The organism is Hydrogenophaga sp., from assembly GCF_030158645.1.
Taxonomy (GTDB): domain Bacteria; phylum Pseudomonadota; class Gammaproteobacteria; order Burkholderiales; family Burkholderiaceae_C; genus Hydrogenophaga.
Window position 1 is genome coordinate 1 of record NZ_JAOASO010000043.1, and the last position, 53,713, is coordinate 53,713.

Annotated in this window: 55 protein-coding genes; 20 read left to right on the plus strand and 35 right to left on the minus strand. The window is 66.3% G+C overall.

The window, feature by feature from the left end:
• Positions 1 to 289 precede the first annotated feature (289 nt).
• Both ylqF and Q1W68_RS04680 read left to right on the plus strand, forming a co-directional pair.
• Positions 290 to 1,237: a ribosome biogenesis GTPase YlqF gene (gene ylqF / locus Q1W68_RS04675; protein ID WP_300655750.1), complete on the plus strand. Its 948-nt coding sequence runs from the start codon at positions 290 to 292 to the stop codon at positions 1,235 to 1,237.
• A gap of 83 nt (positions 1,238 to 1,320) precedes the next feature.
• Positions 1,321 to 1,926, plus strand: a complete 606-nt coding sequence (locus tag Q1W68_RS04680; protein WP_300658403.1) for an NAD(P)H-dependent oxidoreductase — start codon at positions 1,321 to 1,323, stop codon at positions 1,924 to 1,926.
• A gap of 22 nt (positions 1,927 to 1,948) precedes the next feature.
• Here Q1W68_RS04680 and Q1W68_RS04685 read toward each other — a convergent pair whose 3' ends face one another.
• The 8 genes from Q1W68_RS04685 to Q1W68_RS04720 all read right to left on the minus strand — a co-directional run bounded on the left by Q1W68_RS04685 (position 1,949) and on the right by Q1W68_RS04720 (position 6,399).
• Complete coding sequence (locus tag Q1W68_RS04685; RefSeq protein ID WP_300651140.1) at positions 1,949 to 2,803, minus strand: VCBS repeat-containing protein; 855 nt, start codon at positions 2,801 to 2,803, stop codon at positions 1,949 to 1,951.
• A gap of 68 nt (positions 2,804 to 2,871) precedes the next feature.
• Positions 2,872 to 3,414 carry a DUF4399 domain-containing protein gene (locus Q1W68_RS04690; protein WP_300715716.1) on the minus strand — a complete coding sequence of 181 codons (543 nt, stop codon included), beginning with the start codon at positions 3,412 to 3,414 and terminating at the stop codon, positions 2,872 to 2,874.
• A gap of 112 nt (positions 3,415 to 3,526) precedes the next feature.
• Entirely contained in the window at positions 3,527 to 3,808 is a 282-nt protein-coding gene (locus Q1W68_RS04695; protein ID WP_300715717.1) for a DUF427 domain-containing protein, read from the minus strand.
• Positions 3,809 to 3,815: 7 nt separating this feature from the next.
• Positions 3,816 to 3,956 carry a hypothetical protein gene (locus tag Q1W68_RS04700; RefSeq protein WP_300651131.1) on the minus strand — a complete coding sequence of 47 codons (141 nt, stop codon included), beginning with the start codon at positions 3,954 to 3,956 and terminating at the stop codon, positions 3,816 to 3,818.
• Between the two features lie 67 nt (positions 3,957 to 4,023).
• On the minus strand, positions 4,024 to 4,632 hold the full coding sequence (locus tag Q1W68_RS04705) for a thioredoxin fold domain-containing protein (protein WP_300651128.1): 609 nt from the start codon (positions 4,630 to 4,632) through the stop codon (positions 4,024 to 4,026).
• Between the two features lie 20 nt (positions 4,633 to 4,652).
• Positions 4,653 to 5,129, minus strand: a complete 477-nt coding sequence (locus Q1W68_RS04710; protein ID WP_300651126.1) for an RcnB family protein — start codon at positions 5,127 to 5,129, stop codon at positions 4,653 to 4,655.
• A gap of 114 nt (positions 5,130 to 5,243) precedes the next feature.
• On the minus strand, positions 5,244 to 5,720 hold the full coding sequence (locus Q1W68_RS04715) for a TerB family tellurite resistance protein (RefSeq protein WP_300651124.1): 477 nt from the start codon (positions 5,718 to 5,720) through the stop codon (positions 5,244 to 5,246).
• 34 nt (positions 5,721 to 5,754) lie between these two features.
• The gene (locus tag Q1W68_RS04720; protein WP_300715719.1) at positions 5,755 to 6,399 is read right to left on the minus strand and encodes a DUF938 domain-containing protein; all 645 of its coding nucleotides are present in this window, start codon (positions 6,397 to 6,399) and stop codon (positions 5,755 to 5,757) included.
• Positions 6,400 to 6,547: 148 nt separating this feature from the next.
• On the opposite strand from Q1W68_RS04720, the gene Q1W68_RS04725 reads away from it, so the two are divergent.
• A complete protein-coding gene (locus Q1W68_RS04725; RefSeq protein ID WP_300651121.1) occupies positions 6,548 to 7,612 on the plus strand; it encodes a Stealth CR1 domain-containing protein in 1,065 nt (354 codons plus the stop codon).
• Positions 7,609 to 8,286 carry an SOS response-associated peptidase family protein gene (locus Q1W68_RS04730; protein ID WP_300651117.1) on the plus strand — a complete coding sequence of 226 codons (678 nt, stop codon included), beginning with the start codon at positions 7,609 to 7,611 and terminating at the stop codon, positions 8,284 to 8,286. Before Q1W68_RS04725 ends, Q1W68_RS04730 begins: the two co-directional genes overlap by 4 nt.
• Here the strand turns inward: Q1W68_RS04730 and Q1W68_RS04735 are convergent.
• Positions 8,261 to 8,665, minus strand: a complete 405-nt coding sequence (locus tag Q1W68_RS04735) for a hypothetical protein (RefSeq protein ID WP_300651115.1) — start codon at positions 8,663 to 8,665, stop codon at positions 8,261 to 8,263. The two genes, Q1W68_RS04730 and Q1W68_RS04735, sit on opposite strands and share 26 nt — an antisense overlap.
• A 123-nt stretch (positions 8,666 to 8,788) precedes the next feature.
• The gene (locus tag Q1W68_RS04740) at positions 8,789 to 10,054 is read right to left on the minus strand and encodes a diguanylate cyclase (protein ID WP_300715720.1); all 1,266 of its coding nucleotides are present in this window, start codon (positions 10,052 to 10,054) and stop codon (positions 8,789 to 8,791) included.
• A 119-nt stretch (positions 10,055 to 10,173) separates the two neighbouring features.
• Here Q1W68_RS04740 and Q1W68_RS04745 point away from each other — a divergent pair, with 119 nt between their 5' ends.
• From Q1W68_RS04745 to pcp, 3 genes are read left to right on the plus strand one after another with little or no spacing between them, the layout of a single operon-like run.
• Positions 10,174 to 10,953 (plus strand): tRNA-uridine aminocarboxypropyltransferase, encoded by a 780-nt coding sequence (locus Q1W68_RS04745; RefSeq protein ID WP_300651110.1) that lies wholly within the window; start codon positions 10,174 to 10,176, stop codon positions 10,951 to 10,953.
• Between the two features lie 23 nt (positions 10,954 to 10,976).
• Positions 10,977 to 11,525, plus strand: coding sequence for an rRNA large subunit pseudouridine synthase E (locus Q1W68_RS04750; RefSeq protein WP_300651108.1), 549 nt, complete (start codon positions 10,977 to 10,979; stop codon positions 11,523 to 11,525).
• Positions 11,526 to 11,543: 18 nt separating this feature from the next.
• Complete coding sequence (gene pcp / locus Q1W68_RS04755; protein ID WP_300651106.1) at positions 11,544 to 12,185, plus strand: pyroglutamyl-peptidase I; 642 nt, start codon at positions 11,544 to 11,546, stop codon at positions 12,183 to 12,185.
• Positions 12,186 to 12,198: 13 nt separating this feature from the next.
• On the opposite strand, the gene Q1W68_RS04760 is transcribed toward pcp, so the two are convergent.
• From Q1W68_RS04760 to Q1W68_RS04780, 5 genes are all read right to left on the minus strand, one after another.
• Positions 12,199 to 12,525, minus strand: coding sequence for a hypothetical protein (locus tag Q1W68_RS04760; RefSeq protein ID WP_300651104.1), 327 nt, complete (start codon positions 12,523 to 12,525; stop codon positions 12,199 to 12,201).
• Positions 12,526 to 12,933, minus strand: a complete 408-nt coding sequence (locus Q1W68_RS04765) for a hypothetical protein (RefSeq protein ID WP_300651102.1) — start codon at positions 12,931 to 12,933, stop codon at positions 12,526 to 12,528. It lies immediately after the preceding gene.
• A complete protein-coding gene (locus Q1W68_RS04770; protein WP_300651100.1) occupies positions 12,917 to 13,534 on the minus strand; it encodes a nucleotidyltransferase domain-containing protein in 618 nt (205 codons plus the stop codon). The genes Q1W68_RS04765 and Q1W68_RS04770 overlap by 17 nt, the downstream gene beginning before the upstream one ends.
• Positions 13,535 to 13,603: 69 nt before the next feature.
• Positions 13,604 to 14,080, minus strand: coding sequence for a pyridoxamine 5'-phosphate oxidase family protein (locus Q1W68_RS04775; protein WP_300715722.1), 477 nt, complete (start codon positions 14,078 to 14,080; stop codon positions 13,604 to 13,606).
• Between the two features lie 8 nt (positions 14,081 to 14,088).
• Positions 14,089 to 15,024, minus strand: a complete 936-nt coding sequence (locus Q1W68_RS04780) for a LysR family transcriptional regulator (RefSeq protein WP_300715723.1) — start codon at positions 15,022 to 15,024, stop codon at positions 14,089 to 14,091.
• A gap of 125 nt (positions 15,025 to 15,149) precedes the next feature.
• On the opposite strand from Q1W68_RS04780, the gene Q1W68_RS04785 reads away from it, so the two are divergent.
• A complete protein-coding gene (locus Q1W68_RS04785) occupies positions 15,150 to 15,554 on the plus strand; it encodes a RidA family protein (RefSeq protein ID WP_300715725.1) in 405 nt (134 codons plus the stop codon).
• 50 nt (positions 15,555 to 15,604) lie between these two features.
• Here Q1W68_RS04785 and Q1W68_RS04790 read toward each other — a convergent pair whose 3' ends face one another.
• On the minus strand, positions 15,605 to 15,913 hold the full coding sequence (locus tag Q1W68_RS04790; RefSeq protein ID WP_300651090.1) for a nucleotidyltransferase domain-containing protein: 309 nt from the start codon (positions 15,911 to 15,913) through the stop codon (positions 15,605 to 15,607).
• A gap of 68 nt (positions 15,914 to 15,981) precedes the next feature.
• Positions 15,982 to 16,389 carry a phage holin family protein gene (locus Q1W68_RS04795; protein ID WP_159604845.1) on the minus strand — a complete coding sequence of 136 codons (408 nt, stop codon included), beginning with the start codon at positions 16,387 to 16,389 and terminating at the stop codon, positions 15,982 to 15,984.
• Positions 16,390 to 16,522: 133 nt separating this feature from the next.
• Between Q1W68_RS04795 and Q1W68_RS04800 the strand changes: the two genes are divergently transcribed.
• Positions 16,523 to 18,343, plus strand: coding sequence for a 3'-5' exonuclease (locus Q1W68_RS04800; RefSeq protein ID WP_300651087.1), 1,821 nt, complete (start codon positions 16,523 to 16,525; stop codon positions 18,341 to 18,343).
• A gap of 214 nt (positions 18,344 to 18,557) precedes the next feature.
• Here the strand turns inward: Q1W68_RS04800 and Q1W68_RS04805 are convergent, their stop codons facing one another.
• Both Q1W68_RS04805 and Q1W68_RS04810 read right to left on the minus strand, forming a co-directional pair.
• Positions 18,558 to 21,074: a toll/interleukin-1 receptor domain-containing protein gene (locus tag Q1W68_RS04805; protein WP_300651085.1), complete on the minus strand. Its 2,517-nt coding sequence runs from the start codon at positions 21,072 to 21,074 to the stop codon at positions 18,558 to 18,560.
• 103 nt (positions 21,075 to 21,177) lie between these two features.
• On the minus strand, positions 21,178 to 23,019 hold the full coding sequence (locus tag Q1W68_RS04810) for a glutamine--tRNA ligase/YqeY domain fusion protein (protein ID WP_300715726.1): 1,842 nt from the start codon (positions 23,017 to 23,019) through the stop codon (positions 21,178 to 21,180).
• Positions 23,020 to 23,164: 145 nt separating this feature from the next.
• Between Q1W68_RS04810 and Q1W68_RS04815 the strand changes: the two genes are divergently transcribed.
• Positions 23,165 to 24,397, plus strand: coding sequence for a DUF2157 domain-containing protein (locus Q1W68_RS04815; RefSeq protein WP_300658399.1), 1,233 nt, complete (start codon positions 23,165 to 23,167; stop codon positions 24,395 to 24,397).
• A gap of 11 nt (positions 24,398 to 24,408) precedes the next feature.
• Here the strand turns inward: Q1W68_RS04815 and Q1W68_RS04820 are convergent, their stop codons facing one another.
• Positions 24,409 to 26,103: a choice-of-anchor I family protein gene (locus tag Q1W68_RS04820; RefSeq protein WP_300715728.1), complete on the minus strand. Its 1,695-nt coding sequence runs from the start codon at positions 26,101 to 26,103 to the stop codon at positions 24,409 to 24,411.
• Between the two features lie 95 nt (positions 26,104 to 26,198).
• Positions 26,199 to 26,825: a DUF924 family protein gene (locus Q1W68_RS04825; RefSeq protein WP_300715730.1), complete on the minus strand. Its 627-nt coding sequence runs from the start codon at positions 26,823 to 26,825 to the stop codon at positions 26,199 to 26,201.
• A gap of 125 nt (positions 26,826 to 26,950) precedes the next feature.
• Here Q1W68_RS04825 and Q1W68_RS04830 point away from each other — a divergent pair, with 125 nt between their 5' ends.
• Positions 26,951 to 27,418 (plus strand): hypothetical protein, encoded by a 468-nt coding sequence (locus Q1W68_RS04830; RefSeq protein ID WP_300652384.1) that lies wholly within the window; start codon positions 26,951 to 26,953, stop codon positions 27,416 to 27,418.
• Between the two features lie 6 nt (positions 27,419 to 27,424).
• On the opposite strand, the gene Q1W68_RS04835 is transcribed toward Q1W68_RS04830, so the two are convergent.
• The 4 genes from Q1W68_RS04835 to Q1W68_RS04850 are packed head-to-tail and all read right to left on the minus strand — an operon-like array spanning position 27,425 to position 30,059.
• Positions 27,425 to 28,213: a LytTR family DNA-binding domain-containing protein gene (locus tag Q1W68_RS04835; protein ID WP_300652381.1), complete on the minus strand. Its 789-nt coding sequence runs from the start codon at positions 28,211 to 28,213 to the stop codon at positions 27,425 to 27,427.
• A complete protein-coding gene (locus tag Q1W68_RS04840) occupies positions 28,210 to 29,244 on the minus strand; it encodes a histidine kinase (RefSeq protein WP_300652379.1) in 1,035 nt (344 codons plus the stop codon). The genes Q1W68_RS04835 and Q1W68_RS04840 overlap by 4 nt, the downstream gene beginning before the upstream one ends.
• A gap of 32 nt (positions 29,245 to 29,276) precedes the next feature.
• Complete coding sequence (locus Q1W68_RS04845) at positions 29,277 to 29,579, minus strand: 2TM domain-containing protein (protein WP_300652377.1); 303 nt, start codon at positions 29,577 to 29,579, stop codon at positions 29,277 to 29,279.
• 48 nt (positions 29,580 to 29,627) lie between these two features.
• Positions 29,628 to 30,059 (minus strand): DUF2306 domain-containing protein, encoded by a 432-nt coding sequence (locus tag Q1W68_RS04850; RefSeq protein ID WP_300652375.1) that lies wholly within the window; start codon positions 30,057 to 30,059, stop codon positions 29,628 to 29,630.
• 204 nt (positions 30,060 to 30,263) lie between these two features.
• On the opposite strand from Q1W68_RS04850, the gene Q1W68_RS04855 reads away from it, so the two are divergent.
• From Q1W68_RS04855 to Q1W68_RS04870, 4 genes are all read left to right on the plus strand, one after another.
• Complete coding sequence (locus Q1W68_RS04855; RefSeq protein ID WP_300652373.1) at positions 30,264 to 31,664, plus strand: efflux RND transporter periplasmic adaptor subunit; 1,401 nt, start codon at positions 30,264 to 30,266, stop codon at positions 31,662 to 31,664.
• A 2-nt stretch (positions 31,665 to 31,666) separates the two neighbouring features.
• Positions 31,667 to 32,392, plus strand: coding sequence for an ABC transporter ATP-binding protein (locus tag Q1W68_RS04860; protein WP_300652370.1), 726 nt, complete (start codon positions 31,667 to 31,669; stop codon positions 32,390 to 32,392).
• A complete protein-coding gene (locus tag Q1W68_RS04865; RefSeq protein WP_300652367.1) occupies positions 32,389 to 33,621 on the plus strand; it encodes an ABC transporter permease in 1,233 nt (410 codons plus the stop codon). The genes Q1W68_RS04860 and Q1W68_RS04865 overlap by 4 nt, the downstream gene beginning before the upstream one ends.
• A gap of 92 nt (positions 33,622 to 33,713) precedes the next feature.
• Positions 33,714 to 34,544 (plus strand): undecaprenyl-diphosphate phosphatase, encoded by an 831-nt coding sequence (locus Q1W68_RS04870; protein WP_300652364.1) that lies wholly within the window; start codon positions 33,714 to 33,716, stop codon positions 34,542 to 34,544.
• Positions 34,545 to 34,553: 9 nt separating this feature from the next.
• Here the strand turns inward: Q1W68_RS04870 and Q1W68_RS04875 are convergent, their stop codons facing one another.
• The 6 genes from Q1W68_RS04875 to Q1W68_RS04900 all read right to left on the minus strand — a co-directional run bounded on the left by Q1W68_RS04875 (position 34,554) and on the right by Q1W68_RS04900 (position 43,113).
• Positions 34,554 to 36,476, minus strand: coding sequence for a PAS domain S-box protein (locus tag Q1W68_RS04875; RefSeq protein ID WP_300652361.1), 1,923 nt, complete (start codon positions 36,474 to 36,476; stop codon positions 34,554 to 34,556).
• A gap of 100 nt (positions 36,477 to 36,576) precedes the next feature.
• On the minus strand, positions 36,577 to 37,425 hold the full coding sequence (locus Q1W68_RS04880) for an alpha/beta hydrolase (protein ID WP_300715731.1): 849 nt from the start codon (positions 37,423 to 37,425) through the stop codon (positions 36,577 to 36,579).
• Between the two features lie 3 nt (positions 37,426 to 37,428).
• Positions 37,429 to 38,256 carry a proteasome-type protease gene (locus Q1W68_RS04885; RefSeq protein ID WP_300715732.1) on the minus strand — a complete coding sequence of 276 codons (828 nt, stop codon included), beginning with the start codon at positions 38,254 to 38,256 and terminating at the stop codon, positions 37,429 to 37,431.
• Complete coding sequence (gene mutS / locus Q1W68_RS04890) at positions 38,253 to 40,934, minus strand: DNA mismatch repair protein MutS (RefSeq protein WP_300715733.1); 2,682 nt, start codon at positions 40,932 to 40,934, stop codon at positions 38,253 to 38,255. Before mutS ends, Q1W68_RS04885 begins: the two co-directional genes overlap by 4 nt.
• 207 nt (positions 40,935 to 41,141) lie before the next feature.
• Positions 41,142 to 42,266: an MBL fold metallo-hydrolase gene (locus tag Q1W68_RS04895; RefSeq protein WP_300650441.1), complete on the minus strand. Its 1,125-nt coding sequence runs from the start codon at positions 42,264 to 42,266 to the stop codon at positions 41,142 to 41,144.
• A 37-nt stretch (positions 42,267 to 42,303) separates the two neighbouring features.
• Entirely contained in the window at positions 42,304 to 43,113 is an 810-nt protein-coding gene (locus Q1W68_RS04900; RefSeq protein ID WP_300650440.1) for a plasmid replication/partition related protein, read from the minus strand.
• A 163-nt stretch (positions 43,114 to 43,276) separates the two neighbouring features.
• Here Q1W68_RS04900 and Q1W68_RS04905 point away from each other — a divergent pair, with 163 nt between their 5' ends.
• Positions 43,277 to 46,594, plus strand: a complete 3,318-nt coding sequence (locus tag Q1W68_RS04905; protein WP_300715734.1) for a PAS domain-containing protein — start codon at positions 43,277 to 43,279, stop codon at positions 46,592 to 46,594.
• A gap of 3 nt (positions 46,595 to 46,597) precedes the next feature.
• Here the strand turns inward: Q1W68_RS04905 and Q1W68_RS04910 are convergent, their stop codons facing one another.
• Positions 46,598 to 47,527, minus strand: coding sequence for an inositol monophosphatase family protein (locus Q1W68_RS04910; RefSeq protein WP_300653596.1), 930 nt, complete (start codon positions 47,525 to 47,527; stop codon positions 46,598 to 46,600).
• A 123-nt stretch (positions 47,528 to 47,650) separates the two neighbouring features.
• Between Q1W68_RS04910 and Q1W68_RS04915 the strand changes: the two genes are divergently transcribed.
• Both Q1W68_RS04915 and cysE read left to right on the plus strand, forming a co-directional pair.
• Positions 47,651 to 48,385: an RNA methyltransferase gene (locus Q1W68_RS04915; protein ID WP_300715735.1), complete on the plus strand. Its 735-nt coding sequence runs from the start codon at positions 47,651 to 47,653 to the stop codon at positions 48,383 to 48,385.
• Between the two features lie 9 nt (positions 48,386 to 48,394).
• On the plus strand, positions 48,395 to 49,162 hold the full coding sequence (gene cysE / locus Q1W68_RS04920) for a serine O-acetyltransferase (RefSeq protein ID WP_300715736.1): 768 nt from the start codon (positions 48,395 to 48,397) through the stop codon (positions 49,160 to 49,162).
• A gap of 209 nt (positions 49,163 to 49,371) precedes the next feature.
• Here cysE and Q1W68_RS04925 read toward each other — a convergent pair whose 3' ends face one another.
• The 3 genes from Q1W68_RS04925 to yjgA are packed head-to-tail and all read right to left on the minus strand — an operon-like array spanning position 49,372 to position 51,124.
• Positions 49,372 to 49,848 (minus strand): peptidylprolyl isomerase, encoded by a 477-nt coding sequence (locus Q1W68_RS04925; RefSeq protein WP_056273892.1) that lies wholly within the window; start codon positions 49,846 to 49,848, stop codon positions 49,372 to 49,374.
• A 20-nt stretch (positions 49,849 to 49,868) separates the two neighbouring features.
• Entirely contained in the window at positions 49,869 to 50,474 is a 606-nt protein-coding gene (mog, locus tag Q1W68_RS04930; RefSeq protein ID WP_300715737.1) for a molybdopterin adenylyltransferase, read from the minus strand.
• Positions 50,471 to 51,124 carry a ribosome biogenesis factor YjgA gene (gene yjgA / locus Q1W68_RS04935; protein WP_300649712.1) on the minus strand — a complete coding sequence of 218 codons (654 nt, stop codon included), beginning with the start codon at positions 51,122 to 51,124 and terminating at the stop codon, positions 50,471 to 50,473. Before yjgA ends, mog begins: the two co-directional genes overlap by 4 nt.
• Before the next feature lie 97 nt (positions 51,125 to 51,221).
• On the opposite strand from yjgA, the gene pmbA reads away from it, so the two are divergent.
• Both pmbA and Q1W68_RS04945 read left to right on the plus strand, forming a co-directional pair.
• Complete coding sequence (gene pmbA / locus Q1W68_RS04940) at positions 51,222 to 52,652, plus strand: metalloprotease PmbA (RefSeq protein ID WP_300715738.1); 1,431 nt, start codon at positions 51,222 to 51,224, stop codon at positions 52,650 to 52,652.
• A gap of 35 nt (positions 52,653 to 52,687) precedes the next feature.
• Positions 52,688 to 53,575 (plus strand): DMT family transporter, encoded by an 888-nt coding sequence (locus Q1W68_RS04945; protein ID WP_300653259.1) that lies wholly within the window; start codon positions 52,688 to 52,690, stop codon positions 53,573 to 53,575.
• Positions 53,576 to 53,713 lie beyond the last annotated feature (138 nt).

Consider the following 53,713-nt stretch of genomic DNA (forward strand, 5'->3'; position numbering starts at 1 on the left):
TTCTCCATCTCCCACTGGTAGACGCCGCCACCCAGATCGGTGAGCTTCTCGACCTTGGGGAAATGGCTGACCGATTCGGGCACGTCGGAGAGCACCTCGAACACCTCGGCCGCCTTGGCCTTGACGTCGAATTCGTAGCCCAGATCGATTTTCACGGTGATGGCCATGGCGCTCCTCAAGGGGGTGTTGTGGTGGAAATTCATTGTAGGGACGGGCCTGCCCGGCGGCCCCCGGGAGTTACACCAAGGCACAATCCCCGCTCCCCACCTCTCTTCGAGACCGTTTTCCCATGAGCATCCAGTGGTTCCCCGGGCACATGCACCTCACGCGCAAGGCCATCACCGAGCGGGTGAAGGACATCGACGTCGTGATCGAGATGCTCGACGCACGCCTGCCGGGGTCCAGTGCCAACCCGCTGCTGGCCGAGCTCACGGCCGGTCGGCCCACGCTCAAGGTGGTCAACAAGCAGGACATGGCCGACCCCGAGCGCACCGCGCTCTGGCTCGCCCACTACAACGCCCAGCCCAACACCCGCGCCATCGCGCTCGACGCCAGCATCACCGCGCCGGCGCGCGCCATCATCGCCTCGTGCTTCGAACTCGCCCCTTTGCGCGGCGGCATGGTCAAGCCCATGCGGGTGCTGATCTGCGGCATCCCCAACGTGGGCAAAAGCACGCTGATCAACACCCTGCTGGGCAAACGCTCGGCCAAGACCGGCGACGAGGCCGGCATCACCCGCACCGAACAACGCCTGGTGCTGGCCGATGACTTTTACTTGTTTGACACCCCCGGCATGCTGTGGCCGCGCATCGTGGTGCCCGAGAGCGGCTACAACCTCGCGGCCAGCGGCGCCGTGGGCCGCAACGCCTACGACGACCAGGAGGTGGCGCTGGAGCTGCTGTCCAAGCTCAGGGTCGCCTACGGCGCGCAACTCGAAGCGCGCTACAAGCTCGGTTTGCCGCTGGACACCTTGGCCAGCCTCCCCGACGAGGAGGTGATGGCGGCCATCGCGCGCAAGCGCGGCGCCATCGGCACGGGTGGCAGCATCAACTGGCAAAAGGCCTCCGAGCTCCTGATCGCCGACTTTCGCAGCGGCGTGTTGGGTCGCATCACGCTGGAGACGCCCGAGCAGTTCCTGCAATGGCTCGCGGCCGGCCAGCAGGCCGATGCCGAGCGCCAGAACAAGAAAAAGGAACGCGCCAACAAGCCCAAGGTGCGCAAGCCCGACCGGCGCTGAAACTCCCGCGGGCTTGATCCGCGTCAAGGCGGGCGGTGCGCCCAGGCTTCAGGATGGAACGCCCCGTTCCGATGGAGCCCGCCATGACCCACCCCATCACCGCGTCCCGCCGCATCTTGCTGATTGAAGGCCATCCCGACCCGGGTGCCGAGCGCCTCAACCACGCACTGGTCAATGCCTACGCCGAGGGCGCCACCGCCGCCGGCCACGGGGTGCGGCGCATCGCCGTGGGCGCGCTCGACTTTCCGTTCCTCAAGACCGCAGAGGCCTGGCACCACGGCGCGCTGCCACCCTCGCTGCAGCCCGCGCAGGACGCCATCGCCTGGGCCGAACACGTGGTGATCTTTTTCCCGCTCTGGCTGGGTGACATGCCGGCGCTGCTCAAGGCCTTTCTGGAGCAGGTGGCGCGCCCGGGTTTTGCGGTCGGGCCCGAAGGGGCCAAACCGTTCGGGCACAAGCCGTTGAGCGGGCGTTCGGCGCGGGTGGTGGTCACCATGGGCATGCCGGCGCTGGCCTACCGCTGGTACTTCCGCGCGCACAGCGTCAAATCGCTGGAGCGCAACATCCTGGGCTTCGTGGGCTTTGCACCCATCCACGAAACCCTGATCGGTTCGGTGGAGGGCCTGGGCTCGGCGGGTGTGGCGCGCTGGCTGGGCAAGCTCGGGAAACTGGGCGCGCAGGCCGCCTGAACCCGGCGTCGCAGGGCCGTCGTCAAGGCCGCAAGGTGATCTTCAGGACGCGGCCATCAGCCAGCCAGGCACAGGCGCCGTCGGCTCTGGGCGTGAGCCGCTCCACCGTGCCGGGCAGGGGCTGGAGGTCGGCCAGCTCGTGCCACTGCCCGGGCGCTTCCCAGCGCAGGGCGTGCAACGCCTGGCGCGCCATGTCGGGCACGACGATGGTGGGTCGCAAGCCGGGCTGCTGCACGATCACCGCCAGTTGCTGTTCCAGCGCACCCATGCGGTGGTTGGACACGTCGAGCGCGCGGGCGAAAGGCACCAGCGCCGGGGGTTGCAGGTGGTGCAGCGTGAGCACACCGCCGATGTGGGGCGTGGTCACACTGGCCACATCGAGTCGGCCGTCACCGTCAAAGTCGGCAAAACCCACCGGGTTCAGCCAGCGAAAGGTCGAGCCGGCGTGGGGTCCCCGGGCGCGCTCCACGAGCGTGGCTTGCCCATCGCGCTGCGCCAGCCCCAGCACCACCAGGGCGGCACCCCGCAGCGCATCGGCTTCGATCAGCACGATCTCGTCCCGGCCGTCGCCATCGAGGTCCACGAGGCGGGGAACCCGGTCCTCGAACACGCGATGAACCGGCAAGGACAGGCCCACCTTCACCGAAGCGCCGCGGGGTGTTCGGGTCAACACGTGGACACTGCCGGCGTGCACCGGTGAGCCCAGTGCGCCGTGCGGATAGCGGCGCGTGGGCGAGCCCAGCCAGACCCAGGCGATGTCTTTCGAGCCAGCCACCGCCTGGCTGTCGGTCAGGCGACCGGACGCCTCGGTCGGTGCGGGTGGCGGTGTGGCTGGCGTTGCGCAGGTTGCGTCGGCGGGCTCCACCGACAAACCCATGGCCAAAGCCCATGCCGGAAACAGGCCGAGGACCAGCCCCAGACAGCACCGCCGGGAAAGGCCCCCGGTCACTTCACCGTGATGGTGATGCGCTCGCTGATCACCACCGGGTGGTGCGGGATGTGGTTCTGGTCGGCCACGATGAGTTGCAGCGTGTGGGTGCCGGGCTTGAGTTCCACGCTGGTCTCGGTCTGGCCCAGGCCGAAGTGGCGGTATTGGTCGTTGGCGGGCAGCGGGGCATTGGCATCGACCGCCGCCACGTCGATCAACAGGTGGTGGTGGCCGGTACCGGCCTTCTCCACACCCGCCGGCGCCACGCCCATGCCACTGAGGCCGAACACCACTTTCACCGGGTTGGTGACGGTGGCGCCGTTGCGCAGGTTGACGAAATAGACCTTGGCCTCGGGCGCAGCGACCACTTTCTTGTAGCCCGAACCCAGCGTGGGCGTGCTGGCCGTGATGCTGACCGGGGCGGTGGGTGCTGCCGTGGCCATCATGCCGCCGTGGTGCATGGCGTGCATCGCGGCGTGGTCGTGGCGGGCGCAGCCGGACAGAACGAGAAGGGCTGCGGCCGTCAGGCCGAGTGACGCGGTGCGCGGGGAAAAGGTCATGAGGTGTCTCCTGGGGTGGTTGTTGTGCCACGCAGGATACGCGTTGGGGCGGGCGCACGAGGCCAGTCGCCCAGTGCCGGCCGGGGTCATTGCGACCCCGGTGCACCCAGGTTCAGGGCGCGACCTTCACGCCTTTCCAGAAGGCCACACGGCCCCGGATCTCGTCGGCTTCCGGTTTGGGGTCCGGGTAGTACCAGGCCGCGTCGGTGTTGAGTTCACCGTTGACCAGCAGCGAGTAGTAGCTCGCCTGGCCCTTCCAGGGGCAGCTGGTGCGGTGGTTGCTGAAGGTCACGTGTTCGCGGTTGAGCGAACTCTCGGGAAAATAGTGGTTGCCTTCCAGCACCACCGTGTCGTCGCTCTCGGCGATCACGGCGCCGTTCCAGGTGGCCTTCATGCCAGGCTCACTTGTTCTTGTCCTTGCCGCGCGGCAGCACCGCCGTCACGGGCGGCATGGGCCGGTCGGACGTGGCCGGGCCCTTGGGCGCGGAGGTGTCTTTTTTGGGTTTTTTGGACAGTTTTTCGTTGCGCTGTTCTTTGCCCATGGGGGGTCTCCGTTTAACAGCCGCGAAGGCGGCTCGACTGCGCGATGGTAAGCCACAAAACCACGCTTCAAGGCTGTCCCAGGCCGAGGAAAGTGGCCAGGGCCTGGGTGTCGTTGGCGCCGGCCTGCATCACCACCTGGTTGCTTCGCTGGTGGCGCGCCACGATGTAAGGCACCGAGGCGGCGCCCAGGCGCTCCAGCAGCTCGGTGTTGGTCTTGATGGCGGCCAGCACGTCGGGCGCGATGTCGGCCGAGGCCGAGGTGCCGCCGCTGCCGGCCAGCAGCGAAGTCTCGTGCGCGGCCATGGCCTGCACCGGGTTGGTCGCGGTCATGATCGCCGCGCCCTGGGGTGCGCTCTTGGCGTTCATGATGGCCACCGGCAACCAGACGAACTTGACGCTGGTGTGCAACGGCAGGGACGCCTCCCACAGGCGCGCGCAGTGCGGGCATTGCGGGTCGAACAACACATACACGGCGTTGGCGCTGAGGATCTTGCCGGCGGCGAAACCCTTGCCTTGCGCAGCGAGCACGTCCATGGCCTGTGCCGCGTCGATCGGGGTTGTGCTGGCGGTCGCCGCGGGCGCACCGGCGGCCGGGGCGCTGGCCCCGTCTTTGGAGCAGGCGGACAGCAGGGCCAGCGATGCGAGCACGGGCAGGGCAAGGTGTCGAATGTTCATGGTCGGCCCAGCGCAATGGGTCAGTTGTTGAGGATCAGGTTGGCGATCAGGCCGGTGGCAATCGCGATCAGCACGTAGTCACCGCCCACCTGCACCCACTGGTGGCCCCGAGGAGGTGCATACAGGCGGTGCTGGTGATGGTTGACCACCACGTACTGGCGGCTGCGGTATTCCTGCGGAATGTAACGCCCGCGCTGGAACTGCGGGCCGCGCGCCTGGTAGTAACGCACCTGCGGGCCATGGCGGTATTCGTGGCGGTCGGCCCGGCGTTCCTGGCGGAAGTCACGGCGGTCTTCGCGGCGTTCCTGGCGGAACTCGCGGCGGTCGTCGCGGCGGTCTTCACGGAAGTCGCGGCGGTCATCGCGGCGATCGTCCACGCGCTGCAAGGTGGGCTTTTCGAAGCGCCCGCCGTTGGGGTTGCCTTGTGCGAAAGACAAGGAGCTGATGCCCAGCGTGGCGGCAGCGATCGCATACACAAAAAGGTTTCTGGATTTCATGGAGAACACTCCTGTGGGTTGGTGAGCTTTCATGTTGTGCCCTCCATGTATCTGCCGGGTAAATGCACGGCGCTGCACAGGCAAAGTTGCGCAGCCGCTTGTGGGGCGTTCGCGTCAGCCCTGGGCGGCGGCCTGGGCGTGCAGCTTGGCGGCGATGTATTCGCCGTGCGTCACGTGCAGCAATCCCGCCACCTTGCTGATCACGTGGTGCTCGTTGGCGTCGAGTTGGTTGTCGGCGAATGCCACTTCCCACATGGCTTCGACCACGCTGATTTTTTGCGCCTGGGTGAAGCGCTCGTTCATCAGGCCGGTGAAGCGCTGGTAGTCGTAGGCGGTGCGGGCCGTCTCGTGCGCCAGTTCCATCAGGCGTTCCAGCTCGTCGTCGCTCAGGTCGAACTTGCGCCGCAGCGCGGCGATCACCGCCTCACGCTCGCTGTCCTTGAGGTCGGGCTCGGCCCGCATCACCTCCACCAGCAGCACCGCCGTGGACAACTGCAGGGTGTGCGCCTGCTCGGCGGGCAGCTGGGCGCCAGCCGGTGCGGTGAGGCTGGCGGCGAGGTTGTCGAACAGGTCTTTGAGGTTTCGGAGCATGGGCTTGGATTCACAAGGAGGGCGTGGGTGGAGCTCAGGCCGGTGCCGATGGTTCCCGAGCCCACACCAGCAGCAGGTTGTTGGCGGGCATGGCGTGGCGCTCGCGCAGGTGCAAACCGGCCTGCCGTGCTTCGTGTGCCACATCGCTCAGCCGGCGGATGCCCCAGTCGGGGTGGGTGTTGCGCAGGCTCTCGTCGAACGCCAGGTTGCCGGGTGAAGTGGGTACGCCGTCTTCGATGTACGGACCGTAGGTGATGAGCACGCCGCCCGGTGCCATCACGCGCGCCGCGCCCCGCATGAGCCCCGCGCAGGCCGCCCAGGGGGCGATGTGCAGCATGTTGGCGCAATAGACCGCGTCGAAGGTGTTCCCAAACGCCTCGCCGAAGAGGTCGGCCTCGTCGGGCCACTGGTCCGAGGTCACGTCCAGCCGCAGGGGCGGCAGCACATTGGTCACACGCGCCTGCTCCGTCCAGGCGGCGATCGTGGCCATCGCACTGGCCTGCATGTCGGTGGGTTGCCACTGCCAGCCGGGCAGACCGGCGGCAAACCACGTGGCGTGCTGGCCAGTGCCCGATGCGATCTCCAGTGCCATGCCACGCTCGGGCAGCACCCGCTGGAGGGTTTCCAGGATCGGCTGCTTGTTGCGGTCGGCGGCTGGGCTGGCGGGCAGGGCGGTCATGCCTGCATTGTGGTCCAGCCCGGGCGCGATCCGGGCGACCCTGGGGGTTATCGTCGCGCGGCACCGGTTGGTGCGGTGCCGCGTGATAAATTGCGGGCACGTTCGGCGTGGGAGACCAGTGCCTCAGAGCCCTGTACCCGTTGCCGACATGTCCCACCACACCGCTTCCGCCGACCCCCGTGTCGATATCGTCTACCTCTGGGTGGACGGCAACGATCCCGCCTGGCGCGCCCGGCGCCACCAGGCGGCGCGGCAAGGCGGTGCCCTCGATCCCGGCGCCATGGCGCTGTACGGCAACGTGGAAGGGCGCTTTCGCGACAACGATGAACTGCGCTACAGCCTGCGTGCGCTGGAGCGCTACTTCCCCGACCATGGTCACGTGTACCTCGTCACCGACGGCCAGACGCCGGCGTGGCTGCGGCCTTCCAGCCGGCTCACGCTGGTCGATCACCGCGAGCTGATCCCCGCGAGCCAGTTGCCCACGTTCGATTCGGCCCACATCGAGTCGTACGTGCACCGCATCGCAGGCCTGTCGGAGCGCTTTTTCTATTTCAACGACGACGTGTTCTTTGGTGCGCCGGTGCAACTGGACGACTGGTTCTGGTCGGGCGGTGTGTGCGCCACCTGGTCGCACGACCCGGTTGTCGAAGGTACGGCGCTGCGTTCGGATGAGAACGCGCTGGAGAACGCCAGCCGGCTGTCGGCGCAATGGCTGGGCCGGCTGCCCCACTACCGGCACACCCCGCGCACGTTTGCCCACTCGCCACGGCCGCTGCTCAAGTCGTTGCTGCTGGCGGCCGAGGCGCAGGCACCCGAGCTGTTCGAGCGGGCCCGGTCCACCACGTTTCGCAACTGGGCCAGCCCCACGCTGGTGTCCGACTTCGTGTTGCGCCGGGCGCTGGCCCACGGGCATTTGCGCATGAGGGAGTGCGCGCACCTGCACGTGACCACCGGCTGTGACGACCAGGCGCAGCAGCTGGATGCCTTGATCGACGCCGCCGGCACGCTGGATTTCTTCTGCATCAACGACACCACCGATGACGCCCACGGCGCCGACCCCCGCCTGGCCAAGGTGCGCGCCGCGCTGCAGACCCTGTTTCCGCTCGCGTCGCGTTTTGAACTGGAGCAGCCCGGCCCAGCGCACAGCCCGGCGCACACGCACCGCCACCCCCGGCCGGCCGCGCGCCACCCATCGGCTAGCATGAAGCGATGAGCACCCAATACGAGAGCCTGCAGCTCGCCAGCCTGTACCCCGACGCTTTCAATGTGCCGGCACCCGAAAAGCCCGCCGGGCGCGATGTGTGGCCGCGCAAGCCCGGCGTGTTTGTCCGCCTGGTGGCGAGCGAGCCGGTGGCCGATGGCGTTGAGCCCGGCAAACCCGAACTGGAGCTCGTCACGGGTCAGTTCGGCCTCGTGCCCACCTGGGTCAAGTCGGCGTCGGACGCGAAGCTGCGCTCCACCAAGCTGGTCAATGCGCGCAGCGAAATCGTGACCACCTCGAACAACTTCCGAGACGCCTGGCTCGGTTCGCAGCGCTGCATCGTGCCGATGGTGTCGTTCCAGATCGACGACCTGCGCAACGGCAAGCCCGTGCCCACACGCATCACCCGCGTGGACGGCAAGCCCATGGGCGTGGCGGGCCTGTGGGAGCGCTGGCAGGGCGCGGGCGCCGAGGAAATCGTGAGCTTCTGCCTGCTCACGGTGAACGCCAACAGCCACGCACTGATGCACCGCTACGGGCAACCCGGCAGCGAAAAACGCATGCCGGCGATCTTGAATGAAGGCGCCTACAACGCCTGGCTCACCGCGCCTCAACCGGAGAAGGCGCGCGAGTTCATGCGCGCCTATTCGGCCGCGCTGCTCACGGCGAATCCGGTGCAGAAGTAGGGCTCTTCGGGCGCCGGGCGTGGGCAGCGGGTTTGCTGGCCTGGCGCTTGGGCAGGGTGAGCACCGGCGGCATGGGTTCGTGAAACCGGGAGTGCTGGCGCAACAGCATGGCGGCTTCAAAGCGCGTGCGCCGCTTGACCACCACATGCAGCAACAAGAGCGCCACGCCCACCGCCAGCGCCATCCAGGCCGGTGCCAGCAGGGCGCGTGAGGCCATCGTGAACCTCGGCTCGTCGGCCATGGCCAGGGACAGCATCCACAAACCACAGCCCGCGAGCAGGGAGCTCACCCCGTTGACCAGCAGCGGCTCGTGTTTGCGCCGCGCGGATTTGCGCGGTGCGGTGGGGGCCTCGTGCAGGCGGGCTCGTTTTTTTGACATGCCTGTGCATCGTGCCGCCAGGCGGCGGTAAAAGGCACCCTTTCCCGACGAAGGAGGCCCATCACCGGCTGACCGCGCAGCCCTGCGCAGGCGAAGAAACGCTTTGTTTTAACCCGACGCCGATCATGAGGACTTACGGTTGATACCCGGCGGTGGTGAGCTCATCAGCTCGCCCGGCGCGGTGTCGATGTCGTGCTGCGACAGTGGGCGCGAATCACTGGCTTCACCCACCTCGGCCAGGGCGCGGCGTTCGGCCTGGTTGATCACGTCCATGGGCGTCGCGCCCTCGGGATCGAGCGTGATCACACCCATGCCCAGCTCGGGCGTGAACGGCTGGAAGGTCTGGCGCACGTCCATCACCGACATCGGCATGGCCACGGTGGAACGCAGGCGTGTCAGGGCTTCCAGCGTGGCCTGGTTCAGCTGGTCGGCGGCGAGCACCACCACGAAGCACCGCGGGTGGTAAAGCCCCACCACACACCGGAAGCCCGCAGCGCGGCGAACGCGCGCGGCCAGGGTGGTCAGGATCTGGTGCTCCGCGCCCTGACCCGGGGCATCCGCCAGCTCGTACAGGTTGCTCACATGCAGGCACACCACCGTGCACACACCGCCACGCCGTGCCGTGCGCCAGAACACGTGTTCGACCTCGGCCAGCAGCGTGCCACCGGTGGGCAAGCCGGTGGCGGGCTCGGCGCCGGCTTCCAGGCGCGAGAGGCGCGCCAAGCGGCGGTTGTACCGGTTGCGCACCAGGCCCAGCACCGACGCGATGAGGAAGTACGCCAGCGTGAGCACGGCGGTGGCCAGCCACACGCCCAGGCCCAGTCCAGGCAAGCCCAGACCTTTCGCATAGAGCCCCACAGTGGCGGCCGCCAGGCACACCATGCCCAGGCCCATCCAGCGCGCCAGCGGGTCGCCGAGCTTTGCAGCGCGAACCACGGCGATCATGCCGAGCACCACCGGCACCAGGTTGGCGGTGGCCGCCAGCGCCAGCAACGCGTGAAAGTCCAGCGGGTCCACCTGCGAAGACACCGCGGCCAGCGCGAGCGCCACCAGCAGGATGGCCGTGCCGCCCAGCGCGGTGAGGTTGTGCACCAGCACGTCCTCGCGCACGCCACCGAGCCAGTTGCCCAGAAAGTACAGCGCCATGGCGCCCGCCAGCGGCCCCAGGCTGGCCTTGAGCACGATCATCAGTCGCGCCGGCAGATCCGGAAAAAACACCTCGGGCAGCCCCGTGATGACGACACAGCTCGCACCCGCGATCAGCACGAAGAGCAGGTTGCGCACCGACCCCACCGAGCGGCTGGCCAACGCATCGCCCAGCGCCACGGCCGACAAGGTCAACAGACCACCCAGCATGGCGGACCACACGGCAATTTCAGAAACAGGCATGCGGGGCATTGTGGTGGGCTCGGCGCAAAGCTTCTGAGACAAATGTCACGCAGGCAACGGCAGGGGTGCTTTTTCCGGCGGACGTGCAGCGCCGAGCGGCCAGCGCCTACAGTCCTCCCATGACCGTCGTGACAACCCAGCCGCCAGCCACCGAACCCCACCACGCGGTGCACCGCCTGCGCACACGCCGCCTGGCCGCCAGCGCCAAGCCGTTCGTGGCCCGCGGCTCGGGGGGTGGGCGCTGCGCCGACTGCCGCCTCGTGGTCAGCCACTGCGTGTGTGCCCTGCGGCCGCAGGCGACCACGCGCGCCGGCATGTGCCTCGTCATGGGCGACATCGAAGCGCTCAAGCCCAGCAACACCGGCTGGCTGGTGGCCGACGTGGTCAACGACACCTGGGCCTTCGGCTGGTCCCGCACAGCGGTGGACCCCGGCCTGCTCGCGTTGCTGGCCGATCCGCAGTGGCAGCCGGTGCTGGTGTTTCCCGGCGAGTTCGTCGAAGCCGGGCGCGTGGTGACCCAGCTGCCACCCCGGGCGTCGGGCGGCAAGAAGCCGCTCTTTGTGTTGCTCGACGGCACCTGGTCCGAAGCCCGCAAGATGTTTCGCAAGAGCCCCTACCTGGACCACCTGCCGGTGCTCAGCCTGCACCCCGAGGAAGTGTCCAACTACCGGCTGCGCCGCTCGGCGCGCGAGAGCCATTTCTGCACCTCGGAAGTGGCGGCGCTGTGCCTCGCGCTGGCCGGTGAAACCCACGCAGGCGAGAGCCTGGCGGCCTGGCTCGACGTTTTCACGGAGCACTACCTCAGCGCCAAACGCAGCGTCGTCCTCGATCGCGAGAGCGACGCGCACCAGCGGCTGCAAGCGCTGGCCGATCCGGGCCGCGCCGCCCCGTCGGTCTGAGGCCCGGTGCTAAGCTGCCCGCCATGCTTTTGGCACCCGCTTCCCGCTTGATCTGCTTCAACAAACCCTATGGCGTGCTGAGCCAGTTCACGCCCGAGGGGCGCTGGCGCGGCCTCAAGGACTTCATCGACATCCCGGGCGTGTACGTGGCCGGTCGGCTCGATGCCGACAGCGAAGGTCTGCTGCTGCTCACCAACGATGGCCAGCTGCAGGCCCGCATCAGCGACCCGCGCCACAAGATGGAAAAAACCTACTGGGTGCAGGTGGAAGGTGTGCCCGATGAAGCCGCACTCGCGGCGTTGCGCCAGGGCGTGCAACTCAACGACGGCCCCACGCGCCCCGCCCGAGCGCGCCTCATGCCCGAACCTTCCCCCTTGTGGGAACGCAACCCGCCGGTCCGCTTTCGCCAGTCCATCCCCACCAGCTGGCTGGAGCTGGTGATCAGCGAGGGGCGCAACCGCCAGGTGCGCCGCATGACCGCCGCTGTGGGCCACCCCACGCTGCGGCTCATCCGCGCGGCCATCGGGCCGCACGCGCTGGAGGGTCTGGCGCCCGGTGCGCTGCGCGGTTGAACACGGCAGACCAAACACATGGCCAACAAGATCCTGCTCACCGGGTTTGACGCCTTCGGCGGCGCCACGCTCAACCCCAGCTGGCTCGCCGTGCGCGCCCTGCACGACCGGCAGATCCTCGGCCACACGGTGGTGGCCGCGCAGCTGCCCACGGTGTTCGATGCTTCGTTGACTGCACTGAACGCGCTGCTGACGCAGCACCGGCCTGCGCTCGTCATCTGCGTGGGCCAGGCTGGTGGGCGCAGCGCAATCTCGCTGGAGCGCGTGGCCATCAACGTGAACGACGCGCCCATCGCCGACAACGCAGGCGGTCAACCGGTGGACACACCGGTGAAGCCCGGCGCCCCGGCGGCCTACTTCACCAGTCTGCCCATCAAGGCCATGCTGGCCGCGCTGCAAGCCGACGGCGTGGCCGCCGAGGTGTCGCAAACCGCCGGCACCTTCGTCTGCAACCACGTGTTTTACGGGCTCATGCACGCCCTGGCCACACGACGCGAACTGAAGCACACGCGCGGGGGGTTCATCCACGTGCCCTGGCTGCCCGAGCAAGGCACACCCGGCATGGCGCTGGACGACATCGTGCGCGGCCTGCGGCTCGCATTGCGCTGCGCCCTGCAGGTGGACAAAGACGCCGCGCTGGGCGCCGGTGCCACGAACTGAAGCCGCCGCAGCCTCAGGCCTGCCAGACCCCGAAGCCCGCCGAGCGCAGGTCGATGCCGATCTCGATCTCCTTCTCCACCGCGTCGTCGTACTGCATCGGGTTGAAGCCCTCGTACAGATCGGGCAGCAGCCGCAGCCCGTACTTCATCACATACGCATTCGACTGAATCCCCGCCTTGTGCTTGTCGAACCGCACGTCCGGGTCCAGCCCGGTCATGCCCACGTACACACAGGGCTTGCCGTCGATGTAGCCCGGGTTGTTCTTGCGAAAGCGCGGTTCCAGCAGCACGTCGTTGTGCAGCTCGATGACGTAGACGTGGTGGTTGGGGCGGCGGGCCATCTACGCGTTCAAGGCCTTTACAACCTGCTCTGCTGCCGTGATCAGATCGGTCACCAAGCGTTCGTCCACTTCCATCAACCCCTCGTACTCGCCGAGGTTGCGTTTGTTGTGGCAAAGGTCCAGCACGCGCCACACCGCTGGCCCCAAACCCAGCGTGTGAGGCAGCACCTGAAAGACGATGTAGCGATTACTCGCTCGGTAGCCTTTGCAGCGCAATGCCGCCAAGCAAAGGGCGTGGGCAGCGTTGTAGGCGAGGTCGAAACGACTTTCCAGCGCCAGCGAGACGTTGCGCGCATCGGCCAACCGTGCTTTTCCGGTGCGGATCAAGCCCGCTGTTTCGCTGTCATCCGGTGCCTCGGCTTTCAAGGCCTTGCCGGGACCGCTCAAGTTTTCAAGTGCTTGTGTCATGGGTCGGCTCCTCCTCGCCGATCAGCCATATCTTGGGCTGTTGCATCACACGTGTGACGAACGCATTGTCTTGGGCGACACGCCGCTCAAACTCCTCGGGGGTATAGATCGTGGGGTTCACCGTGCGCCCCAGCGTGTGGGCTGCGGCCTCCAATGCGCCAAACACTTCCCCGTAGCGCAGACTGGGACTCACGATCAACAGGTCCACGTCGCTTTGTGCCGTGTCTTGCTGGCTGGCCATGGAACCAAACACAAAAGCCCGTTGGATCGCCGGCGCCATGGGCGCCAGAGCGGCGCGCAACACATCGCCCAGCCCCATGGTCTTGAGCACCAGCCCTCGCAGCTCGGCAAATACCGGAGAAGCCGCGTTGGCCTGGTAGTGCTTCTGGTTGCCCTGTTTCCGCACGGTGATGAGGCCTGCGTCGCACAGCCCCGCTAGCTCGCGCTGTACTGCGCCCGTGCCGGATTGAGCCATCGCGATCAATTCATTGGCGTAAAAACTTCGGTCGGGCGTGCCAAACAGGACGGCCAATACCCGTTGCCGGACCTTGGGGAACAAGGCGTCGGCTGTGCCGGAGAGGAGCGGTGCGTTTGTATTCATACCCAAATTGGGTCCAATAATACCTTGTTTGGGGTTTATCGGTGCGGCAAAACATCCGGCCACACGAGCTCAGTCGCCGCTTAGAACAGCCCTCATGCGCTCACCCACCACCGACATCGCCCGCCCGAAGCCCGCCACCCAGCGCAGTGATTCGGGCTCAATGACGAACAGCGAAAAATCGCCAAACGAAAACAGCGGTTCGGCGTCGGGCAGTTTGGCCAGGTAGGCCTCGCGCGCCTGCGCGTGCCCGGCCGAGTCGGGTGGGTAGGGACGTGCTTGACCTTGCAGGCTGGCGCGGGGCAGGGCCAGCGGTGAATCGCCAACCGCCAGCGGCGCAGTGACCAGCAGCGCCACGGCGGGGTTGTGCAGCATGTCCTGCGTGTGGGTGGCGAGCTGGCTCACGTGAATGACGAAGCCCGTGCCATCGGGCAGCAGCGCGAACGGCACCATGGACACGGCGGGGGCGCCCTTGTGCAGCGTGGCCAGCGAGGCCACGGGCTGCGTGCGCAGCAAAGACATGAGTGCGGCGGATTCGGAAGCGTCCATGGGGCTGGTCAGGCTGTGGGTTTCCCGGGCCGTGAAGCCAGCGGCGCATGCACCGCCATCAGCTCCACCACCCAGTCGATGAAGGCCCGCAGTTTCGCACTCACATGGCGGTTCGGCGGGAAGGCCACGTACATCGGCATGGCATCGACGCGCCAGCCGTCGAACAGTGGCACCAGCTCGCCGCGCGCTGCGTGGTCGCGCGCCATGTACTGCGGCAGCCACAGCACGCCCATGCCCGCCACGCCGGCCGCCAGGTAGGCGTTGCCGTCGTCCACCGCCACCGCATGGCGCCTCTGCACTTGAACGCGCTCGCCATCGCGTTGCAGGCCCATGGGCGCCACCGTGCCGCTGCGCGCGCGCAGGTAGCCCACCGTGCGGTGGTGCGGGTCTTCCAGCTCAGCCGGGTGCAGCGGCGTGCCGGCGCGCTGCAGGTAGCTGGGCGCGGCGTACACGCCGATCGGCAGATCACCCACGTGGCGCGCGATCAACGACGGGTCGGTGATTTCGCCGCCGCGCAGCACGCCGTCCACGTTGTCGCCGATCAGGTCCACCATGCGGTCGCTCACGCCCATGTGCAGCTGGATCTCGGGGTAGCGCGCGTGAAACGCCGGCAGCGCCGGCATCAGGATCAGGCGGGCCAGCGGGCTGGGCACGTCCACACGCAGGCGCCCGCGCGGCGAGGCCACTGCGCTGGAGAGGCTGGTGTCCGCGTCCTCCATGTCGGCCAGCAGGCGCACCACGCGCTCGTAGTAAGCGGCGCCATCCGCCGTCACCTTCACCTGCCGCGTGGTGCGGTTCAGCAGCTTCACGCGCAGCCGCGCCTCCAGCTGCTGCACCAGTTGCGTCACCGTGGTCTTGCTCATGTGCAGCGTCTGCGCCGCCTTGGTGAAGCTGCCGGCTTCCACCACGCGGGCAAAGGCCTGCATCGCGTCGAATCGGTCCATGTCGGTTCCTCACACCGGTTTGATTGTTTGGAAACGCCAAACAGTCATTGTGCGACTGGCCTGTTTATCCCTGGGCCGCCGGTGCCTAGAGTCCATGCATTCCAACCACCTTCAAGAGGCTTTGCATGTCCGCACGTGACGTTGTCTTTCCCGCCGGGCGCCAGGCGCTCTATGAAAAAAACCGCTACTCGCCGGCGATCCGGTCCAACGGTTTTCTGTTCGTCTCAGGCCAGGTGGGCAGCCGCCCCGATGGTTCACCCGAGCCCGACCTGCAAGCCCAGGTGCGGCTCGCGTTCGACAACCTCAACGCCATCCTCTCGGCCGCCGGGTGCACGTTCAAAGACGTGGTCGACGTGACCGTCTTCATCGTCGATCCCGAGCCCAAGTTTGAAACCATCTGGACAGAGCTCACCAAGCATTGGGGCGACGCACCGTACCCCACGCTCACCGGCGTCGGCGTGACCTGGCTCTACGGCTTTGATTTCGAGATCAAGGTGATTGCGAAGCTGCCGGAGGCCGTGGCGGCCTGATCTGCGTGGCCAGAGCCGTTTCCCGCACGTCCCACAGGAAGGCGCGCGGATCACGCTGCATAGATGGCTTCGCGATGGCGGTTGATGTTGGCCAGCACGTATGGATTGCGCACCGCGCCGGGTTCGACCAAGTCCACACCCCGGCCGAGCAATTGCTCCAGATCTGACTTGGCGCCAAAGAAGGAATTCAGATCGGGGTAGACGCCCGGGGCGAACTCCACCAGAAAGTCCGCGTCGCTGCTGTCGGGGTTGAAGTCATCGGCACGCGCAGCCGAGCCGAACACTTCCAGCCGGCGAATGCCGTGGCGCTGGCAGATGGCAGCGATGCCTGAGCGGTGTTGGGCGATGGCGGGATGCATGATGCCGAGTGTATCGACGGACCGCGCTGGTCAGCAATGCCGGGGCATCAAGCTACCGCGCCCAGGCCTCACAGCCACACCGACCCCGGCGCCGGGCTGGTTTCGATGGTGAAGTCGGGCGAGCCGCCCAGCACGAAGGCGCCGAGCACCAGGCTGAGCAGCGAGATGAACAGGCTGGCCCAGAACGCCGTCCAGAACCCGTCGACCTTGAAGCCGTCCACCAGCTTGGCCACCAGCAACAGCATCAGCGCGTTGATCACCAGCAGGAACAGGCCAAAGCTCAGCAGCGTCAAGGGCAGCGTGAGCACCACCAGCAGCGGCCTCACCACCGCATTGGCCAGCCCCAGCAGCAGGGCCGAGACCACCAGCGCCGAGGTGCTGCCGAACCGGATGCCCTTGAACAAATGGCTCGCCACCCACAGGGCGAGGGCGGTGATGGCCCAGTGGAGGAGGAAGGGGGTGAGGTTGGCGAGCATGGAGGGGGCGTTTCGGGTGGAGGATGTGGGCGGGCGCCGGGCGAGTGTAGGTTGCAGCCGCTGGCGGGCTTTCGCTTGCAGGCGAGGTGATTGCGTGCATCATGCGGCCAGGGACGCAATCACTTACAACTACATGGCCACACTCATACCAGCACTCGGCGCTTGTCTTTCGCGCATGACCAGCGGAGAAAGACGGCTCGCCGAACGTCTGGAGCAAAAGCTCGAAGACGACTACCTGCTCTGGTACGACGTGCCCGTCGGCCCCAAACAATCGCACCCCGACTTTGTGATCCTGCATCCGCGCCGCGGGCTGCTGATTCTGGAAACCAAAGACTGGAAGCTGGAGACCATCAAGAACGCCACGCGCCAAGCCTGGGAAATCATTCCTGACGGGCATGTGAAGGTGGTCATCAACCCGCTGGCACAGGCGCGGCATTGCGCCATTCAAGTGGTCAACGCGCTGGAGCGCGACGAACAGCTGGTGCAGCCCAGCGGCCCCCACCAGGGCAAGCTGGCTTTTCCGTGGGGCCACGGCGTGGTGTTCACCCGCATCACGCGCAGACAGTTTGAAATGGCCGGGCTGGGTGAGGCCATCGAGCCGCATTACGTCATCTGCTCCGACGAGATGACCGAGTCCACCGACCCGGAGCAGTTTCAGCAACGCCTGTGGAACATGTTTCCGCACGCGTTTGGCAACGTCATGTCGCTGCCGCAGCTCGACCGCGTGCGCTGGATCATGTTTCCCGAGGTGCGCGTGCAGGTGCAAGGCGCCCTGTTTGACGACAGCGACGAAGCCGCAGAAATGCCCAGCGTCATGCGGGTGATGGACATCCAGCAGGAGCAGCTGGCCCGCAGCCTGGGCGACGGGCACCGCGTGATTCACGGTGTGGCCGGCTCGGGCAAGACCATGCTGCTGGGCTACCGCGCCGAGCACCTGGCCAAGGCCCACACCGCTGCGAGCAAACCCATCCTCATGCTTTGCTACAACGAGCCGCTGGCCAAGCAGCTCGCCCGCGTGATGACCGCCAAAGGCATTGCCGACCGCGTGCACGCCGTGCACTTTCACAAGTGGTGCCGCGACCAGCTGGTGGCCTTTGGCCAGACCCTGCCCGACCCCCGCCTACCCGTGGGCGCCAAGATGGCCGACATGGTGCAACGCGTGATCCACGGTGTGGACCGCCAGCAGATTCCGAGTGGGCAATACCAGGCCGTGCTCATTGACGAAGGCCACGACTTCGCGCCCGAGTGGCTCAGGCTCATCACCCAGATGGTGGACCCGGCCACCAACAGCCTGCTGGTGCTGTACGACGACGCGCAGAGCATTTACGAGCGCAGCCGGAGCAAGCAGTTCAGCTTCAAGAGCGTGGGCATTCAGGCGCAGGGGCGCACCACCATCCTCAAGATCAACTACCGCAACACGCGGCAGATCTTGCAAACCGCCAGCCTCGTGGCCGCCGATTTGCTGACCGCCGAGGACAAGGACGAAGACGGCATCCCCATGCTCAAGCCCGTGAGCTGCGGGCGCGACGGCGAAGCGCCGCTCATCATCCGCCTGCCCAGCCTGCGGGCCGAAGCCACGCGCGTGGCCGAGCTGCTGGGTGCCGCCCACCAGGAAGGCCACGCCTGGGGCGACATGGCCATCATCTGCCGGCACTACAGCGAGATGGACGAATGCGCCGGCGTGCTGCGCCAGCGCGGCCTGCCGCACCAGGTGCGCAAAGGCGCGGGCAGCTTCGACCCCGCCGCCGACACCATCAAGGTGCTGACCATGCACGCCAGCAAAGGGCTGGAGTTCCCGGTGGTGGCGCTGGTGGGCGCGGGCCACATGCCCGCGAAGGGCGAAGACGAGCGCGAAGAAGCGAAGCTGTTTTATGTGGGGGCTACGCGGGCCACGCATCGGTTGATCATCGGGATGGGTGGGGAAGGGCGGTTCGGGCAGAGGCTGGCTACTTGACGGACAACCTTCACCGCTCGCGAACCGTCGCTATGGCACGAGTGCAACTGTTCCTCACCAAACGACCGACGAGTTTTGCGAGATGTACTACGCTGAAAATTGGCAGGAGCTGCCTGCCGATGGAGTTAGGTCTTGCTTGGCGGGGAGCGAGAACTCAATGTGGGAATGCCTCGCACTAGATGGGAGCAGACGTTGAATGCTCCTCCATTTTTACCTAATGCTTCTTCCCTGAGCTAGGAAGCTGGCGTTCAAGTCCATCGCAGCATTGCTGCGTGAAGAAGAGTCGATTTTCTGCGAGTATGTTCCTAGCATTGTCGAACTGTTGTCGTGAGCAAAAGTGTTCAAAGTCAACGCGTGCCAATTCTATTTTGGCTAGTGGGAATTTCTTTTCACGAAGAGTCTTGGATATTTCACCGTGAAGCTCATTAAACTGCAGGTCTTTCCCCTTTAAAGAGAGCATGCTAAGAAGAGTAAGCTTCACTGCGATTGGCAAGTTTTTTCGAGTGGAGAAAAGCTCTTGAAGGGAGGTTAAATCATTCTCAATTATGACTTCTCTCATTTTTTCTCTTGCAAAATAGAAAGACGTCCCCTCGCGCTCATCGGCTGTTCTAAGTTGATCAAGGCAGCTATCAATTTCGGACACCGAAGCGCCGCGCCGCTCAGTTTTAAATCTTTCCAGCAGTATCATTGCCAAGATATCGAGTACATAAGGATTTCCAAAGGCAAGATCATGGGCCTTGGTTACGCAGTTGTATGCCTCGTCGAAGCTTCTCTCAAATGCGTAGATGTACGCGAGTTCACGGTATACATGGGAATCAGCATATCTATCTTGGCGGATTCTTTTGTACCATTCCAAAGCGCTCCGGAGATTTCCTTTTAAGCGCTCCTTTAAGCCGTTCCCAAAATTGTAAATCGCGTCTGATTGAGGCGATTTTTTGATGTTTAAATACTCTTTGGTGAAGTATTTGAACGAATCTTCATTTCCGGACCTTACAGAAGAAAGGCCAATTAATCTCCAGGCCTCTCTTTTGCCATTTTCACTTAGCTTTTCTGATTGCATATATGCATCTTTAGCTAGTCTCAATGAAGAGTTGTAGTCTTGAGCGTCGTATCGACGCTTTGCAGCGCGAATTTGTTGGCTTGGCATTACCAAGTTCGACAAATACCCTGAGATAGGGGTGCCGTCAAGAATGTGTGCAACTATACGAGCATCTAAGAGTTGAATTGAGAGGTAACTCTTGTCTTCAATTTTGTCGAATTCTTCGAGAAGTGATTTTCGAAAGGGGGCGAGAGCTGCTCTATGTTTGTTGGCAAGATTTTCAGCAACTCTTTGAATGTAGCTCACAAGCGAATAATCTGATCCAGCTCGGATTAGTAGGCCTGCATCAAGCAGCGCTTCCGTGGCATCTTCGAAGGCCGGCCAGTCATTGAGAATGTTTTGAATTTCCCCGTAGGAAAGAATATTCGTTTCTGAGTAAAGTGCTACAGCCATTTCTCGATCTAAACTGCCGTCGACGACATCATTGAGGATTAGCTGAACTTGTTCGTTAATTAGTTTAACAATATTGTTGTGGGTTCTGTTCGGCTTATATTGAGGATTTCTTTTGAGGTAGTTGGCAACCAAGGTAATAAGTCCAGGGTGGCCTGATATGCTGGTTTCAATTCTGCTTTGCTCGTCCTTGCTTGGAATTGAAATGCCATGTTTTTTAATCAATATCCTAAACAAGAAGGTTGACCACTTTTCTTCAAGCGGCTCAATTGTCAAGAACAGCCCATTGGTGAGGCTGTGGCCATTCAAGAAGCGCTGAGATACAAACCAGACGTATGGGTAATCTGCGGGTTCAAGGTATTTTGTTAGGTTTGCAAACCATGACTGCGGCTTTCCCTCCTCAGTTAAAGCTGCAGTGCCTAGGTTGATGACAACCACTTGATTAAATGATGTAGAGATTTCTTTTAGCAGTTTTGCCAGCTCGCGCGTGCGAAGCAGTGGGCTAAGTGCAATATATCTATCTAATTCAATTTTGTACTCATTTGCTCTCCAGTTTGCGCTGTAAGCAAGTGCACGGCGATATATATCGAATACATCGTCTACTTGGGCAACAGCTATCTCTATTTTATGGGTGGAAATCTGTGGGTAATATGACTGATATACTTTTGATGCAAGCGTTCTTCTGCCAATTCCATTTGGCCCAGAGAGATATAGATAGCTGACTCCATTTTCAAGTTCAGATAGGGAGTCAACTATTTTTCTCTCATCTTCACTTCGTCCATGACATTCAAATTGAGTATTTGTCGAGTCATTTATTTCGTTGAGCAACCGAAGGGCAACGTGTTTGGGTGAGGGTGGGCAAGATACTAGATAGCGCCCCAACCAAGCCGGCAGAACGTTCCATTTTGTGTCATCTAATTGGAAAACTAGAAACTTCCGAATTTTCCACTTCGTTCGGAGTTCAAGAGCTAAATCAAGTTCGCCATTTACCCAGTTCGAACTAATTGACGATGCCGATAGAAATAGGGCATAGATCTGACAGTCCTCTATTCCCTCTAAAATCTGTGTTGGAAGATCGCCGTTTTTCTCGAACGTCTTAATGTCGTAGACGCATCGTCCCGCGCCTAATTCTTCATAGACCTTTTCGACAAAATCTTTGTCAAATGAGCTGTGTGAAAGAAAAACTTTTGACATATCTATCCTCCTGAATTTTTGATTGGGAATGCTGTTCTTGGCTTCCACGCCTTGTGACTCATGGTGAAAAGGTATTGCTAGTTCTTTGCGCGTGAGTAATTAATGCATTTCTTGAATCTCTGTATCCCAGATAAAGGTGGTTTATCCCATGTCATCTTCCCCATCCATCCTTCAACCCCGTAACCCGATTAAAAACCGGCTTCCCCGCCGCATGATCCACCCGATCCGCCACAAAGTACCCAAATCGCTCGAACTGAAACTTCTCATCCGGTTCCGCCGCAGCCAATGACGGCTCCACATAAGCCGTCACCACCTTCAAGCTGTTCGGGTTCAGCGCTTCAATGAAGTCTTTGCCGCCAGCGTCGGGCTGGGGGTCGCTGAACAGGCGGTCGTACAGGCGCACTTCGGCGGGCACGCCGTCGGCCACGCTCACCCAGGTGATGGCGGCTTTGGCTTTCACGCTGTCGGCGCCGGGGGTGCCGCTCTTGGTGCCGGGGATCACCTTGGCGTGCACGGCGGTCACGGTGCCGCTGGCGTCTTTTTCGCAGCCGGTGCACTCGATCACGTAGCCGCCTTTGAGGCGCACCACGTTCCCGGGGAACAGGCGCTTGTAGCCCTTGGGGGGCACTTCTTCAAAGTCTTCGCGTTCGATCCACACCTCGTTGCCGATCTTGAACACGCGCTCGGGCGGCGGGGTCTGGCCTTCGGGCACGGCGTGGTGGGGCAGGGCGGGCTGGGTGCAGTCTTCAGTGTAGCCGTCTGAGCCAAAGGCCTCGGCCCAGTTGGTGAGCACCAGCTTGACGGGGTCGAGCACGGCCATGCCGCGGTGGGCCTTGTTTTCCAGGTCTTCGCGCAGGCAGCCTTCGAGCGTGCTGTAGTCGATCCAGCTGTCGCTCTTGGTCACGCCAATGCGGTCGGCAAACAGGCGCAGGCTCTCGGGCGTGTAGCCCCGGCGGCGCAGGCCCACGATGGTCGGCATGCGCGGGTCGTCCCAGCCGCTGACTTTGCCTTCATTGACCAGTTGCGCCAGCTTGCGTTTGCTGGTGATCACATAGGTCAGGTTCAGGCGGGCAAATTCGTATTGTTTGGGGCTGGGCGCGGCCAGCAGCTGGCATTCGCACAGGCGCTCCATCAGCCAGTCGTAAAACGGGCGCTGGTCTTCAAACTCCAGCGTGCAAATGCTGTGGGTGATTTGCTCCAGCGCGTCTTCGATGGGGTGGGCAAAGGTGTACATCGGGTAGATGCACCAGGTGTCGCCCGTGTTGTGGTGTGTGGCGCGGCGAATGCGGTAGATGGCGGGGTCGCGCAGGTTGATGTTGGGCGAGGCCATGTCGATCTTGGCGCGCAGCACCATGCTGCCGTCTTCGTGCTGGCCGTCGCGCATTTCGCGAAACCGCGCCAGGTTCTGGGCGGGCGTGCGGCTGCGAAACGGGCTGTCCACGCCGGGCTTGCCGAAGTCGCCGCGCGCGGCGCGCATCTGCTCGCTGGTCTGTTCGTCCACATACGCGTGGCCGGCTTCAATCAGGTACTCCGCCGCGCGGTACATGAAATCAAAGTAGTCGCTGGCCTGAAACAGGTGGCTCTGTCCGTTGGCTTCCCAATTGAAGCCGAGCCATTTCACCGAGTCGAGGATGCTGTTGACGTACTCGGTGTCTTCCTTCTCGGGGTTGGTGTCGTCAAAGCGCATGTGGCACACGCCGCCGTAGTCGCGCGCCAGGCCAAAGTTGAGGCAGATGCTTTTGGCGTGGCCCACGTGCAGGTAGCCGTTGGGCTCGGGCGGGAAGCGGGTGCGGATCTTGGCGGGGTCGGGCTGGCCAGCGGCGTGGTGCGCGGCGTCACCCGGGGTGCCGGCCCAGCGGCGGCTGGCGTAGGTGCCTTTGTCCAGGTCGTTTTCGATGATCTGGCGCAGGAAGTTGCTGACCTTGTGTTCGCCCTCTGCGGGGGCGTTTTCGGTGGGGCTGTTGGGCTTGCTGGGGGGGGTGTTGGAGCTCATCAGGGCATTCTAGGGGCGCGTTGCGTTTCCCCTCGGTGCCAGCGGTCTGTGGCGCGGGCTGAATGGTCGTGGCGCACCGCTTCAATTCGGGGGCTTTCCGTTATGGTTGCTGCGAAGCGGAGGGCCCCCCCGGGGCACACACAACATGACCAACGAACACCCTGAAACCATCCCCAACGAAGAGCCCACGCAATGGGAGATCACGCAGGCCGAAGACGTGTTTTTGCCGTCGGTGCGCGTGCGCCTGGGCTGGGCCGACATTGAAGCGGCGGTGGAGCGCGGCGCGATCGTGCCGAGCGAGGCGCACGCCTTGTGGTCGACGTGGGCGTCGCCGGGCAGCCAGCAGCGCGTGAGCGCCGAAGAGCTGGCCCCGCCCGCCGCGCAGCCGCTGCCGTCGGGCGTGCCGCTCTCGCCCATGCCGCGCATGGCGCCGGGCCCGGCCTTCTCATTCACCAACACGCTCTATTACTTCGGCGGCATGCTGGCCATCGGCGCCATGACGCTCTTCATGACGCTGGGCTGGGAGCTGTTCGGCGCGTGGGGCGTGTTCGCCTTGTCGATGGGCTACCTGGTGGGCGCGCTGCTGGTGGCGCGCAACCTCATGAAACAGCGGCTGCGCACACCGGCCGGCGTGCTGGCCACGCTGGCGGTGTGCCTGGTGCCGCTGGCGGTGTGGGCGCTGCAGAGCGGGCTGGGTTTCTGGCCCGAAGGCAGCAACGACAACTACCGGGACTACCACCGTTACATCGACTGGCGCTGGCTCACGCTGGAACTGGCCACGCTCGCGGCCGCCGTGGTCATGCTGCGCAGCTTCCGGCTGCCGTTCATGGTGATGCCGGTGGCCGTGACGCTGTGGTACCTCAACATGGACGTGGCGCACATGCTCATGCAAAAGGACGGCTTCGACTGGGCATTCACGCGCGACGTGTCGCTGGTGTTTGGCCTGGCCACCTGCGCCATCGCGGTGTGGGTCGACCTGCGCAGCCGCACCGCCACCCACCCGCTGAACCGGCAAGACTTCGCCTTCTGGCTCTACCTCTTCGGCGCCATCATGTTCTGGTGTGGCCTGAGCCTGCGAGACAGCGACTCGGAGCTCAACAAGTTCCTCTATGCGCTCATCAACGTGGGCCTGGTGTTCCTGGGCGCGGCCATCGGCCGGCGCGTGTTCACCGTGCTCGGTGCCATCGGTGTGGCGAGCTACCTGGGCTATTTGTCGTACCGCGTGTTTGAAGACAGCCTGCTGTTCCCGTTTGCGCTCACGCTGCTGGGCTTGGGCGTGGTGGCGCTGGGCATCTGGTGGCAGCGGCGCGAGGCCGCCATTCATGCGCGGCTGGCCAGCTGGCTGCCAGCGGCGCTGAGGCCGCTGGCGTCCGGCTGACGTTCAGTACTTCAGTACGTCAGGTTCAACTGCAGCACCGCGGTGGTGCCGCTGGATTCGTTGCCCACCACCAGCAGCGGTTTGCCGTTGGGCGACTGCGCCGCTTTGATCAAGGTCAGGCCTTCTGGTCCGCGGTCGCCGGTGGCGCCGGTGCGGGTGTTGAGGTAGGTGGTGTAAACGGGTGCGTTGGGGTTCGTCACGTCGTACACCATCACGCCGCCCACGCGCTCCAGGCCAATGAACGCAAAGGTCTTGCTGCCGAAGGTGCCCACGGTCACGCCTTCGGGCTCAGGGCCTTTGCTCCTGCTTCGGCTGTCAAGGGTGTTGTTGGTGTTGCTGGCATTGAAGTTGACGTTGGCAAGAGCCTGTGTGCGCTGCTCCAGGTCATCGCCCGAGTCGAACACGCGGTTTACCTCGGTGCTCCAGATGGAGAACGAACGCGCACCAAAGCCGTAGAGCTCGTTGCACAAACCGGCGCCATTCTTGCCGTCAACCCCTGCGTTGGGTGTGGTGGTGATGTTCAGGCGTCCCAGGTTGCTGTCCAGAATCTGGTTGGCTGCATCGCTGAACACAGTTGGATCAAGACCCAGGCTGCAATGGCTGCTCACGCTTCGTTCCTCGACCAGTCCAGTCCATTCGCGCGCATCACCTTCGTTGGCGGTGATCAGCCAGGTCCGGCCGCCCGCGGTGTAGCTGGCAATGGCGTCGGGCAAGTAGAGGCCTTTGACTGGAACGGGGCCGATCTTGACCACCGCAGTGCCACCGTTGGCGTTCATGACGCTGTCTCTGTCGCTCACGTCCATGCCCATGCCGGCCAGGCTGTGGTCCTTGAAGCCGAGGGACTTGACGGACGTGATGGTCTTGGTGGCGATGTCCACCGTGGCAATTGCGTTGTTCTCCTGCAGCGTGACGTAGGCGGTCTTGCTGTCGGCAGAGACGGTGATGTACTCGGGCTCCAGGTCTTGCGACACGCTGGCGCCTGGGCCGTAGATGCGCACACCAGCCGTGCGCAGGCTGGCGATCTGGCCATCAAAGCTGCCGAATCCGGCGCTGCTCACGGTGCGGGTCAGCGTCACCGACGTGGCGGTGGGCGTCACACCAGCGAGCGCAATCACGCTGACCGAGCCCACCGGGTCCACCGAGTCGGGCAGGCCGTAGCTGTTGGGCTCACCCTCGTTGGCCACCAGCAGGTGGCTGCCGTCGGGCGTGAAGGTGAGCATGTCGGGCAGGGCGCCCACGGTGTCGGTGCCGAGGATGGTCAGGTCGCTGGCACGCACCCAGGCGACCACGCCGTTGCTGGTCTTGGGGTTGGCTTCCACGGCGAGTGCCACGACGCCGTTGAACACCGCCACGCTGTTGATGGCGGCCAGGCCCGGGCCGATGGAGGCGGCGGAGATCGAGGTGATCAAGCTGGGTGCGGCGGGGTTGCTCAGATCGAGCACGTCCACCGAGGCGAGTGCACCGTTGATGACGAACAGGCGTTTGGTCAGTGGGTCGTAGGCCGTGATCTCGGCGGACGACGCGCCGCCGGCGTGGGTGAAGCCCCCGATCTTCTCCAGTGCGAGGCTCACCGGCGTGGCTTCCACCACGGGGGTGGGCGTGGCTGGTGGGGCATCGCTGCCGCCGCCGCAAGCGGCGAGCGCGGCGGTCATGACGAGGGAGGTGGCAAACAGGCGGGCGCGCGGCTGCTGAGGCAGGAGTCTCATGGTGGTCTTGTGGTTTTAAGGGTTGAAAACCACGGTTGTAGGGACCGGCCATGAAACGACCGTGACGCCCGCGTGACGCTGGCGTGACGCTTTGGCTACTGGCCGAAGCGCGGGCCGTCTTTCAGGAACGCGTCTTCCGCGGGCGTGGTGGTGCGCCCGAGCACGGCGTTGCGGTGGGGGAAGCGCCCGTACTGCGCCACGATGTCGCGGTGCACCACCGCAAAGCGCAGGTTGCTGGCGAGTTTGTCGCGCAACGCTGCGGGGCTGCTGTCCACCAGCCGCTGAAAACGCGCCACGCACTCTTCCTGCAGTTCGAGGTTTTCCGCGTGCATGAGCGGCATGTAGAGAAACACGCAGCCGGCCGGCGTGAGCGCGGTGTCCATGCCTTCGGCGAGCGAAAGCCGGCTCAGGCGCTGGGCGCGGGCATCGCCGTCGAAGGCGCGGCGCTGGCCGCGGTGCACGTTGCGCGAGAGCTGGTCGAGCAGCACGATGAGCGCCAGCCGCGCGCGCGGCCCGGCTTCCCAGTCGGTGAGTCCACCGTCCAGCGCGTCGTCCACCAGCAGGCCAAAGCGCTGGCGGATGGCGGCGTCCTGCGCGGGATCGCCGCCAAACCACAGCGCGTTGTGGTCTTGCGAGGGCCAGTCGCGCTGCAAGCCGTCGCCGAACCAGAAATCGAGCACATCGAGGGCGGCGGGGGGTGTGGAGAGCCGGGAATCGGTCATGGGGGTTACGTCTGGCAACGACTTTGACGGGGCGTGCGGTACGGCGGGAGGCGCCGTTGCTTGTAATGCAGGCACAGGGTAACCAAAACCCTGGCACCCGCCCCCCGCGAATTCAGGAGCCCCACATGAAAACCGCCTCACTCCAAGCCCACTGGGCGCGCACCTCGGCCTTCGCCCGTGGTCTCACGCTGGCCGCCCTGGCCGCCAGCGCATGGGCCCTGTCCACCGCCGCCACGACGGCGCAGGCCCGCGACAACATTTCCTGGTCCATCGGCATCGGCTCCCCCGGTGTGGCCGTGGGGGTGTCCAACTACCCGCAGCCGGTTTACGTCAACCGCTACCCGGTGTACGAGGAGCGCTACCCCATCTACGAAGAGCGCCGCCCGATCTACCAGCGGCCCATCGTGGTGGAGCGTCGCCCGGTGGTGGTGTACCCGCAGCCGGTGTATGTGCAGCCGCGCCCTTACTACCGCTCCCACTGGGGCCACGGCCCGCGCTGGGATGACCGCCGCTACGGGCACGGTCACCGCAAGCACGGCCATCGTGGCGGGCGCGACTGGGACGATGACGACGGCCGTCGCGGCCACCGCTGAGCGGCCTCACATGGCCCGAAACCGGTCCGCGTAAAGCCGGCTCACGGCAAAGGCTTCGGGCCGGGCGCGCAGCTTCAGGCTCAGCCGCCCGGCTTCGTTGCGGGTGACGTTGTCGATGGCCTCGGCACGCACCACGGTGCCCCGGTGGACCTGCCAGAACACGGCGGGGTCCAGCTGGGGCATCAGTTCTTTCAGCGGGGTGCGGATCAGCACCTCGCCTTGCGCCAGCAGCACGCGCACGTATTTGTCGGCCGCCTCGAACGCCTGCACCTCGGTGAGTGGCACCATGCGGATGCTCTGGCCCACGCTGGCCGGAATCACCTGCAGGCGGGCGGCGGGCGGTTGCGGTGGGGCCATCAGCTGGCGCAGTTGTTCCAGCGTGGCGTCCAATGGTCCGGTGGCGGGGCGGCGCTGCGCGAGCAGGGCCTGCACGCGCTGCACGGTCATGCGCAGGCGCTCGGGTTGCACGGGCTTGAGCAGGTAGTCCACCGCCTGGGTCTCGAAGGCCTGCACGGCGTAGGCATCGAACGCGGTCACAAACACCAGCGCGGGAAAGGGCTGGTCGTCGGGCCATTCCTCGGCCAGCTCGGCGGCGGCGTCCAGCCCGCTTTGGCCGGGCATGCGGATGTCGAGCAACAGCACGTCGGGGCGCAGGGCCAGCGCCTGCGCCACGGCGGCGTCGCCGTCGCCCACCACCTTCAACACACGCAGGTCGGGCCAGGCGCGCACCAGTTCGGCCTGCAGCGCCTGGGCCAGCAGGGGTTCGTCTTCGGCGATGAGGGCGGTGGCGTTCATGGGGTGGGCAGGGGCAGGGTGAGCAGGGCGCGGGTGCCGGCGCCCGGGGCGCTGTGCCAGTGCAGCCGGGCCTGGCCGGGGTAGGCGGTGGCCAGTCGCTCGCGCACCTGGCTCAGGCCGAAGCCGGCCGCCGGTTCGGCCTCACAGCCCACGCCGGTGTCGCTCACTTCGAGTTCGAGGCCGCCGGCGCCCTGGCGCGCGCTCACCCGGATCTCGCCGCCGTCCACGCTGGGCTCCAGCCCGTGGCGGATGCAGTTCTCCACCAGCGGTTGCAGCAGCAGCGGCGGCACGCGCTGGCGGCTGAGGGCCTCGGGCAGTTCCAGCGTGTAGCGCAGGCGCGGACCCATGCGCACGGCCATGAGTTCGAGGTAGTCGCGCAGCCGCGCGAACTCGTCGGCCAGGGTGTGCTGCCCGGCGGTGGCGTCTGCGCGGGAGGCCTTGAGCGTGGCGCGCAGAAAGTCGTTGAGCCGATCCAGCATGGCCACGGCGCGCTCGGGATCGGTGCCGATGAGGGCGCGCAGGTTGGCCAACGTGTTGAACAGCATGTGCGGCTCCAGCTGGGATTCGAGCAGCTTCAGGCGCGCTTCGGTGGCCTGGCGCTGGGCTTCTTCGCCGGCCAGCCGGGCGCGGGCCAGCAGCTCGCGGCTGGTGAAGTAGTAAGCGCCAAAGCCGCCGGCCGAGAGCGACATCAGCACAAAGCCCAGCGTGGCGCGGGGGAAGTGGTTCAGGCCGATCAGCAGCGGACGCCCCAGCAGCGCGTTCGCGATGGCGCTGCCCAGCGGGTAGGCGACCAGCACCGCACCGATCACCAGCCCGGCCATGGCGCGTGCGCCGGGCCAGCCGCTGGGGTGCAACACAAAGCGCCCGCCGTCGATCAGGCCCCAGATGAGCAGGCCGATGAACTGGGAATAGACCATGTTCACGGCCAGGGTCTCGCCGCTGACCGCGGTGATGGCCAGCGCAAGGACCGTGTTGAACACCACGGCGGCCAGGGCCCGGCGGGCGATGGTGACGGGGTTGAACGGCGGCATGGACGCAGTATCCCGCAAGGCCGGGGTCGGGTTCACAAGCCCTGGCGCTGCCGTGTCAGGCGTTCGCGCTCCTGCGCCACCAGCCGCGCCTGCAGCCCGCCGCCGCCCAGCGCGATCCACACGCCCACGCCGTGCATGAGCAGGCCCAGGCCCCAGCCCAGTGCGGGGTAGATCGCCCAATGGCGCCCGCTGGCCAGCGAGAGGCCCATGAGTGCGGTGTTGACGGCCAGAAACACGAGGGCGTGTGCGCACCAGCCCATGCGGGCGCCAACGCGGCGGCGTGCGATGCGGTCCAGGTCGGAATCGGTGGCGGTCTGGATCAGGTGGGTGTTCATGGCGGGCTTTCGAGGGTGAAGGTGGACAGCGGTGGACGGGCGGGTGGTTCAGACCAGGCCGAGCCACTGGCCCCAGACCAGCTGGCCGAGCAGGCGCCCGGGGGCCAGGGTGAAAGCGCCCGCGATCAGGCAGGCGCTCACGTACAGCGAGACCATGGTCTTGCGGTGGCCGCTCACGTTGCCGCGCAGCAGTTGCCGGAAAGCCAGGAACAGGCTGAACAGGACGACCGGGATCAGCAGGTGGATGGGCGAGAAGCCGGCGATGTTGGGCACCGCGGGGTCGCTGATGAAGATGGCCGACAGCGCGGTGACCAGCATGAGCGTGACCCAGGCGTAGCCCGCGGCGCGGTGCAGCCGGGGGCGCTGGCCTCGGGGCTGGCGGCTGGCGTGACCGCGGCGCGCCCACAGGGCGATGGGACCGATGGTCAGGGCGGCCAGGGCCGCGGTGGTGTGCACGGCAATGAGGGGGGTGAGTTGCATGGCGCTCTCCGGTGGGTGGTGTGGGGCGGACTGTGCCGACGGGCGCAGGGCCGGTCCAACGGATTGCGACGAATCCGGGTGCGGGGGGCGTGAAATGCCGCCGGGCGGAGCGAAATGCCGCGCGCAGCCGGTGCTTTACCCGCGCGAAACCCGGCAGATACCCCGCAGTGATGCAGGTACGACCCCCGTTCCTACAATGGACCGATGAAAAAAGCGACTTGGATTTCGGGTGCGGTGGTGCTGGCGCTGGCGGCTGGCGGCGGCTGGTGGTGGAGCCAGCGCAGCGCGCAATCGGCGGTGCAGTACCGCACCGCCACCATCGAGCGCGGCCCGCTGCAGGCCAGCGTGTCGGCCAGCGGCACGGTCAACCCGGTCACGCAGGTGTCGGTGGGCACCCAGGTCTCGGGCCAGGTGCGCGCGGTGTACGTGGACTTCAACACCGAGGTGAAGGCCGGCCAGTTGATCGCCGAGATCGACCCGCAGACGTTTGAGTACCGCCTGAGTTCGACCCAGGCCGACCTGGACGCCTCGCGCGCGGCGGTGCAGATCGCGGTGGCCAACTCGGCGTCGAGCCGGGCCAACGTGTCGCGTGCGCAGTCGGATCTGGCGGAGGCGCAGCGCACCCATGAGCGCAACGTGAACCTGGTGGGGCAGGGTTTCATCGCCCAGAGCGAGGCCGACCGCACGCGCGCCGTGATGATCTCGGCGCAGGAATCGCTCAAGGCGGTGCAGGCGCTGGTGGGTGTGAGCGAGGCGCAGATCAAGAGCGCACAGGCCAATGTGGCGCAGCGCGAGGCGGCGGTGGCGCAGGCGCGCATCGACCTCTCGCGCACCCGCATCACCTCGCCGGTGGACGGCATCGTGATCAAGCGCACCGTGGAAAAAGGCCAGACCGTGGCCGCCAGCCTGCAGGCGCCCGAGCTGTTCGTGATTGCGCAGAACCTCTCCGACATGCAGGTGGACGCCAGCATCGATGAAGCCGACGTGGGCCGCATCCAACCGGGGCAAAAAGCCAGCTTCACGGTGGACGCGTTCCCCGGCCAGAACTTTGAAGGCCAGGTGCGCCAGGTGCGCAAGGCCGCCACCAATGTGTCCAACGTCGTGACGTACGTGGCGGTGGTGGGCTTTGCCAACGAGTCCGGGCGCTTGCTGCCCGGCATGACGGCCAACGTGCGCGTGGTCACCGAGTCGCGCGAGTCGGTGTTGAAGGTGCCGAATGCCGCGCTGCGCGTGCGCATCGCCGGCGTGGAGCCGGCGGCGGTGCCGGCGGGTCCGAACGATGCCCCGGCCAGCGCGGCCGCGGCGCCCGCCGCCAGCGGAGCCTCCAATGGCGCGCCCCGCGTGGCCGGGCAGGGCCGTCCGGGCGGATCGGGTCGCGGTGCGTCGCAGCGCGGCCGCATCTTCCTGCTGGATGCCAAGGGCAAACCGCAGGCGTACGACGTGCGCCTGGGGGTGAGCGATGGAACCTCGACCGAGCTGCTGGTGCGGCCCGATGCCCCCAACGCGGAGGCGCTGGTGGAAGGCGCCACCGTGATCACGGGCGTGAGCGGCGCTGCGACATCGGCGTCACCCGCCCGGGCGGCCGGTCCCCGGATGCCGTTCTGACCATGACCACTCCCAACCTCATCGAAGCGCGCGACCTGGTCAAGACCTACACCATGGGCGACCAGACCGTGCAGGCCCTGGCCGGCGTGTCGCTCACCATCGAGGTGGGCGAATTCGTGGCCATCATGGGCGCGTCGGGCTCGGGCAAGTCCACCCTCATGAACATCCTGGGTTGCCTGGACCGACCCACCAGCGGCCACTACAGCCTGGCGGGCGAGCCGGTGGAGTCGCTCGCTCCCGACGACCTGGCCAGCGTGCGCAACCGGCGCATCGGTTTCGTGTTCCAGCAGTTCAACCTGCTGCCGCGCACCAGCGCCCGCGAAAACGTGGAGTTGCCCATGGTGTACGCGGGCGTGCCCTCGGCCGAACGCCAGCAGCGCGCCCTGGCCGCGTTGCAGCGTGTGGGCCTGGGCGAGCGCAGCGGGCACACGCCGGCCGAACTCTCGGGCGGCCAGCAGCAGCGTGTGGCGATCGCCCGCGCCCTGGTCAACCAGCCGCAGCTGATCCTGGCCGACGAGCCCACCGGCGCGCTCGATACCCACACCAGCGAGGACATCATGCGGCTGCTGACCGAACTCAACGAGCAGGGCATCACGGTGGTGCTGGTCACGCACGAGAGCGACATCGCGGCCTGGGCCAAGCGCCGGCTGGTGTTTCGCGACGGCCTGATCGTGGAGGACGTGCGGCAGACGCCGGTGCGCCACCTCACGGCGGAGGCCGCACCATGAACTTCATGGCGGCGCTGCGCAGCGCGTGGCGGGCGCTGGCCTCGAACGCCTTGCGCTCCATGCTCACCATGCTGGGCATCATCATCGGCGTGGCGGCGGTGATCACCATGATCGCCGTGGGTGCGGGCGCCACCGAGCGTGTGCAGGAGCAGATGAAGGGGCTGGGCTCCAACATCATGCTGGTGATTCCGGGCGGCGTGACCAGCGGCGGCGTCCGTCTGGGCGCGCAGACCGCACAAGGCCTGACCGAAGAGGACGCGCAGGCGATCGCGCTGGAGGTGCCCGAGGTGCAGGTGGCCGCGCCGAGCTCGCGCACCACCGCGCAACTGGTGTCGGGGAACACCAACTGGGCCAGCACGGTGTTTGGCACCACCAACGACTACCTGGAGGCGCGCGACTGGCCGCTGGCCAGCGGACGTGCGTTCGAGGCGTCCGAAATCCAGGGATCGGCCAAGGTGGCCATCATCGGACAGACGGTGGCGCGCGAGCTGTTTGGCGACATGGACCCGGTGGACCAGACCATGCGCATCAAGAACGTGCCGGTGACGGTGGTGGGCGTGCTGGATCGCAAGGGCCAGAACTCCATGGGCCAGGACCAGGACGACACCGTGCTGGTGCCCATCTCCACCTACCGCAACCGCATCCAGGGTGGCGGCGGCGGGCGTCTCAAGCGCGTGGGCTCGATCAGCGTGAAGGTGATCGAGGGCCAGAGCATGAAGGTGGCCGAGGAGGGCATCAAGGAACTGCTGCGCCAGCGCAAGCGCGTGCAGCCGGGTGCAGACGACCCCTTCACCGTGCGCAACCTCACCGAGATCCTCCAGGCACAGGAGGCGTCGAGCCAGATCATGACGCTGCTGCTGTCGGCCGTGGCTGGCGTGAGCCTGATCGTGGGGGGCATCGGCATCATGAACATCATGCTGGTCAGCGTGACCGAGCGCACCCGCGAGATCGGTCTGCGCATGGCGGTGGGCGCGCGCGGGCGCGACATCCTCACCCAGTTCCTGATCGAGGCGGTGACGCTGAGCCTGATCGGGGGCGCCATCGGCGTGCTGCTGGGCGCCATCGCCACGTGGGCGGTGGGCCAGTTTGCCGGCTGGCAAGTGAGCATGACGCTCAACTCCATCTTGCTCGCGGCGGGCTTCTCGGCGCTGGTGGGCGTGTTCTTCGGCTTCTATCCGGCCAAGCGGGCCTCGGAGCTGTTGCCGATCCAGGCCTTGCGCCACGAGTGAGCGCGCCGGAAGCGGGCCGACCCAGCAGGTACGATACCGGCCTGCCCGTCGGGCCCTCGGTGGGCCCGCGCACCACCTGAGAATGTGCTCCCATGGATTTTGTGTTGTTGATCAAGGCCGCCATCATGGGCGTGGTGGAAGGCCTCACCGAGTTCATCCCGGTGTCCTCCACCGGCCACCTCATCCTGGCGGCTTCGCTGCTGAACATGCCGGGCGAGAAGATCAAGCTCTTCGAGGTCGTCATCCAGACCGGCGCCATGATGGCCATCGTCTCGCTCTACGCCCGCAAGTTGTGGGACACGCTGCTGGGGCTGCCCCGCGAGCGGCAGGCGCAGCGCTTCACGCTCAACGTGCTGGTGGGCTTCTTCCCCGCCGCCTTGCTCGGCTTCCTGTTCATCGGCGTCATCAAGAGCGTGCTGTTCAATCCGCTGGTGGTGGCGATGGGCTTCATCGTGGGCGGGGTGATCATCCTGTGGGCCGAGCGGCGGCAGGCGCGGGGGGTGGTGCCGCGCATCGAGTCGGTGGACGAGGTGCGCTGGACCGATGCGCTCAAGGTGGGCCTGGTGCAGTGCGCAGCGCTGGTGCCTGGCGTGAGCCGCTCGGGCGCCACGATCATCGGCGGCATGCTGCTGGGCTTCAGCCGCAAGGCCGCCACCGAGTTCAGCTTTTTCCTGGCGATCCCGGTGCTCTTTGGCGCCGCCGCTTACGACCTCTACAAAAGCCGCGACCTGCTGAGCACGGCCGACATTCCGCTGTTTGCGGTCGGGCTGTTTTTCTCGTGGCTGTCGGCCTGGATCTGCGTGCGCTGGTTGCTGCGTTTCGTGGCCACCCACACCTTTGCGCCTTTCGCGTGGTACCGCATCGCTTTTGGCGCGCTGATCCTGCTCACCGCGGCCATGGGCTGGGTCGACTGGGTGGCCTGAACCGGCTGATTACCCCGCCAGTGGCGCGTAGAGGCTGAAAAAGAAGGTGGCGCCTTGGCCCGGTGCGCCGGTGGCGCCCATGCCGCCACCGTGTCGCTGCACGATGCGCAGCGAAGTGGCCAGACCAATGCCCAGGCCCGCGAATTCGTGCGGCATGTGCAGGCGCTGAAACGGCTGGAACAGCTTGCCCGCGCGGGTCATGTCGAATCCCGCTCCGTTGTCGCTCACGCAAAAGCGCGTCTGGCCGTCGACCTCCTGCGCATGGACGCGGATCACCGCGTGCGGTGTCTTTGCGGTGTACTTCCAGGCGTTGTTCAGCAGGTTCTGCATCAGCGCTTCGATCAACGGTGGATCGGCCATCGCATTGAGGTCGGGTTCGATCTCCCAGCGCACGTCGCGCCGCGGGTCGGCGCTGGCGAACTCGTCGAGCAGGCGGCCGGCGATGTGGCTGATGTTGACCGGCTTGCGCTGCAGTTCGCCGCGCGAGAACTGCGAGAGCGTGAGCAGACCGTCGATGAGCTCGCCCATCTTCTTGCTGGCGCCCATGATGCGCTCCAGGTGCGCCTGGCTGCCTGTGTCGAGCTTGGGGTTGTCTTCGCGCAGCGCCTGGGCAAAACCGTTGATGATGCGCAGCGGCGAACGCAGGTCGTGCGCCACCGCGTAAGAATAGCTCTCCAGCTCGTCGTAGGCGGCCTTCAGGGCGCGTGTGCGCTCGTCGATGCGCTGCTCCAGCGAGGCGTTGAGTTGCTGGATTTCCATCTCGTTGCGCTTGCGCTCGGTCACGTCGCGCGTGACACCCAGGGCGCGCACCGCGCGGCCATGGGCATCGCGCTCGAACTCGGCGCGCACGGTGAACCAGCGCCATTCGCCGCCGAACATGATCCGGTACTCGATGTCGTACACCGCCTTGCCCTGTACCGCCAGCGCCCACTGGCGCAGCACGTGGGCCCGGTCGTCGGGGTGGGTGATGGCCAGCAGTTCGGTGTCGGTGAATTCGGCTTGTGGCAGGCCCAGTGTTTCGTGCGAACCCGACAGCGTGATGAAGCGGCGCGTGGCCACGTCGGCCTGCCAGCTCGCCAGGCCGGCGAGTTCGTGCGCCTGGCGCAGCAGTTGCTCGCTGGTGCGCAGGGCTTGCTCGGCGTGTTTGAGGGCGCTGATGTCCTGCACGACGGCGATCACGTAGTCGGCTTCGCCCGAAGCCTTGCGCACCAGCGAGATCGTCAGGAAGGCCCAGACCACGTGGCCGCGTTTGTGGATGTAGCGCTTCTCGAAACTGTAGTGGTGGATCTCGTCGTTCAGCGCGCGGTGGAACTGGGCGAGATCGACTTCCAGGTCGTCCGGGTGGGTGAAGTCCCGGAAGTGCATCGTCAGCATCTCGGCCTTGGTGTAGCCAAAGATGTCGCAGTAGGTCTGGTTGATGCGGATCCACTCGCCGTTGAGGTGGCTGTGGGTCATGCCGGTGGCACCCTGCTCGAAGGTGTCTTCCAGCTGCTGCTTGCCTTGCTGGATCAGGGCGGTGGCTTCGCGCAGGTGGCGGTTCTGCCGCTGCATGAGGGCGATGGCACCGACCACCACGAGCTGTGTGATCAGGTGCCACAGGTTGAGCCAGAAGGCCTCGACCGGATCCTCGAACGCGAAACTGAAGTAGGGCTTGACCAGCGCAAAATTGATCGCCAGGGCCCCCAGCAGGGTGCTGAACATGCCGACCCGGAAGCCACCGTAAAGTGCCGAGATGGCCGCCGCCAGCGACAGCGTGATGAAGCGCCCGCCCGACTCGGCCGGCGCCAGCGCGATCCGCATCCAGGCCGCCAGCAAGGTGATCACCAGCGCCACGGCCAGCCGCAACCAGATGCTGTGCCGGTCGGGTTGCCAGTCTGCCAGGCGACGCCACCCCCGCTGCAGCGGGTTGCCCGATGGAGAAGGAGGCGTCATGGGTTCGACGGCGGGTTGAGGGCTTCGTGTGCTGGTGCGGGTGCGTCAGTCCCGGTTATACCGGAGCGGCGAACGGCGTGGACCGCGGGTCTGCCCTTGTTCATGGGGCGGCTTGCAGCGCTTGCAGCATCGTGTCGATCGCGGCGGCGGTCTTCAGCGGCTGCTCCATCGGGAACAGGTGGCTGCCTTCGATCATGACCAGGCGCTCCGGGTGCTCCCGACCCACCAGCCGGTGGGTCATGGCCATGCCGACCTGCTTCATTTCCAGCGAACGGGTGCCACCGATGAAACCCACCGGACATTGCAACGGATGGCGGCGCAGCAGGCGGTCCAGGTTGTGCGGCAGGGTGTTGTAGATCGCGGTCTCCACCTCGCGGTCGAAGTCCAGCGTGCGGTGTTGCTGGCCATGGGCATCGACCACGTCGCGCGTGCCGTGGGCAATGTAGTCCTGCAGCACCTGCGGGTCCCAGGCGGCAAAGGCCTTCTTGCTGGCGAAGTGCGCCTGGGCCGCCGCCGCATTGGCCCAGGTGTTGCGCCGCTTGCGGCTGATCTTGCCGGGTGAGACCGATCCCACCAGCTGCGTGCGTTTGATCAGCTCCAGCGTGCGCGCACGCCAGCCGCCAAGCACCGGCGAGTCGATCAGCACCACACCGCGCACCGGGTGCCCGCCCAGCTGCGGGTGGCGTGCGGCGCACATGAGGCTCAGGAATCCGCCCAGCGAATGGCCCACCAGCCAGGCGCCGCGTCCGTGGGTTTCGATTTCGGGCGCAGCGAAGTCGGCGAGCTGCTGCACCAGGTGCGGCCAGTTGCTGGTGACGGGGTACTGCGGGTCGTGCCCGAACTTCTCAAGCGCGCGCACCGTGTGGCCACGTGCGCGCAGGGACTTGAAGAGGACGCGGTAGGTGCTGGCGGGGAAGCTGTTCGCGTGGGAGAAGATGATCAGCGACATGCCTTAAATGAGCTTCTCTCGGGCGTTCGAGATCTTCTTCAGCGGCTGGCTGCGCGCGCCGTTGCACAGCAGCGGAACGTCGGTGTGGGCGCCGTCCCAGGTCGGGTGTTCGATGCTGTCGAACACCTCGCGCAGCTTCTGGCCCCAGGTGTTGTGCAGCATGCGGAAGTAAGGGTTGTCGTTGTCGATGCAGGTGATCTTGTCGGTCTGCAGCTGGTTGGCTTCGTACACGACCAGATCCAGTGGCAGACCCACCGACAGGTTGGACTTGAGCGTGGAGTCCATCGACACCAGCACGCATTTGGCGGCTTCGTCCAGCGGGGTCTCGGGGGTGATGACGCGGTCGAGCACCGGCTTGCCGTACTTGGATTCCCCGACCTGGAAGAACGGGGTCTCGGACGTGGCTTCGATGAAGTTGCCGGCCGAATAGACCTGGAACAAACGCATGCCCTCGCCCTGGATCTGGCCGCCGAAGATCATGGACACGTTGAATTCCACGCCCGCGCGCTGCAGCGACTCGCCGTCGCGCTCGTACACGTGGCGAACGGCCGCGCCCAGCACCCGCGCGGCGTCGAACATGCTTTTGGCGTTCCAGATGGTGATGCTCTCGTCGGTATCGGGGTCCTTGAGCTGCTCGACCTGAAGGATCTCGCGCACCGATTGCGAGATGCTCAGGTTGCCCGCCGACAGCAGGCACATGAAGCGGTCGCCCGGCTTCTCGTAGACGATCATCTTGCGGAAGGTGCTGATCTGGTCGAGACCGGCGTTGGTGCGCGAGTCGGACAGGAAGACCAGCCCCGCGTCGAGTTTGATGCCTACGCAATAGGTCATGGTGCGGTGTCGCTTTCGGGTGGGTGTTGCATTGCCTGCAATCGGTACAGCGCGTCGAGGGCCTGCTTCGGGGTCAGGGCGTCGGGATTGATCTGGGCCAGCGCCCGTTCGACCGCCGACGGTTCGGCAGCGGCCACGGGCGCGGGCGGCGCAAACAGGTCGATCTGCGCCTGCCCCGATTTTTGCTGCGATTCGAGCGCTTCGAGCGCGGCGCGCGCCTGGCGCACCAGCGAGGTCGGCATGCCGGCCAGCCGCGCCACCTGCACGCCGTAGCTGCGGCTCGCCGGGCCGGGCTGGATGTCGTGCAGGAACACGATGTCGTCGCCGGCTTTGCAGTGGCCGCTGGTGTGTGTTTCGACGGCAGATACATGCACGTTGATCGCGCGCTCGTGCTTCGCCGGGAACGCCGTCAGTTCGAAGTAGTGCGTCGCGAACAGCGTGAACGCGTTGTTGCGCTCGTGCAGATGGCTGGCAATGGCGCCGGCCAGCGCCAGGCCGTCGAAGGTGCTGGTGCCGCGGCCGATCTCGTCCATCAGCACCAGGCTGTGGGGCGTGGCGGCGTGCAATATCTGCGCGGCCTCGGTCATCTCCAGCATGAAGGTGGACTGCGCATTGGCCAGATCGTCGGCCGCGCCGATGCGGGTGTGGATGGCGTCGATCGGCCCCAGCCGGCAAGCGGCTGCGGGCACGAAGCTGCCCATGCTGGCCAGCAGCACGATCACCGCCACCTGGCGCATGTAGGTGCTCTTGCCGCCCATGTTGGGGCCGGTGATCACCTGCATGCGCTGCTTGGGGCCGAGCACCGTGTCGTTGGCGATGAAGCTGCCGCCGCTGGTTTCGTTCAGCCGCGCCTCCACCACCGGGTGGCGCCCGCCGCGGATGTCGATGCAGGGCTCGGGCACGAACTGCGGCGCGTTCCAGTTCAGCGTGAGCGAACGCTCGGACAGCGCGCACAGCGCGTCGAGCGCGGCCATGGCGCGCGCCAGCTGCGTGAGCGGCGCAACAAAGGCCTGCAGCTGGTCCAGCAACTGCTCGTAAAGCCACTTCTCGCGGGCCAGCGCCCGGTCCTGTGCGGAGAGCGCCTTGTCCTCGAACGCCTTGAGTTCGGGCGTGATGAAACGCTCCGCGTTCTTCAGCGTCTGGCGGCGGCGGTAGTCGTCGGGCACCTTCGAGGCCTGGCCCTGCGTGACCTCGATGTAGAAGCCGTGCACCTTGTTGAACTGCACGCGCAGGTTGGCAATGCCGGTGCGCGCGCGCTCGCGCTGCTCCAGCTCGATCAGGAAACCGTCGCAGTTGTTCTGGATGGCGCGCAGCTCGTCGAGGTCGGGGTCAAAGCCGTCGGCGATCACGCCACCGTCGCGCACCAGCGCGGCGGGTTCTGCCAGCAGCGCCGAGCGCAGCAGCCCGGCACAGCCCTCGGGCGGGGTGAGGTGTGTGGCGATGCCGTCCAGCAGGCCACCAGCCTCCTGCGAGCCGAGTTGCCGCGCCAGTTGCTGCGCTCGCTCCAGCGTCTGCCCCAGACCCACCAGCTCGCGCGGTTTCACCTGCCGCAGGGCCGTTCGTGCGGTGATGCGCTCCACGTCGCTCGCGCCCTTGAGCGCGGCGCGCAGGCCCTGCCACAGGCCACCGCGCAGGGTGGTGATGGCGGCCAGCCGGGCGCGTGCTGGCGCACGGTCGCGCCGGGGCTCCAGCAGCCAGCTGCGCAGCGCGCGGCTGCCCATGCCGGTGCAGCACACATCGAGCAGCGAGAGCAGCGTGGGGCTGGTCTCGCCGCGCAGGGTCTGGGTCAGTTCGAGGTTGCGCCGGGTGTTGAGCGGCAGGTCGATCAGCTCGCCGCTGCGGGCCACCTGCAGGCTCTTCACATGGGTGAGTGCACGGCCCTGCGTGTGCTCGGCGTAGTTGAGCAGGGCCGACGCCGCGGCGTGCGCATCCGTCAGGTCTTGCGCGTCCCACGCGGCGAGGCTGGCGGCCTGCAGTTGCTCCAGCAGCTTGCGCTGGCCCAGGCCGGCGTCGAACGCCCAGGCCGGGCGCAGCACTGCCACCAGGCGTTGCCCGTTGGTGGGGTTGGCCAGCGCCAGCACGGTTTTCTCGAACGCGGTGGATGAGTCCGCGCTGTAGAGCAATTCGCCGGGATTGACGCGCGCCACCCAGTCGGCGAGTTCGTCGCTCGCGCACTGTGCTAGGAACACGATGCCCTGCGTGACCGACATCCACGCCAGACCACAGCCGGTGCGCGCGCCGGGGTGCACGGCCATGAGCACCGCCTCGGTCTTGTCGGAGAGCAGTTCGCTGTCGGTCAGCGTGCCGGGCGTGACCACCCGCACCACCTTGCGCTCCACCGGGCCTTTGGACGTGGCCACGTCGCCCACCTGTTCGCAGATGGCGACCGACTCGCCCAGCTTGATGAGACGCGCCAGGTACGTGTCGACCGAATGGAAGGGCACGCCGGCCATCACCACCGGCTGCCCACCCGACTGGCCGCGCTGGGTCAGCGTGATGTCGAGCAGGCGCGCGGCCTTCTCGGCGTCGGCAAAGAACAGCTCGTAAAAGTCGCCCATGCGGTAGAAAAGCAGCGTGTTCGGGTACCCGGCTTTGAGGCCGAAGTACTGCTGCATCATCGGCGTGTGCGCAGACAGCTCGCCTGCGGGGGAGTGGGGGGCGGCGGTGTCCTTGTTCATGGGTGGCTCAGAGCGAGGGCGTGGCTTGCACCGTCTGGTTCACCATGAACAGAGCGACGGACGGCCCGGATGCTCACGACGCGTGAGAAGGCGAGCGCAAAGGCGATGCGGGTGAGCGGGTGGGGCAGTTTCATGGGTTCTGTGGTGGGGCGGCGTGCCGGCGGGCCGTGCACCCGGCGGTCTCCTGGTCGGCTGGCCAGGTCTGCATCATGTCAGGCGGTAGCGGTAGACACCGTCCGCACCCAATTCGCGCACGGCTTCGCCGCGCACCAGCAGGTGGTTGAGGTGGGCCACACCTTCGCCGGTGGCCATGCCCAGCAGTTCGCCGGTGTTGTCGATGGCGCGCGCGAACAGGGCACCGAACACATCGACTGTGCGTTTGGGCGATTCGGCCAGGCTGCGGCGCAGGCGCTGCAGGCCGCGCTCGTGACCGTGTGCCAGGCGATCCAGTCTGGCATGCAAGCCCCGGAAGGGCTCACCGTGGGCGGGCAAGACCAGCAGCTCGTCGCTCAGCGTGCTGCGAAGGCGCTCAATGCTCTCGATCCAGTCGCCCAGCGGGTCGGCGTCGGGTTCGGTCGGGAACACGCTCACGTTGGAGGAAATGCGTGGGAGCACCTGGTCGCCCGAGACCAGCACGCCCAGGTCGTCGCTGAGCAGGCAGGCGTGTTCGGGCGAATGGCCGCGCCCGACGACCACGCGCCAGCCGTGCGCGCCAATGCGCACCGTCTCCCCGTCGGTGAGGCGGCGAAAGCTGTCGGGCAGGGCGTGCATGTGCTTGCCGTAACCGCCGAAGCGGGTGCGGTAGATGTCCAGGGCTTCCTCGTTCCAGCCCATCTGCCGGTAGAACTGGATGGCTTCTTCGGGCGCTTCACGGCCGGTGTCTCCCACGAGGGTGCGGCAGGTCAGGTACTCGAGCCGCGTCATCCACAGCCGGCACTGGAACTTGCGCGTGAGCCAGCCCGCCATGCCCACGTGGTCGGGGTGCATGTGGGTGCAGAAGATGCGCGTGATGCGCGCACCCTGCGCCGTGGCGGCCAGCGGCCCCTCGGGTGAGATCAACCGGCGCCAGGCGGCCAGCGCCTCGGGTGTCTTGGTGCCGGTGTCGATCACGGCCCAGCCTGGGCCGTGCGCGTCTTCGTCGGCCACCGCCCAGAGGTTGATGTGGTTCAGCGCGAACGGCAGCGGCATGCGCAGCCACAGCACGCCGGGCGCGACCTCGCGCACCTCGCCAGGCGCTGGCGGCTCGCCACAGGGGTAGAGCAGCGCGTGGGGTGCGTCGGGCGTGGCGGCTGGGTCGTCGGGGCGGCCGTCCGGGGTGGGGGCATCAAGCATGGGGCGATTGTTCCAGATGCCCGCACCCACCCGGGATTCAGGCGGCGGCTTCCATTTGCAGGCGCAGTGCAGCCAGCTCGTTGCGCAGCGCATCGTTTTGTGCCTGAAGCTCCTGCACCTGGCGGCGCAGGGCGGCGAGTTCGCCTTCTGGTGCCCGCGCTTCATCGCCTGCATCCACGGCCTTGCGGCGCGATTCGCGCACGCGTTTGGCGGCCAGTTTGAGCTCGTCTTTGCCGGCCAGCGCCGCGGCCTTCTGTTCGTCCGCCGGCAGGTCGGCCACCGCCGCCGCCGCGTTGAGCGAGAGCGCGCCGGCTTTGAGCGCTTGCACCAGCTCGGGTGCGGCCTGTTTCTGGATCTTTTCGATCTGCACCACCTGGCTGCTGCTCAGCCGCGCCGCCCGGGCGATGTCTTCACGGCTGCGCAGCGGCCTGGGCGAGACAGGGTTGTCCGACGTCGATGCAGGCGGTGCTGCGTCGGGCGCCACGTCACCGGGTGCCGGCGCAGACGCGAGGAAGCGCGAACGCCGATCGGCCAGGATGTCACGCTTGCGCAGGGCCAGCACACCGCGCTGGAAATCCGACACGCTGCGCCGCCCCAGGTGCTGGTCGATCATCCACAGGTGCACGTCCTGCTCCGACTGGAAGTTGGGGTTTTGCACCGTCTGGAACGCGATGCCGTGCTGTTGGCAGATGCCGTACCGGTTGTGCCCGTCCACCAGCACATCGCCCCACAGCACCAGGGCGTCCCGGCAGCCCTCGGCCAGCAAGCTGCGCTCCAGCGCCGCGTGTTCGTCCGGGGTCAGGGGGTCGATGTAGGCTTTGAAATCGGGGTTGACCTTGAGGTGCATGGGAACGGTGTGCGGTGAGAAAGGGCGCGAATTGTAGATGCCGTTCGCCCGCGCAGTGTGCGGTTTGACGCTGTGCAGGGCACGCCGGCCCGCGTACATTTGCGGGTGACGCCCAGTCGTGGGACGGACATCTCGCCCAGCGCACCCCAACCACAGAGCACGCATGCCTGAAGCTGCCTCAGAACCTGCCCCCGACGAGCGGGTCTCCCAGCCGCCGTTCCCGGCACCGGCGGGTACCTTTCCTCTTCCCTTCGACGCCATCTTCATGGCCGCGCCGTTGCCGGCCTCGGTGTCCAGCTGGCACGACGGTCGCCTGCTGTGCGTCAACGACGCGTGGCTGGCGATCACCGGCCTGTCGCGGGAAGCGGCCATCGGCCGCACCACGGTGGAGCTGGGTCACTGGCGCGACCCGGCCGAGCGCGATCGGTTTCTGCACCACCTGCCCTGCCCGGACAACGTGCAGGTGTTGCACCTGCATGGCGGTCATGCACACCGGGTGCGCATGCACGCCGCGCCGCTGGAGACCGGAGCCGGCAAGTTGCTGCTGGTCTATTTCACCGAGGTCACCCGGGAGCTGGAAGCCCAGGCCGCGCTGGTGAGGTCCAACGAGGCGCTGAAGCTGGCCAACGTGGCACTGCAGCAGCGGGTTGAACTGCACGCCGTGATCGAGAAGATGGCCCGGGTGGGCCATTGGACCAACGCCGAGAACGACGACGAGGTGATCTGGTCGTCGGGTCTGTACGAGATCGCCGGGCTTGAACCCGAGGATCGCATCCGCCGCACGGCGGGGCGCGCGGGCATCCACCCGGACGACAAGCCCGCCTGGCTTGCTGCCCGAACCGCCTTTGATGGACGGGAAGTGGAGTTCCGCTGGTTGCGGCCCGATGGCGAGCTGCGCTGGTTGCGCACCCGCATCGGCCAGACCACCGTGGCGGGCAACGCGCAAACCGATTTTGGCGTGGTGCAGGACATCACGGCCGAACGGGCAGCCACCCAGCGACTGGGAGAACAGCTCAAGCTGCTGCAGGCCATCGCCGCCCGCGTGCCGGGGATGATGTACCAGGCGCGGCTGGGCGCGGACGGCCGGAGCACGATTTCCTATGTCAATGATGTCGCGCGCGACATGCTTGAGATCGAACCACACGATCTGCAGCGAGATGCCAGCATCCTGTTCGAGCGGGTTCATCCCGGCGACCGGGCCGATGTGATCGCCTCGCTGCAGCGCTCAGCGCGCGAACTGGCGCTCTGGCGACAGACCTACCGGGTGGTGTTGCCCAAGGGGGGCGAGCGCTGGTACAGCGTGGAGGCGGTGCCCCAGGGCGAGCCCGATGGGTCCGTCGTCTGGCACGGCTTCACCTCCGACGTCACCCAGGCGCGGCTGGCCGCTCAGCGGGTGGAGCGCCAGCAGCGCATGCTGGAGGCGGTGCGCCGTGCGCAGGCGGTGTTCATCGAAACCGAGGAAAAACGCGCCGCGTTTGAAGGCCTGCTGGACGCGTTTCTTCAACTCACCCACAGTGGCTACGGGTTCGTGGGCGAGGTGCTGTACGACGTCAACGACCACCCCTACCTGAAGACGCACGCGATCACCAACATCTCGTGGGACGAGGCATCGCGGCGCATGTACACGGACCAGCTCGATGCCGGCATGACCTTCAGCAACCTCAAGACGCTGTTTGGTCGGGCCATGACCAGCGGCAAACCCGTGATCGCCAACGATCCCCGCCAGGATTCGCGCTCGGGCGGCATGCCCGCAGGGCATCCGGGCATGGACGCGTTCCTGGGCATTCCCCTGTTGGTGGGGGATCGGCTCGTGGCCATGGTCGGCTTGGCCAACCAGCCCGACGGCTACAGCGAGGCCGACATCGAGTTCCTGCAGCCGCTGCTGGGCGCCGTTCGCCAGCTGGTGCTGGCCTGGCGCAGCTTTCAGGAGCGCAAGCGCACGCGCAGCCAGCTCGAGGCCACCAGTGCCCTGCTCACCGAGAAGAGCGCCGCCCTGCAGGTCACGCTGGACAGCATCAGTCAGGGACTGACCATGGTGGATGCACAGGGTCGCATCCGTTTCTTCAACAAGCGAACGCTGGAGCTGCTGGACCTGCCCGACGAATTGCTGGCACGGCGACCCACCCTCGAAGAGGTGGTCAAGTACCAGCGCGAGCGCGGTGATTTTGGTCCGCACCTGCAACTGCTGGACCCGCTGGCGCGGCGCTACCTCGACGAGCCCGATCCGCTGGAACTTCCCGACCACTACTGGCGCAAGACGCGGGACGGACGCACGCTGGAGGTCCGTTCCCGTCGCCTGTCCGACGGTGGGGTGGTGCGCACCTTCACCGACGTCAGTCCGTACATCGCGACCCAGGAAGCGCTGCGCGAAGAGCGCCAGCGCCTGGCCCGGGTGCTGGACGCCACCCGGCCCGGGATCTGGGAGGCCAACCTCGACGAACGGACGCTGATCGTCAACGAGCGCTGGGCCGAAATGCTGGGGCACACCCTGGCCGAACTGGAGCCCGTGACCTTCGACACCTGGCAATCGCGGGTGCACCCCGATGACCTGGTGCGGGCCGACGCCGTGCGCGACCAGCACCTCAGGGGCGAGCTGCTTTTCTACGAATGCGATCTGCGCCTGAAGCACAAGGACGGTCATTGGGTCTGGATCAACACGCGGGGCCGCTTGCACCCGAAAGACCGCGACGATCAGGCCCTCTGCATGTCGGGCACGCACCTGGACATCAGCGAGCGTGTGGCCGCGCAGGAGCAGATCCGTGCGCTCAATGCCAGCCTGGAGCAGCGGGTGCGGGCGCGCACCGCTGAACTGGAGCGTTCCATGCGCGACATGGAAGCCATTTCGTATTCGATCGCACACGACCTGCGGGCGCCGTTGCGGTCGGTCAACGGCTTTGCGCAGGTGATCAACGAAGAAGAGGGCGATCGGCTCAGCGAGAACGGGCGCCAGATGTTCGAGCGCATCGCGCGCTCGTCGCGCAACATGGGTCAGATGATCACCGACATGCTGGAGCTGCTGCGCGTGGTGCAGGTCGAGCTCGTTGCGCGTCCCGTGCCCATGAGGTCGCTGGCGAGCGCGGTCGCTGAAGCGCTGGCACCGCAGGTGCCCAGCGCCCGCATCGAGGTGGGTGAGCTGCCCGATGCGCTGGGTGATGCCACGCTCCTGCGCCAGGTGCTGAGCAACCTCCTGGACAACGCCTTGAAGTATTCAAGGCATCAGGGCGAGCCGGTGGTGGTCGTGGGTTTTGACGACGACGCAGCTGCTTATTTCGTGCGCGACAACGGCATGGGTTTCGACATGGCACGGGCGAACAAACTGTTCGGCCTGTTCCAGCGGCTGCATGCCGGCACCGATGTGCCCGGCATGGGCGTGGGCCTGGCCATCGTGGCGCGCATCATCGAGCGCCACGGCGGCACCATCTGGGCCGAGTCGGCGCCGGGGCAGGGCGCCTGTTTCTGGTTCCGCGTGCCGCGCGCCTGAGCGTCAGAAGGGCGCGTCGCCCTGGCTGGGCGCATCCGCTGCCGGTGCCTCGGCCGCAGGCGCTTCGGCAGCCGGTGCGCCGGTGTTGCGGGCTTGCCGCACCGCCGCCTTGTCGCCCGCGCTGGCGAACTTGCTGTATTTGCCGGTCACACCGACCAGCTGGCCGTAGATCTTCGGGTTGGCGGCCATGCATTCCTTTTGCTCCAGGAAGTCGGCTTCGCCGGTGAAGTTGCCGATCAGGCCACCAGCCTCGGTGACCAGCAGTGCGCCCGCGGCCACGTCCCAGGGCGAGAGACCCATCTCGAAAAAGCCGTCGGTGAAGCCCGCCGCCACGTAGGCCAGGTCGAGTGCGGCCGAGCCGGGGCGGCGCACGCCGGCCACGCGGGGCATCACGTCGCCGAGCATCTGCAGGTAGGTCTGGAAGGCGTCGCCCGGGCGGAACGGAAAGCCGGTGGACATGAGGCAGTCGCGCAGCGTGGTGCGCTTGGCCACGCGGATGCGGCGGTCGTTCAGGTACGCGCCGCGTCCGCGCGTGGCGCAGAAGAGGTCGTTGCGGGTGGGGTCGTAAATCACGGCCTGTTCGAGCTTGTTGCCCACCATGAGCGCGATGCTCACGCAGTAGACCGGGAAGCCGTGAATGAAGTTGGTGGTGCCGTCCAGCGGGTCGATGATCCAGACGTGGTCTGCGCCGCCGTGCCGTCCTTCGCGTTTGCCCGACTCCTCGGCCCAGATCGCGTGGTCGGGGTAGGCGGTGAGCAGCGTGTCGATGATTGCGGCCTCGGCGGCCTGATCAACTTCGGTCACGAAATCGTTGGTCTGCTTGACCGAAACGCGGACCGATTCCACATCCAGTGCGGCGCGGTTGATGATGGTGCCGGCAAGGCGTGCGGCCTTGATGGCCACGTTGAGCATGGGGTGGAGCGTGGACGACATGAATTGTGAACCTCGGCGCGACACGGGACGTGGCGCGCAGCAGTGGAAGAGCAGACAGAAACGCCCCGGTGATGCGGGGCGGCGACAATGTGCGAGATTTTACCGCCACCTCCACACCCCAGCATGCGCACCCGTTTTGTATTGATCCAGACCAGTCACGCCGGTAACGTCGGCGGCGTGGCCCGCGCCCTGAAAGTGATGGGTTTTGACGACCTGGTGCTGGTGCAGCCGCGCTGGGCCAACGTGCTCAGGCGCGAAGAAACCATCCAGCGCGCCAGCGGCGCCAACGACGTGCTGGCCAGGACGCGCGTCGTCGACACGCTGGACGAAGCACTCGACGGCGTGACCCACCTGTGCGCCACCGCCATGACGCCGCGCGACTTCGGCCCGCCCACGCTGGCGCCGCGCGAACACTTCGAGACTCTGCTGGCCACACCCGAGCCGCCCGAGGGCGTGGCTTTCCTGTTTGGCTCGGAGCGCTTCGGCATGCGCAACGAAGACGTGTACCGCTGCCACGCGGCGCTCAGCATCCCCACCGCGCCCGATTTCGGTTCGCTCAACCTCGCGGCGGCGGTGCAGCTGATCGCCTACGACTGGCGCCAGGCGCTCGGAGGTTTTGCGCCGCTACCACCCGCGCCGCCACGCCAGCAGGCCGACGCGCAGGCCATCGGCGGCATGCTGACGCACCTGGAGCAGGCGCTGGTGGCCGTGGACTTTCTGGACCCGGCGGCGCCCAAGAAGCTCATGCCGCGCCTGAACCAGCTTTTCAACCGCGCTGCTCCCAGCGAGGAAGAAATCCACATCTTGCGAGGTGTTGCCAAGGCGATGCTGCAGGTGGCCGACAAGGCCAGGCGCTAGACTGCCGCCATGTTTGCCCGCCTCCGCTCCGACATCCAGTGTGTTCTAGACCGCGACCCCGCTGCGCGCAGCGTGTTTGAAGTCGTCACCTGCTACCCCGGCCTGCACGCGGTCTGGCTGCACCGCCCGGCCCACTGGTGCTGGAACCACGGCTTCAAGTGGATGGGCCGTTTCATCTCGCACGTCGCGCGGTTCGCCACCGGCATCGAGATCCACCCCGGCGCCAAGGTGGGAGAGCGCGTGTTCTTCGACCACGCCATGGGCGTGGTGGTGGGTGAAACCGCCGAGATCGGTGATGGCTGCACCATCTACCAGGGCGTGACGCTGGGCGGCACCTCGCTCTACAAGGGCACCAAGCGCCACCCCACGCTGGGCAAGGACGTGGTGGTGAGCGCGGGCGCCAAGGTGCTGGGTGGTTTTCTGGTGGGCGACGGCGCCAAGATCGGCAGCAACGCGGTGGTGATCAAGCCGGTGCCGGCGGGCGCCACGGCGGTGGGCATCCCGGCCCGCATCATCCCCAGCAAAACCGGCGAGAGCGCCGACGTGACCGACCCGAAGTTCCAGGCCTACGGCATCACCCAGGAAGACGATCCGCTCTCACAGGCCATGCGCGGACTGATCGACACCACCGCGAGTCAGGAGCACCAGATCGCGCTGCTGTGGTGCGCGATCGAAAAGCTGTCTCAGTCGTCGCGTGATGGCGACTGCGTGCCCAAAGACGCGGCGCGCGAAGAGTGCTTTGAAGCCGACAAGCTCAACCAGCTGATCGGGAAATAGAGAACACCCCCGCGCCGCGCCTGCGGCGCGTCACCCCCTCAAGGGGGCGGCATCTGCGGCCCGGCAAAGCCGGTTCCGCGATGCCCTTGGACAACTCCCCCTCCGGCGCGACGTGTCTGTGATCAAGGATGCCGTGGAACTGGCTCTGCCAGGCCACAGGCATCGCCCCCTTGAGGGGGTGACGCGCCGCAGGCGCGGCGCGGGGGTGTTCAATGATGATGTCCGTGCGCGCCGTGCGCATGGCCGTGTGAAATCTCTTCCGCACTCGCCGCTTTCACATCCACCACCTTGACGGCGAACTTCAGTGTCTGCCCGGCCATGGGGTGGTTGCCGTCCAGGTGCACCGTGTCGCCCTTGATCTTCATCACGGTGAACACGTGCTGCTGGCCTTTGTCGTCGCTGCCTTCGAGCTGACCGCCGACCTTCACGCCCGGTGGAAAGTCGCGCTTGGGCATGGTGGTCACCAGGCTCTCGTCGCGCACGCCGAACGCGTCTTCGGGCGGCAGCACCAGCGTGGCGGCGAAGCCGGGCTCCTGGCCTTCCAGCGCCTTCTCGATGCCCGGCAGCGTGTTGCCGTAGCCGCCGTGCAAATACGCGCGCGGCTCCTTGCCGTCTTCGAGCACCTTGCCCTGGGCATCGGTGGCGCGGAAGGTGAGGGTGACGATGGTGTCTTTGGTGATCTTCATGTTGTGTCTCGCAAACAGGTTCAGCGCGCAGGGCGCATGGCGGATTTGGGGCGGAAGGCCTTGCAGACCTCGTCGTTGGTTTCGAGGTAGGGCCCGCCGATGAGGTCGATGCAGTAGGGCACGGCGGCAAAGATGCCGTTGACCTTCTGCGAGCCGTCGGCGTTCTTCAAACCTTCCAGCGTTTCGGCAATCGCCTTGGGCTGGCCTGGCAGGTTCAGGATCAGGCTCTGGTCGCGGATCACGGCCACTTGGCGCGAGAGGATGGCAGTGGGCACAAAGGTCAGGCTGATCTGGCGCATCTGTTCGCCAAAGCCCGGCATCTCCTTGTGCGCCACGGCCAGCGTGGCCTCGGGCGTCACGTCGCGCAGCGCCGGGCCGGTGCCGCCGGTGGTGAGCACGAGTGAGCAGCCCGCCTCGACCAACTCGATCAGCGTGGCGCTGATGCGCTCCACCTCGTCGGGGATCAGGCGGGGCTCGAAGGTGATGGGGTTTTTGAGCGCGCGCGTGAGCCACTCCTGCAGCGCGGGCAGCCCCTTGTCTTCGTACACACCGGTGCTGGCGCGGTCGCTGATGGACACGATGCCGATGCGCACCGGGTCTTCTTGTGGACGGGTGGTTTCGTTCATGCGGGGTCTTCTTCCACCGGCGCATCGGGTTCGTCCGAGCCCTGGTTCAACGCGGCCTTGACCAGCTGGAAAATTTCGCGGTAGGCCTTGCCGTGGCGCACCGCTTCACCGGCGCGCTCCAGCGCCTCGTTGGCCTGCGCGTCCTTGCGGGCCTGGCGGATCAGCGCGCGCAGTTGTTGCACGTCGGTGTCCGGCGCCTGTTCCAGCCAGCGCGTGAGCGCGTCGTCGTTGGCGATGAGTTGGTCGCGCCATTGTTCGGCCAGGTGCAGCGACAAGGTGCCTTTGGCGGACCCCTTGTTCTGCTCGTCCAGTGCGGCTTCCACCTCGGCCAGCGTGGCTTCGCTCACGCCGCGCATGAGCTTGCCGATGTACTGCATCTGGCGGCGGCGGCCTTCAAAGTTGGTGATTTTCTTGCAGTCGTTGACCGCGTCCACCAGTTTCTCCGACAGGTCGAGCCGCTTCATCAGGTCGGCGCGCAGCGTGAGCAGGCTCTCGCCGAGCTGTTGCAGCCGATCGCTGTACTTTTTGAGATCGGTCTTGCTCATGTCGTCGGAACCCTTGAGCTCGCGCTTGAGTTCCAGGTCCAGCTCGCTGCCCAGGGCGACGAACTGGCCGCGGACGAAATAGCCTTTGGTGGGTTTGCGGGACATGTGGGGTCTCAAAAGGGGAGGGCTGCACGCTGGGCAGCATGGGCATCTGCGCGCGATGCAGCGCCCGGGTAGGGCGGCCAGTATCATAGCCGTCGATATGAAAAATGCCCCCCACACCCCGGCCCAGCCCACCGCCTCAAGCTCGGCCAACGCCCCGCTCCCCGGTTTCCAGTACGCCCGCAGCCAGTTTGAAGAGCTGGTCGATCTCGCCCTGTCGCACGCCCAACAGCTCGGCGCGGCCGATGCCGCCGCCGAGGTGTCCGAAGGCGCTGGCCTGAGCGTGTCGGTGCGCAAGGGCGAGCTGGAGAACGTGGAGCGCAACCGCGACAAGTCGCTCGGCGTCACGGTGTACCTGGGCCAGAAACGCGGCAACGCGTCCACCTCCGATTTCTCCGCCGCTGCGGTGCGCCAGACGGTGCAGGCCGCTTATGACATCGCCCGCTTCACCGCCGAAGACCCCATGGCCGGCCTGCCCGACGTGGCCGATGTGGCCGACAGCTACCTCGACCTTGACCTGTTCCACCCCTGGGCGCTGAACTCCGAAGAGGCCATGCGCATCGCGCTGGAATGCGAAGCCGCGGCCTTTGCCACCAGCAAGAAGATCAACAACAGCGAAGGCGCCGGCGTGTCGGCCCAGCAGTCGCACTTTTTCACCGCCCACATGCGCGACGGTGCGCGCTCGGGTGCCGGCATCTTCAGCGGCGGTTACGCCAGCTCGCGCCACAGCCTGTCGGTGGCACCCATCGCAGGCAAAGGCGCCAACATGCAGCGCGACTATTGGTACAGCTCGCAGCGTTCGCCGCAAGACCTGGCTTCTCCGCAGGCCGTGGGCCGCTACGCCGCCGAACGCACCCTCGCGCGCCTGAACGGCCGCAAGATCGCCACCACCGAATGCCCGGTGCTGTTCGAGTCGCCCATGGCCGCCGGCCTGCTGGGCGCCTACGTGCAGGCCACCAGCGGCGGCGCGCTCTACCGCAACACCACCTTTTTGCCCAACAGCCTGGGCAAGCGCGTGCTGGCCAAACACATCGACATTCTCGAAGACCCTCACCTGCGCAACGGCAAGGGAAGCTCGCCGTTCGACGATGAAGGCGTGCGCACGGCCAAGCGCAAGGTGGTGTCGGCCGGCAAGGTGCAGGGCTACTTTCTGTCCACCTACTCGGCGCGCAAGCTCGGCATGCGCACCACCGGCAACGCGGGCGGTTCGCACAACCTCACGCTCACCAGCCGCCTCACGCAGCCCGGTGACGACCTGCGCGCCATGCTCCAGAAGCTCGGCCGCGGTCTGATGGTCACCGAGCTCATGGGCCAGGGCGTGAACTACGTGACCGGCGACTATTCGCGCGGCGCCTCGGGCTACTGGGTGGAGAACGGCGAGATCGCTTACCCGGTGCACGAGATCACCATCGCCGGCAACTTGAAAGACATGTTTCAAGGCATCGAGGCGGTGGGTGCGGATGCGTACAACTTCGGCGCCAAGACGGTGGGCTCGATCCTGGTCAACCGGATGAAGATCGCCGGCAGCTGATGTAGTCGACGGCCACCGGCCACCCCGAATTCACCATGCGCCCCGAGGCCCTCGCCCTGCTCGCGGCGGGCTGCTGGGCGATCGCCAGCCTCTTTTCGGCGCCCGCGGCGCAGCGCTTGGGCGCGTTTGCCTTCAGCCGCTGGCGCATGCTGTTTGCCAGCCTCATCTTGTGGTGCATTGCCCTGTCCACCGGCGGCTGGCGCGGCTTGCACGCGTCCGCCATCGGGCTGCTGGCGGTGTCCGGCGTGATCGGTATCTTCATTGGCGACACCGCGCTGTTCGCCTGCATGAACCGGCTCGGACCGCGCCGCTCGGGCGTGTTGTTTGCCACGCACGCCCTGTTTTCGGCATTGATCGCGTGGATGGTGCTGGGCGAAAATTTGTGGGGCTGGTCGCTGGTGGGCAGTGGATTGCTCGTGAGTGGTGTGATGCTGGCCATCGTGTGGGGCCGACGCGGCGATGAACAACACGGCTGGGAGCAGACCCGGGGCCGCCTGGTGGTGGGGGTCGCGCTGGGACTGCTGGCGGCGCTGTGCCAGTCGGTGGCCACGCTGATGCTCAAGCCGCTCATGACCACGGGCATCGATGCCGTGGCGGGCTCGGCGGTGCGCATGAGCACGGCCTTGCTGTCCCATGTGGCGCTGCTGGCTTGCGGCTGGGCTGGTGCCCGTGCCCAGGCCCGCGTCCGACTGCAGGATGCGGCCCTGACCTTCGCCAGCGCCGCCGTCGCGATGGCGCTGGGCATGACGCTGATCCTGCAGGCCATGAAGCACGGCCAGGCAGGGCTGGTGGCCATTCTGTCGTCGGTGACACCGATCCTGATCCTGCCCGCGCTCTGGTTGGTGTACAGGCGCCGTCCCGCCTGGGGCGCCTGGGCGGGCGCTGCGCTGGCCGTGGCGGGAACCGCGCTGACCCTGCGCTGAGCGCAGCGAGGCGGGGGCATGAGGCGTTGACCCGACCCTCAGCCTCTTGCGGCGCTGCTACTGCCGAGGCGTTATTGCGATCCGGCGGCATCGTCGATACGGTCGATTCCCTCACAACTTCGGGAGGGTGTCATGTCA

What these genes read in the sequence shown, in the direction of transcription:
- Q1W68_RS04865 (WP_300652367.1), top strand. Translation starts at nt 32,389, where the DNA reads ATGAACTTCATGGCGGCGCTGCGCAGCGCGTGGCGGGCGCTGGCCTCG.
- Q1W68_RS04845 (WP_300652377.1), bottom strand. Translation starts at nt 29,579, where the DNA reads ATGAACACCCACCTGATCCAGACCGCCACCGATTCCGACCTGGACCGC.
- Q1W68_RS04740 (WP_300715720.1), bottom strand. Translation starts at nt 10,054, where the DNA reads ATGCCTGTTTCTGAAATTGCCGTGTGGTCCGCCATGCTGGGTGGTCTG.
- Q1W68_RS04840 (WP_300652379.1), bottom strand. Translation starts at nt 29,244, where the DNA reads ATGCCGCCGTTCAACCCCGTCACCATCGCCCGCCGGGCCCTGGCCGCC.
- mutS (WP_300715733.1), bottom strand. Translation starts at nt 40,934, where the DNA reads ATGAACAAGGACACCGCCGCCCCCCACTCCCCCGCAGGCGAGCTGTCT.
- Q1W68_RS04770 (WP_300651100.1), bottom strand. Translation starts at nt 13,534, where the DNA reads ATGAATACAAACGCACCGCTCCTCTCCGGCACAGCCGACGCCTTGTTC.
- pcp (WP_300651106.1), top strand. Translation starts at nt 11,544, where the DNA reads ATGGCCAACAAGATCCTGCTCACCGGGTTTGACGCCTTCGGCGGCGCC.
- Q1W68_RS04790 (WP_300651090.1), bottom strand. Translation starts at nt 15,913, where the DNA reads ATGCATCCCGCCATCGCCCAACACCGCTCAGGCATCGCTGCCATCTGC.
- Q1W68_RS04695 (WP_300715717.1), bottom strand. Translation starts at nt 3,808, where the DNA reads ATGAAGGCCACCTGGAACGGCGCCGTGATCGCCGAGAGCGACGACACG.
- Q1W68_RS04760 (WP_300651104.1), bottom strand. Translation starts at nt 12,525, where the DNA reads ATGGCCCGCCGCCCCAACCACCACGTCTACGTCATCGAGCTGCACAAC.
- pmbA (WP_300715738.1), top strand. Translation starts at nt 51,222, where the DNA reads ATGAAAAATGCCCCCCACACCCCGGCCCAGCCCACCGCCTCAAGCTCG.
- Q1W68_RS04885 (WP_300715732.1), bottom strand. Translation starts at nt 38,256, where the DNA reads ATGACCTATTGCGTAGGCATCAAACTCGACGCGGGGCTGGTCTTCCTG.
- Q1W68_RS04750 (WP_300651108.1), top strand. Translation starts at nt 10,977, where the DNA reads ATGCTTTTGGCACCCGCTTCCCGCTTGATCTGCTTCAACAAACCCTAT.
- Q1W68_RS04745 (WP_300651110.1), top strand. Translation starts at nt 10,174, where the DNA reads ATGACCGTCGTGACAACCCAGCCGCCAGCCACCGAACCCCACCACGCG.
- Q1W68_RS04915 (WP_300715735.1), top strand. Translation starts at nt 47,651, where the DNA reads ATGCGCACCCGTTTTGTATTGATCCAGACCAGTCACGCCGGTAACGTC.
- Q1W68_RS04925 (WP_056273892.1), bottom strand. Translation starts at nt 49,848, where the DNA reads ATGAAGATCACCAAAGACACCATCGTCACCCTCACCTTCCGCGCCACC.
- Q1W68_RS04855 (WP_300652373.1), top strand. Translation starts at nt 30,264, where the DNA reads ATGAAAAAAGCGACTTGGATTTCGGGTGCGGTGGTGCTGGCGCTGGCG.
- Q1W68_RS04825 (WP_300715730.1), bottom strand. Translation starts at nt 26,825, where the DNA reads ATGACCGATTCCCGGCTCTCCACACCCCCCGCCGCCCTCGATGTGCTC.
- Q1W68_RS04835 (WP_300652381.1), bottom strand. Translation starts at nt 28,213, where the DNA reads ATGAACGCCACCGCCCTCATCGCCGAAGACGAACCCCTGCTGGCCCAG.
- Q1W68_RS04795 (WP_159604845.1), bottom strand. Translation starts at nt 16,389, where the DNA reads ATGCTCGCCAACCTCACCCCCTTCCTCCTCCACTGGGCCATCACCGCC.
- cysE (WP_300715736.1), top strand. Translation starts at nt 48,395, where the DNA reads ATGTTTGCCCGCCTCCGCTCCGACATCCAGTGTGTTCTAGACCGCGAC.
- Q1W68_RS04730 (WP_300651117.1), top strand. Translation starts at nt 7,609, where the DNA reads ATGAGCACCCAATACGAGAGCCTGCAGCTCGCCAGCCTGTACCCCGAC.
- yjgA (WP_300649712.1), bottom strand. Translation starts at nt 51,124, where the DNA reads ATGTCCCGCAAACCCACCAAAGGCTATTTCGTCCGCGGCCAGTTCGTC.
- Q1W68_RS04775 (WP_300715722.1), bottom strand. Translation starts at nt 14,080, where the DNA reads ATGGACGCTTCCGAATCCGCCGCACTCATGTCTTTGCTGCGCACGCAG.
- Q1W68_RS04880 (WP_300715731.1), bottom strand. Translation starts at nt 37,425, where the DNA reads ATGTCGCTGATCATCTTCTCCCACGCGAACAGCTTCCCCGCCAGCACC.
- Q1W68_RS04685 (WP_300651140.1), bottom strand. Translation starts at nt 2,803, where the DNA reads ATGGGTTTGTCGGTGGAGCCCGCCGACGCAACCTGCGCAACGCCAGCC.
- Q1W68_RS04735 (WP_300651115.1), bottom strand. Translation starts at nt 8,665, where the DNA reads ATGTCAAAAAAACGAGCCCGCCTGCACGAGGCCCCCACCGCACCGCGC.
- Q1W68_RS04830 (WP_300652384.1), top strand. Translation starts at nt 26,951, where the DNA reads ATGAAAACCGCCTCACTCCAAGCCCACTGGGCGCGCACCTCGGCCTTC.
- Q1W68_RS04765 (WP_300651102.1), bottom strand. Translation starts at nt 12,933, where the DNA reads ATGACACAAGCACTTGAAAACTTGAGCGGTCCCGGCAAGGCCTTGAAA.
- Q1W68_RS04875 (WP_300652361.1), bottom strand. Translation starts at nt 36,476, where the DNA reads ATGACGCCTCCTTCTCCATCGGGCAACCCGCTGCAGCGGGGGTGGCGT.
- Q1W68_RS04870 (WP_300652364.1), top strand. Translation starts at nt 33,714, where the DNA reads ATGGATTTTGTGTTGTTGATCAAGGCCGCCATCATGGGCGTGGTGGAA.
- Q1W68_RS04785 (WP_300715725.1), top strand. Translation starts at nt 15,150, where the DNA reads ATGTCCGCACGTGACGTTGTCTTTCCCGCCGGGCGCCAGGCGCTCTAT.
- Q1W68_RS04945 (WP_300653259.1), top strand. Translation starts at nt 52,688, where the DNA reads ATGCGCCCCGAGGCCCTCGCCCTGCTCGCGGCGGGCTGCTGGGCGATC.
- Q1W68_RS04710 (WP_300651126.1), bottom strand. Translation starts at nt 5,129, where the DNA reads ATGAAATCCAGAAACCTTTTTGTGTATGCGATCGCTGCCGCCACGCTG.
- Q1W68_RS04690 (WP_300715716.1), bottom strand. Translation starts at nt 3,414, where the DNA reads ATGACCTTTTCCCCGCGCACCGCGTCACTCGGCCTGACGGCCGCAGCC.
- Q1W68_RS04780 (WP_300715723.1), bottom strand. Translation starts at nt 15,024, where the DNA reads ATGGACCGATTCGACGCGATGCAGGCCTTTGCCCGCGTGGTGGAAGCC.
- Q1W68_RS04720 (WP_300715719.1), bottom strand. Translation starts at nt 6,399, where the DNA reads ATGACCGCCCTGCCCGCCAGCCCAGCCGCCGACCGCAACAAGCAGCCG.
- Q1W68_RS04680 (WP_300658403.1), top strand. Translation starts at nt 1,321, where the DNA reads ATGACCCACCCCATCACCGCGTCCCGCCGCATCTTGCTGATTGAAGGC.
- Q1W68_RS04910 (WP_300653596.1), bottom strand. Translation starts at nt 47,527, where the DNA reads ATGTCGTCCACGCTCCACCCCATGCTCAACGTGGCCATCAAGGCCGCA.
- Q1W68_RS04900 (WP_300650440.1), bottom strand. Translation starts at nt 43,113, where the DNA reads ATGCACCTCAAGGTCAACCCCGATTTCAAAGCCTACATCGACCCCCTG.
- Q1W68_RS04810 (WP_300715726.1), bottom strand. Translation starts at nt 23,019, where the DNA reads ATGAGCTCCAACACCCCCCCCAGCAAGCCCAACAGCCCCACCGAAAAC.
- Q1W68_RS04800 (WP_300651087.1), top strand. Translation starts at nt 16,523, where the DNA reads ATGGCCACACTCATACCAGCACTCGGCGCTTGTCTTTCGCGCATGACC.
- Q1W68_RS04815 (WP_300658399.1), top strand. Translation starts at nt 23,165, where the DNA reads ATGACCAACGAACACCCTGAAACCATCCCCAACGAAGAGCCCACGCAA.
- Q1W68_RS04895 (WP_300650441.1), bottom strand. Translation starts at nt 42,266, where the DNA reads ATGCTTGATGCCCCCACCCCGGACGGCCGCCCCGACGACCCAGCCGCC.
- Q1W68_RS04700 (WP_300651131.1), bottom strand. Translation starts at nt 3,956, where the DNA reads ATGGGCAAAGAACAGCGCAACGAAAAACTGTCCAAAAAACCCAAAAAA.
- mog (WP_300715737.1), bottom strand. Translation starts at nt 50,474, where the DNA reads ATGAACGAAACCACCCGTCCACAAGAAGACCCGGTGCGCATCGGCATC.
- Q1W68_RS04705 (WP_300651128.1), bottom strand. Translation starts at nt 4,632, where the DNA reads ATGAACATTCGACACCTTGCCCTGCCCGTGCTCGCATCGCTGGCCCTG.
- Q1W68_RS04850 (WP_300652375.1), bottom strand. Translation starts at nt 30,059, where the DNA reads ATGCAACTCACCCCCCTCATTGCCGTGCACACCACCGCGGCCCTGGCC.
- ylqF (WP_300655750.1), top strand. Translation starts at nt 290, where the DNA reads ATGAGCATCCAGTGGTTCCCCGGGCACATGCACCTCACGCGCAAGGCC.
- Q1W68_RS04905 (WP_300715734.1), top strand. Translation starts at nt 43,277, where the DNA reads ATGCCTGAAGCTGCCTCAGAACCTGCCCCCGACGAGCGGGTCTCCCAG.
- Q1W68_RS04715 (WP_300651124.1), bottom strand. Translation starts at nt 5,720, where the DNA reads ATGCTCCGAAACCTCAAAGACCTGTTCGACAACCTCGCCGCCAGCCTC.
- Q1W68_RS04820 (WP_300715728.1), bottom strand. Translation starts at nt 26,103, where the DNA reads ATGAGACTCCTGCCTCAGCAGCCGCGCGCCCGCCTGTTTGCCACCTCC.
- Q1W68_RS04860 (WP_300652370.1), top strand. Translation starts at nt 31,667, where the DNA reads ATGACCACTCCCAACCTCATCGAAGCGCGCGACCTGGTCAAGACCTAC.
- Q1W68_RS04725 (WP_300651121.1), top strand. Translation starts at nt 6,548, where the DNA reads ATGTCCCACCACACCGCTTCCGCCGACCCCCGTGTCGATATCGTCTAC.